Source organism: Streptomyces sp. bgisy159 (assembly GCF_965341775.1).
Classification (GTDB): domain Bacteria; phylum Actinomycetota; class Actinomycetes; order Streptomycetales; family Streptomycetaceae; genus Streptomyces.
The window spans coordinates 1-40,622 of sequence record NZ_CBDQZH010000055.1 but is presented as its reverse complement, the minus strand read 5'-3'; the positions used below and the strand labels follow the sequence as shown (position 1 = coordinate 40,622).

41 protein-coding genes and 3 pseudogenes are annotated in these 40,622 nt (G+C 70.3%); 21 read left to right on the top strand and 23 right to left on the bottom strand.

The window, feature by feature from the left end; genetic code table 11:
• Positions 1–108 precede the first annotated feature (108 nt).
• On the top strand, positions 109–687 hold the full coding sequence (locus ACSLTV_RS32605; protein ID WP_432139654.1) for an AMIN-like domain-containing (lipo)protein: 579 nt from the start codon (positions 109–111) through the stop codon (positions 685–687).
• A 344-nt stretch (positions 688–1,031) separates the two neighbouring features.
• On the opposite strand, the pseudogene ACSLTV_RS32600 reads toward ACSLTV_RS32605, so the two are convergent.
• The 3 genes and pseudogenes from ACSLTV_RS32600 to ACSLTV_RS32590 all read right to left on the bottom strand — a co-directional run.
• Positions 1,032–1,361 (bottom strand): annotated as a pseudogene (locus tag ACSLTV_RS32600) (beta-ketoacyl synthase N-terminal-like domain-containing protein); the annotation flags it as partial.
• Positions 1,362–1,512: 151 nt separating this feature from the next.
• On the bottom strand, positions 1,513–2,022 hold the full coding sequence (locus tag ACSLTV_RS32595; RefSeq protein ID WP_435613422.1) for a hypothetical protein: 510 nt from the start codon (positions 2,020–2,022) through the stop codon (positions 1,513–1,515).
• Between the two features lie 23 nt (positions 2,023–2,045).
• Entirely contained in the window at positions 2,046–3,116 is a 1,071-nt protein-coding gene (locus ACSLTV_RS32590) for a MerR family transcriptional regulator (RefSeq protein WP_432139655.1), read from the bottom strand.
• Positions 3,117–3,203: 87 nt separating this feature from the next.
• On the opposite strand from ACSLTV_RS32590, the pseudogene ACSLTV_RS32585 reads away from it, so the two are divergent.
• A pseudogene (locus ACSLTV_RS32585) lies at positions 3,204–3,401 on the top strand (IS5/IS1182 family transposase); the annotation flags it as partial.
• 211 nt (positions 3,402–3,612) lie between these two features.
• Here the strand turns inward: ACSLTV_RS32585 and ACSLTV_RS32580 are convergent.
• The 6 genes from ACSLTV_RS32580 to ACSLTV_RS32555 form a co-directional block, all read right to left on the bottom strand.
• Positions 3,613–4,452, bottom strand: a complete 840-nt coding sequence (locus ACSLTV_RS32580; RefSeq protein WP_432139652.1) for a glutamate ABC transporter substrate-binding protein — start codon at positions 4,450–4,452, stop codon at positions 3,613–3,615.
• Between the two features lie 562 nt (positions 4,453–5,014).
• The gene (locus ACSLTV_RS32575; RefSeq protein WP_432139651.1) at positions 5,015–5,866 is read right to left on the bottom strand and encodes a PRD domain-containing protein; all 852 of its coding nucleotides are present in this window, start codon (positions 5,864–5,866) and stop codon (positions 5,015–5,017) included.
• A 100-nt stretch (positions 5,867–5,966) separates the two neighbouring features.
• Positions 5,967–8,165, bottom strand: coding sequence for a glucose PTS transporter subunit IIA (locus tag ACSLTV_RS32570; protein ID WP_432139650.1), 2,199 nt, complete (start codon positions 8,163–8,165; stop codon positions 5,967–5,969).
• Between the two features lie 468 nt (positions 8,166–8,633).
• Entirely contained in the window at positions 8,634–9,281 is a 648-nt protein-coding gene (locus ACSLTV_RS32565; protein ID WP_435613421.1) for a hypothetical protein, read from the bottom strand.
• Between the two features lie 104 nt (positions 9,282–9,385).
• Positions 9,386–9,865 carry a hypothetical protein gene (locus tag ACSLTV_RS32560; RefSeq protein ID WP_435613420.1) on the bottom strand — a complete coding sequence of 160 codons (480 nt, stop codon included), beginning with the start codon at positions 9,863–9,865 and terminating at the stop codon, positions 9,386–9,388.
• Between the two features lie 435 nt (positions 9,866–10,300).
• Complete coding sequence (locus ACSLTV_RS32555) at positions 10,301–11,125, bottom strand: dienelactone hydrolase family protein (protein ID WP_435613419.1); 825 nt, start codon at positions 11,123–11,125, stop codon at positions 10,301–10,303.
• 97 nt (positions 11,126–11,222) lie between these two features.
• Between ACSLTV_RS32555 and ACSLTV_RS32550 the strand changes: the two genes are divergently transcribed.
• Positions 11,223–12,233, top strand: a complete 1,011-nt coding sequence (locus ACSLTV_RS32550) for a GlxA family transcriptional regulator (RefSeq protein ID WP_435613418.1) — start codon at positions 11,223–11,225, stop codon at positions 12,231–12,233.
• Positions 12,234–12,496: 263 nt separating this feature from the next.
• Here the strand turns inward: ACSLTV_RS32550 and snpA are convergent, their stop codons facing one another.
• Entirely contained in the window at positions 12,497–13,192 is a 696-nt protein-coding gene (snpA, locus tag ACSLTV_RS32545; RefSeq protein ID WP_435613417.1) for a snapalysin, read from the bottom strand.
• Positions 13,193–13,415: 223 nt separating this feature from the next.
• Here snpA and ACSLTV_RS32540 point away from each other — a divergent pair, with 223 nt between their 5' ends.
• On the top strand, positions 13,416–14,453 hold the full coding sequence (locus ACSLTV_RS32540; RefSeq protein ID WP_432139645.1) for a LysR family transcriptional regulator: 1,038 nt from the start codon (positions 13,416–13,418) through the stop codon (positions 14,451–14,453).
• A 253-nt stretch (positions 14,454–14,706) separates the two neighbouring features.
• Here ACSLTV_RS32540 and ACSLTV_RS32535 read toward each other — a convergent pair whose 3' ends face one another.
• The 6 genes from ACSLTV_RS32535 to ACSLTV_RS32510 form a co-directional block, all read right to left on the bottom strand.
• Positions 14,707–15,174, bottom strand: a complete 468-nt coding sequence (locus ACSLTV_RS32535; RefSeq protein WP_432139644.1) for an ATP-binding protein — start codon at positions 15,172–15,174, stop codon at positions 14,707–14,709.
• A 139-nt stretch (positions 15,175–15,313) separates the two neighbouring features.
• Positions 15,314–16,228, bottom strand: a complete 915-nt coding sequence (locus tag ACSLTV_RS32530; protein ID WP_432139643.1) for a hypothetical protein — start codon at positions 16,226–16,228, stop codon at positions 15,314–15,316.
• A 669-nt stretch (positions 16,229–16,897) separates the two neighbouring features.
• Positions 16,898–17,677 (bottom strand): glucosamine-6-phosphate deaminase, encoded by a 780-nt coding sequence (locus ACSLTV_RS32525; protein ID WP_432139642.1) that lies wholly within the window; start codon positions 17,675–17,677, stop codon positions 16,898–16,900.
• Between the two features lies 1 nt (position 17,678).
• The gene (locus tag ACSLTV_RS32520; protein WP_432139641.1) at positions 17,679–18,098 is read right to left on the bottom strand and encodes a hypothetical protein; all 420 of its coding nucleotides are present in this window, start codon (positions 18,096–18,098) and stop codon (positions 17,679–17,681) included.
• Positions 18,095–18,361 (bottom strand): HPr family phosphocarrier protein, encoded by a 267-nt coding sequence (locus ACSLTV_RS32515; RefSeq protein ID WP_435613416.1) that lies wholly within the window; start codon positions 18,359–18,361, stop codon positions 18,095–18,097. The genes ACSLTV_RS32520 and ACSLTV_RS32515 overlap by 4 nt, the downstream gene beginning before the upstream one ends.
• 41 nt (positions 18,362–18,402) lie before the next feature.
• Positions 18,403–19,647, bottom strand: coding sequence for a PTS transporter subunit EIIC (locus ACSLTV_RS32510; protein WP_435613415.1), 1,245 nt, complete (start codon positions 19,645–19,647; stop codon positions 18,403–18,405).
• A 315-nt stretch (positions 19,648–19,962) separates the two neighbouring features.
• Between ACSLTV_RS32510 and ACSLTV_RS32505 the strand changes: the two genes are divergently transcribed.
• The 7 genes from ACSLTV_RS32505 (at position 19,963) to ACSLTV_RS32475 (ending at position 25,382) form a co-directional block, all read left to right on the top strand.
• Complete coding sequence (locus ACSLTV_RS32505) at positions 19,963–20,691, top strand: GntR family transcriptional regulator (protein WP_432139638.1); 729 nt, start codon at positions 19,963–19,965, stop codon at positions 20,689–20,691.
• A 429-nt stretch (positions 20,692–21,120) separates the two neighbouring features.
• Positions 21,121–21,369 (top strand): glucose PTS transporter subunit EIIB, encoded by a 249-nt coding sequence (locus tag ACSLTV_RS32500; protein WP_432139637.1) that lies wholly within the window; start codon positions 21,121–21,123, stop codon positions 21,367–21,369.
• Complete coding sequence (locus ACSLTV_RS32495; protein WP_432139636.1) at positions 21,366–21,830, top strand: PTS sugar transporter subunit IIA; 465 nt, start codon at positions 21,366–21,368, stop codon at positions 21,828–21,830. Before ACSLTV_RS32500 ends, ACSLTV_RS32495 begins: the two co-directional genes overlap by 4 nt.
• Entirely contained in the window at positions 21,827–22,591 is a 765-nt protein-coding gene (locus tag ACSLTV_RS32490) for an HAD family hydrolase (protein WP_432139635.1), read from the top strand. The genes ACSLTV_RS32495 and ACSLTV_RS32490 overlap by 4 nt, the downstream gene beginning before the upstream one ends.
• Positions 22,588–23,604 (top strand): Gfo/Idh/MocA family protein, encoded by a 1,017-nt coding sequence (locus ACSLTV_RS32485; protein ID WP_435613414.1) that lies wholly within the window; start codon positions 22,588–22,590, stop codon positions 23,602–23,604. The genes ACSLTV_RS32490 and ACSLTV_RS32485 overlap by 4 nt, the downstream gene beginning before the upstream one ends.
• Positions 23,601–24,626, top strand: a complete 1,026-nt coding sequence (locus tag ACSLTV_RS32480; protein ID WP_432139633.1) for a Gfo/Idh/MocA family protein — start codon at positions 23,601–23,603, stop codon at positions 24,624–24,626. Before ACSLTV_RS32485 ends, ACSLTV_RS32480 begins: the two co-directional genes overlap by 4 nt.
• Positions 24,627–24,890: 264 nt before the next feature.
• Complete coding sequence (locus tag ACSLTV_RS32475; protein WP_432139632.1) at positions 24,891–25,382, top strand: Gmad2 immunoglobulin-like domain-containing protein; 492 nt, start codon at positions 24,891–24,893, stop codon at positions 25,380–25,382.
• A 244-nt stretch (positions 25,383–25,626) separates the two neighbouring features.
• Here the strand turns inward: ACSLTV_RS32475 and ACSLTV_RS32470 are convergent, their stop codons facing one another.
• Positions 25,627–26,448, bottom strand: a complete 822-nt coding sequence (locus ACSLTV_RS32470; protein ID WP_432139631.1) for an SDR family NAD(P)-dependent oxidoreductase — start codon at positions 26,446–26,448, stop codon at positions 25,627–25,629.
• A 53-nt stretch (positions 26,449–26,501) separates the two neighbouring features.
• On the opposite strand from ACSLTV_RS32470, the gene ACSLTV_RS32465 reads away from it, so the two are divergent.
• Positions 26,502–27,077, top strand: coding sequence for a TetR/AcrR family transcriptional regulator (locus ACSLTV_RS32465; protein ID WP_432139630.1), 576 nt, complete (start codon positions 26,502–26,504; stop codon positions 27,075–27,077).
• Positions 27,078–27,499: 422 nt separating this feature from the next.
• On the opposite strand, the gene ACSLTV_RS32460 is transcribed toward ACSLTV_RS32465, so the two are convergent.
• Positions 27,500–28,102: a GOLPH3/VPS74 family protein gene (locus ACSLTV_RS32460; RefSeq protein ID WP_432158678.1), complete on the bottom strand. Its 603-nt coding sequence runs from the start codon at positions 28,100–28,102 to the stop codon at positions 27,500–27,502.
• 149 nt (positions 28,103–28,251) lie between these two features.
• Positions 28,252–28,404, bottom strand: coding sequence for a hypothetical protein (locus tag ACSLTV_RS32455; RefSeq protein ID WP_435613413.1), 153 nt, complete (start codon positions 28,402–28,404; stop codon positions 28,252–28,254).
• Positions 28,405–28,497: 93 nt separating this feature from the next.
• Between ACSLTV_RS32455 and ACSLTV_RS32450 the strand changes: the two genes are divergently transcribed.
• The 3 genes from ACSLTV_RS32450 to ACSLTV_RS32440 all read left to right on the top strand — a co-directional run bounded on the left by ACSLTV_RS32450 (position 28,498) and on the right by ACSLTV_RS32440 (position 30,564).
• Positions 28,498–29,316 carry an SAM-dependent methyltransferase gene (locus ACSLTV_RS32450; RefSeq protein ID WP_435613412.1) on the top strand — a complete coding sequence of 273 codons (819 nt, stop codon included), beginning with the start codon at positions 28,498–28,500 and terminating at the stop codon, positions 29,314–29,316.
• A 264-nt stretch (positions 29,317–29,580) separates the two neighbouring features.
• Positions 29,581–29,727 (top strand): hypothetical protein, encoded by a 147-nt coding sequence (locus ACSLTV_RS32445; protein WP_432139626.1) that lies wholly within the window; start codon positions 29,581–29,583, stop codon positions 29,725–29,727.
• A 165-nt stretch (positions 29,728–29,892) separates the two neighbouring features.
• A complete protein-coding gene (locus ACSLTV_RS32440) occupies positions 29,893–30,564 on the top strand; it encodes a DUF2278 family protein (RefSeq protein WP_432139625.1) in 672 nt (223 codons plus the stop codon).
• Between the two features lie 149 nt (positions 30,565–30,713).
• Here ACSLTV_RS32440 and ACSLTV_RS32435 read toward each other — a convergent pair whose 3' ends face one another.
• Together ACSLTV_RS32435 and ACSLTV_RS32430 are read right to left on the bottom strand one after the other, a co-directional pair.
• Positions 30,714–31,643 (bottom strand): amidohydrolase family protein, encoded by a 930-nt coding sequence (locus tag ACSLTV_RS32435; protein ID WP_432139624.1) that lies wholly within the window; start codon positions 31,641–31,643, stop codon positions 30,714–30,716.
• Between the two features lie 124 nt (positions 31,644–31,767).
• Positions 31,768–32,208: an OsmC family protein gene (locus ACSLTV_RS32430; protein WP_432139623.1), complete on the bottom strand. Its 441-nt coding sequence runs from the start codon at positions 32,206–32,208 to the stop codon at positions 31,768–31,770.
• A 182-nt stretch (positions 32,209–32,390) separates the two neighbouring features.
• Here ACSLTV_RS32430 and ACSLTV_RS32425 point away from each other — a divergent pair, with 182 nt between their 5' ends.
• Positions 32,391–33,212 carry a restriction endonuclease gene (locus ACSLTV_RS32425; protein ID WP_435613411.1) on the top strand — a complete coding sequence of 274 codons (822 nt, stop codon included), beginning with the start codon at positions 32,391–32,393 and terminating at the stop codon, positions 33,210–33,212.
• An 82-nt stretch (positions 33,213–33,294) separates the two neighbouring features.
• Here the strand turns inward: ACSLTV_RS32425 and ACSLTV_RS32420 are convergent, their stop codons facing one another.
• Entirely contained in the window at positions 33,295–34,323 is a 1,029-nt protein-coding gene (locus ACSLTV_RS32420; RefSeq protein ID WP_432139621.1) for a LacI family DNA-binding transcriptional regulator, read from the bottom strand.
• 147 nt (positions 34,324–34,470) lie between these two features.
• On the opposite strand from ACSLTV_RS32420, the gene ACSLTV_RS32415 reads away from it, so the two are divergent.
• From ACSLTV_RS32415 to ACSLTV_RS32395, 5 genes and pseudogenes are all read left to right on the top strand, one after another.
• Positions 34,471–35,772: an ABC transporter substrate-binding protein gene (locus ACSLTV_RS32415; RefSeq protein WP_432139620.1), complete on the top strand. Its 1,302-nt coding sequence runs from the start codon at positions 34,471–34,473 to the stop codon at positions 35,770–35,772.
• A 5-nt stretch (positions 35,773–35,777) separates the two neighbouring features.
• Positions 35,778–36,734, top strand: a complete 957-nt coding sequence (locus ACSLTV_RS32410) for a carbohydrate ABC transporter permease (RefSeq protein WP_435613410.1) — start codon at positions 35,778–35,780, stop codon at positions 36,732–36,734.
• Positions 36,731–37,549 (top strand): carbohydrate ABC transporter permease, encoded by an 819-nt coding sequence (locus ACSLTV_RS32405; protein ID WP_432139618.1) that lies wholly within the window; start codon positions 36,731–36,733, stop codon positions 37,547–37,549. Before ACSLTV_RS32410 ends, ACSLTV_RS32405 begins: the two co-directional genes overlap by 4 nt.
• Entirely contained in the window at positions 37,546–39,939 is a 2,394-nt protein-coding gene (locus ACSLTV_RS32400; RefSeq protein ID WP_435613409.1) for a beta-glucosidase family protein, read from the top strand. The genes ACSLTV_RS32405 and ACSLTV_RS32400 overlap by 4 nt, the downstream gene beginning before the upstream one ends.
• A gap of 55 nt (positions 39,940–39,994) precedes the next feature.
• Positions 39,995–40,309: pseudogene (locus tag ACSLTV_RS32395) on the top strand (aldo/keto reductase); the annotation flags it as partial.
• Positions 40,310–40,379: 70 nt separating this feature from the next.
• On the opposite strand, the gene ACSLTV_RS32390 reads toward ACSLTV_RS32395, so the two are convergent.
• On the bottom strand, positions 40,380–40,622 hold a 243-nt coding region (locus tag ACSLTV_RS32390), incomplete at its 5' end, for a response regulator transcription factor (RefSeq protein WP_435613408.1).

Sequence of the window (40,622 nt, the reverse complement as noted above, 5' to 3'; positions counted from 1 at the left end):
GGCCAGACCGACCGTCACAGCAACTGCGGCTGCAGTATTAGTGCAACCATTCCGGCAAGGCCTCTGTCTCAGCCAATAACACAACCCTTCGCACTGTCGGGGGACGAAATGAAAATGAACCGAACACGTTGGGTGACGTTGGTGCTGATGAGCGCCGCGTTGACGGTCCCCGCCGTTCCCGCCCAGGCCACCCCCGCCCCCTCCGCCGTCGCGCAATCCGCTTGCCCGACCGGCTGGGGCAGCTTCGAAAAAATTCGCAGCGCGAGTACAACGGCATCGGTGAAGAACGTCAGGACCGGCCGCCACGCCTGCTTCGACCGGATGGTCATCGACGTTCCCGGCGCGGGCGCCGGCACCGGCTACCGCGTGAGGTACGTCAGTCAACTCCATCAGGACGGCTCGGGCCGTGTCATCCCTGTCGCCGGCGCAGCCGTCATCGAGGTGCGGGCCATGGCACCCTCATACCACCCCGACACCGGCGCCCCCACCTACCCGGCGCGGCCCGGTCTCCCCCTGCCCGGAGTGGACCTCACCGGCTACCGGACCTTCCGCGACGCCCGCTTCGGCGGAAGCTTCGAAGGAGATACTCAGATCGGGCTGGGCGTACGCGCCCGGCTGCCCTTCCGGGTGCTGGTACTCACCGACCGCGTGGTGGTGGACGTCGCACACTCATGGACCGGCCGTTGACACCGCCGCCGCCCCCGCATTCCGGTGGCCGGCCGACGGAGCCGGCCAATCCCGTCGACCTCCGCATCCGGAAACCCTGATGTTGTCCGGCCGGTGCGGCTCCTCCGGCCGTACCGGCCCCTCACCGGCAGCAGCCGCCCGGCTCGGCAGCACCGGCCAACCCGAAAGCAAGCCGGCTCGAGCGGGACCGGGAGAAGACCGGTGACCGTCGCTTACGCCGCCGCCATGACCGTTGGCCCGCAGGGGACCATCCCCGAAACAGGCCGCTGGAGGGTCCATCCCCCGCGGGCGCACGGAGCGGTCTGCACGGGTCCGAGAAGGGAAGTCACCGCAGGAACGCCAGGTCAGAGAGTCTGTACACGGAAGGACACGCGGATGGACTTGATGAGGTGGGCGGTGCCCTGGTGGAGGAACAGGGCGGTGAACCCGATCAGGTGCGTCGAGAGGACGGCCTTCATGCGCGGGACGTGAACCTCCACCCCGTCGGCCCCCACGATGTCGCACAGGCCGGCTGCGAGCAGGTCGTGGGCGAGGGCGATCTCGGTGACTCCAGAAGCGCAGGCGGTGGCCGGTGTGAGGCAGACGCCGCGGGCCTTGAGGTCGATGGAGACCTCACCGGCGGCCAGGTTCGGGCTGACCATGGGGAAGGCGAGAGGTGATACCGCGTCCGGTCCGCGCTGCTGGAGACGCTGGTTTCTTTACTCCGAGCCTCTCCTCGAGCATCAGGGCGAACTCGGCGAGGGCGACGGGGTCCATCTCCGGTCGGCCCGGCGTCGCGTCCGGGGTGATGTCGTCCCTCCATGGTGAGGGGTGCGTTCCTGTGCGTCACGCAGTGGAACCAGGTGCAGAGGCTCGCCGTGACCGGTCCCGCAGGGCGATGGCTTCGGCGACCTCTTGAATGGCGCCGCGGAGAAGGTCACCGTAGGGATCCTGGGGAAGGCTGGGGGCATGCGTCCTGGCTGCGTTGATGTGTTCGGTGGCGGCTTCGAAGGAGCCGAGTCGGCGGTAGTTGTCAGCGAGGTTGAGGTGCAGGGAGGGGTAGAAGCCGGCGATGTGGAGGCCGGCGTGGTGCTCCTGTACGCGCTGGTCGGTCACGGCGTCGGCCGCGTCCAGAGCCCGGACGTCCCAGGCGAGAGCCTGAGCTGGATCATCGTAGAGATCTGCCAGCCAGTGGGCGAGCGAGCAGCGGTGCAGCGGGTCGCCGGTGGCACCGATCACGGACCATAGGCTCAGCAGCTTCTGGCGGGCGGAGGTGGTGTCACCGGCTCGTCCCTCGGCGATGGCCTGGCCGATGGCTTGCATGGTCGGGTCGGGGCCGGCGGGTGCGGTGGTCATGAGCTGTTCCCTCATCGTCTTTCTCAGGCGGGGTGGTCGGGCTTGATGGGCATGGCGAGGGTGGTGAGATCCCCGCGGTCGGCGGAGCGAATCGTGACCGGCTGGTCGTGTCCTCGCAGGTCGAGCAGTACGTCGGGGCCGATCGCGGTGCTCACGGCGGGATAGAGCGTGGTCAGCTCGAACCAGATCTGGAGGGCCTGGCCCGTAGCGGTGGCCGGTACCGAGATGCCGGGGTGTTCGTCGTCCGCTGACACGACGTTCACTCCGTGGTCGGCGATGTGCAGCGCGATGCGCTCGCCGGGGTGTTCTTCCAGGGCTCGCAGGAGCAGTTCCTTCGGGACCGTTGCGCGGGTGGTGACCTCGCCCAGTGACGCGAGCATCAGCCGATAGTCGGGGAACTCCTCGGGCAGCAACCGGCAGTGCCGGTCCTCCCGGTCGGCCACGCGGAACCAGATCCCGTGCGAGACCGCTTCCAGTCGCACCAGCGGACTGCGGCGCATCCTGGCGACCGCAGCGCGCAGTTCGTCGCCGTTGACCGTGCCGGCCCACGTCTGCCCCGGTGGTTCAGCCGGCACCAGGGTCCGAGTGGAGAGCCGGTATCGGTCCGTCGCGGTCAGGGTGACCGCCTCACTGTTCGCCTCGATGCGCAGACCGGCGAGTGCAGGCATCCCGGGCTCATGTGCGGTCGCGGTCAGGACCTGCTCGGCTGCATCCGCCAGCACGGGCCCCTTCACCGCCGCAATGGGAAGACCTGGCGCATCGCCGAGCGTGGACTTGATGACAGCAGCCTTCCGCAGCACGACTGCCGCATCCTCGACAACCTTCGCGACATGCTCGTCGAGCAGCCGGGATACCTCGTCGGCCCCGGAACCAAGTGCAGCCTCGACGGCAACCAGTGGCATGGCGAGCTCGCGGAGCCGACGCAGCGTGTTCGCCCGCGCCACCTGGTCGGCGCTGTAGTAGCGGTAGCCCGAGACCGGGTCGACTTCGGCAGGTGGCAGCAGCCCGGAGTCGGCATAGAACCGCAATGCGCTGGAGGTCAGCCCGCTGAGTCGGGCGAAGGCCCCGATCGGCATCAGCTCATCATTCGGCACCGCGTCATCATCGACCTTCAACCGACTCGAAGGTCAACACCGACAAGCACATCGGCGCGGCCCGGCGGCGCCCGCCGGGCCGGGCCGGGCCCCCGTATCGCCCGCGAGGGCATCGAGCCCAGCGAACGATTGGGCCGCCGCGGGTGGGTGCCCGAGCGGACGATCTCGTGGCTGTCCGGCTACCCCCGACTCAACCCCCGCCACGAACGCCATGCCCGCAACTGGCTGGCCCTTCTCGGCCTCGACGCAGCTCTGTGCTGCTACAGGCGGCTGGTCCGCCTCACCGTGCAGGACACAGTCCTGGGCTGCGCATCCCCCACCACCAGTGGTGACTGTCGGGGCCGGGGATCAGGCTGTCCAACGACAGTCCGCCGAGGCGGCTATCAGCAACAGCACATGCCCCATGCCACCCCGGCCTGCGCAGCCCAACGACTGAACTCACGCTCGCCGCGTGATCAACGAACCGTGTCCCCCGACCATCGCAGGGAGGCCCAGGTCAGTTCTTCACGACACCTATTCTCGGTGCGGGCTCGTACTGGTAGGTCAGGCCGAGGTTCCTCTTCACGGCCGTGCCCCAGGAACCGTCGCTGACCATCTTCTCGAGGGCCTCGTTTATCTTCTCCACAGTGGCGGTGTCGCCCTTCTTCACACCGATGCCGTAGTTCTCGTTGCTCAGCTTCAGACCAAGCAGCACGAACTGGTCCTCGTACTGCTTCTGCGCGGCGAACCCGGCCAGGATCGAGTCGTCCGTGGTCACCGCGTCGACCGCGCCGCTCTGCAGACCTGCGAGGCACTCCGAGTAGGAGCTGTACTCACTCAGCTCGGCCTCCGGTGCGATCTCCTTCTTGACGTTCTTCGCTGAGGTGGAGCCGGCCACCGAGCACAGCTTCCCGCCGTTGAGATCACTGCCGTCCTCGATGCCGGAGCTGGACTTGACCAGCAGGTCCTGGTGAGCCAGCAGGTACGGTCCGGCGAAGTCGACCTTCCGCCTGCGCTCCTCGGTGATCGAATACGTGGCGGCGACGAACTTCACGTCGCCGCTGGAGAGCGCGTTCTCGCGGTCCGCGCTCTTGGTCTCGACGAACTCGATCCGGCTGGGGTCGTAGCCGAGCTCCTTGGCCACATAGGTCGCCACGTCGACGTCGAAGCCCGAGAACTTGCCGTCAGGCTCCTGCAGGCCCAGACCCGGCTGGTCGAACTTGATGCCGATTCTGATCGTCTCACCGGCGTGGGACCCCGACCCGGTGCCCTGAGCGCTTTCACTGCCACAGGCCGTCGCGGTCACGGAGAGGGACAGCACGACCGCCGCCGCGGCAGGAACTCTGTGGGGTCTCATGGTGAACATCCTTCGTGTGATCCGTGTGATGCCGCGGTGCGGGTCGCGTACGGCGCCCCGAGCAGGACGAGGCTCAGTGATGCGAGAATCTCGACACGAGGCAGCCGGTGCGGTCGCCGCGCGAGCCACCTGGTTCGTCGCGGGTCGTGTGACCTCGGACGTCGCCCGCGGTCACGTGGCTCGGGACTGCACGGCACTCATTCCCGACCATGCCTGGCATGGCGATCCCCGACTGCCTGGCCAGCCGTACTCCGGTCATCGCCGCGACTCCGTCCTCCTCGGCTGCGGAGGACAGTAGGGAGGTGAGACGACAGGCGTCATCACATCTGAGCCGAACTTGAGGATCACAATTACGCAGATGCGACGTACTCCGCAGTAGGTACGCAGGCACCCGGTATCGGTCCTACGCAAGCAAGCAGGCTCAGCACTTACCTCAAGCGAATGGTCCCTGGGCGGTCGTGCCGTCGACCGGGCGCCGTCAGGCAGGCTGCGGGGGAAGACGGCCGCGGGAGCGGGAGAGGCACCGGCCCGTCGATGTCGCCTCTCACGGTGCTGTCCAGTGCTAGGTGGCGGTGCCGTTGACATCCATGGTCATGCGGGCCACATGGAGTGCGAGGTAGGAGATCTCGTCCTCGCTCAGCTGCTGTCCCAGACGCAGTTCGACGATCGTCGCCAGCTGCTGCGCGGTGCGGGTCGCGTCCGGGTAGTGCTGGCGGATGCCCTTGCCGATCGTGGACTCCTGGCCCTTGAGCTGGCGCTGCTGCTGGATCCGTACGAAGAGGTAGCGCACGTGGGTGATGAACCGGGCCGCGCTCATGGAGGCCTCGGAGACACCCAGGCCGTAGCGTTCCCGCACCACGGCGAGCATCTGCTGGATGACCCCGGTCATCGTGTACGTGAAGGACAGATCACCGGAGACGAAGCCCGCGTTGACCAGGTGCAGCGCGAGCGCCGTCGCCTCGGACGCGTCCAGTTTCGGGGTCAGGCGCTTGTTGAGGGCGCTCAGCAGGCGCTGCGCCTGGACGTACTCGGTGGCGTACAGGGTCTGGACCTCGGCGCGCAGCGGATACTCGATGGCGATGCCCCGCGCGGCCCGCTCCAGCGCGCCGGCGACGTGGTCGGCGACGGCGATGGCGAGGGTGGGGCGGGTGGACTCGCGCTCTTCGATGCCGACCTCGCCGAGAGCGGTCACGACGGCGTGGAGCACCTCCTCGCTGATGAGGGCGAGAGCCTCGGCCAAGTGGTCGGGGTCACGGCCGTCGGCCGGGACGAAGACCCGTTTGACCAGGGCGGCATCGACACGCTTGCCCTGGCTGGAGCTGAAGCCGATGCCGCGTCCGGTGAGGATAACCTCCTGGCCCTTCTCATCGCGGGCGAGGACCACATTGTTGTTGAGGACCCGCAGCACCTTCACCGCCGTCCCACCCTCCTGTTCGTTCCCCGTCCTGCCGACTCCCGGTCCGGCGCGCCCATCATGGTAAGGGGCATGGGCGCGCCGGACCGGCGGCGGGACGTCACCGCCGTACGGTCACCACCAGGTCACCGGTGGTGACGTCCTGCCCGGTGCGGGGCTCCACCGCGGCGAGGTCCGCGGTGTTCAGGACGGTCATGAGCGTGACGGTCGGGTGGTTGGCGGCGCGTACGGCGTCGAGGTCGACCTCGGCCAGGAGGTCACCGGCGCTGACCTGCCGGCCGGCCGTGACGTGCACGTCGAAGCCCTCGCCCTGCATCTGTACCGTGTCGATCCCGATGTGGATGAGGATCTCGACGCCGTCCGCGGTGCGGATGCCGAAGGCGTGGCCGGTCTCCGTGACAGTGATCAGCTCGCCGTCGACGGGGGCGACGACACGGCCGTCGGCCGGCTCGATACCCACGCCCTCGCCGAGCGCACGGGAGGAGAAGACCGGGTCCTCGACCTCGTCGAGGCCGACCACGCGGCCGGCGACCGGCGCACCGAGCGCGGTGCTGTTCGCGGCAGTGGTGGGAGTGCCGGCAGCGGCAGCGGTGGGTGCGCCGCCGGAAGCGGCGGGGGTGGCGGGGCCCGTGGCGTCGGCGCGGGCTTCCGTGGAGGCGGCGCCGACGGTGACCAGTTCGCGGTCGCCGACCGCTGCGGTCTCACCGTGAGTGGCGGTCTCACCGTGAGTGTCTGCGCCGGTGGCCTCACCGCGGGCGGTGGTGTCGGTGGCCTCACCATGGGCGGCGGCCTCGGCGGCGTCGCGCTCGGCGTTGGCCTGGGCGCGCTCCTCGGGAGTGCGGTAGTCGGAGAGGTAGACGAGCACCATCGCGGTGACGAAGGCCGCCGTGATCGCGATGAGGTAGACGCCCACCGGGGAGAAGACCGGGATGGTCAGCACGGAGGTGAAGGCGAACGCCTCGGTGTCCACGCCGCCCAGGACGCCCACGATCACACCGCCCACGAGGCAGCCGACGAGCATGCGCGGGTAAATCCGCTTGAAGCGCAGGTGGATGCCGTACAGCGAGGGCTCGGAGATGCCGCCGAGCAGGCCCGCGGCCAGGGCGCCGGTGGCGGTCTGGCGCATGATCGGCTCGCGGTGGCGGATCGAGAGCAGCAGCACGCCCGCGGTCGCGCCGAAGCACGCGAAGTTCCAGGCGCCCATCGGGCCCTGGATGAAGTCGTAGCCGATGGTGTTGATGTTCTGCAGCATGAGCGCGTTCAGCGGCCAGTGCAGGCCCAGCGGCACCAGGAACGGGTACAGCAGCGGGATGAAGATCGCGAAGACGATCGGGGCGTTGTCGTTCAGCCAGGCCAGGCCCTCACCGATGCCGTTGCCGGCCCAGACTCCCAGGGGGCCGATGAGGAAGGCGGTCACCGGGATCATGATCAGCATGCTGAAGAACGGCACGAAGACCAGCTGCAGGTTCTCCGGGAACACGCGCTGCAGACCCTTGTAGACCAGGGCGAGCAGGGCGACCATCAGCAGCGGTACGAACACCTGGCCGCCGTAGTCGTTGAGCTGGAGCGGCAGGCCGAAGACGTCCGCCACGCACTGCTGGGTGCCCAGGGTGGAGTTGGTGGAGCAGGTGACGCCCGGGATGCCGGAATCGGGGTTGAGCATCCCCGTGAAGTTCGGGGTCATCACCGCGGCCATCACCGTGGCGCCCACCCATGGGTCGATCTGCAGCTTCTTGGCCGCGTTGTAGGCGACCATGACCGGCAGGAAGTACAGCACCGAACGCCACATCGCGTCGACGAACACCCAGGTGGCCGACTTGTCCTCGGCGCGGAAGTCGACCACGCCCAGGGCGTCCAGGACCGAGGCGATCGCGATGATCAGCGAGGCGCCCAGCAGCACGCCGAGCAGCGGGCGGAACGAGTCGGAGAGGTACTCGAAGAAGTTGTCGAGCCAGGCGAAGCGGCCTCTGCCCTTGGCGCGGACCGCGGCCTTGACCTCCGCGTCGGACTTCGGGCGCGCCGCGCCGGAGCGGCTCATCGACGGCAAGTTGATGATCTTGGAGTGGACGTTCGCGACGGCGCCGCCGATCACGATCTGGAAGCGGTCTCCGGACTGCGGCACCGTGCCCATGACGCCGTCGAGGGCGTCGAGCGCGGCTTGGTCGACCTTGCTGCCGTCATGGAGCTGGAAGCGCAGCCGCGTCGCGCAGTGCGTGAGGCTCTCGATGTTCTCTGCTCCACCGACGCCACGGAGGATCTCCTCCGCCAGCCCGTCGGTCCCCGGTGCGGGTGTGTTCATGATGCGTCCCTGCATCCCTTGTTCCTGCCGTCCCTGCGTAGGTCCGCGATCTCTCCCGCTCGGATTCGGGCAACAAAAAAGGCCCGGGTCGCGCACACGGCGCCACCCAGGCCTTGCCTCTCCTCAAGCGGTACTCCGCCGTGTGCGTCGCGATGCGACGACGGTGGCGTCCTCGGAGAGTAACAATCCTGCGATCGAGATCGATCGGGCCACACTGTAGCACCAGACAGGGCAGGGGTGGGCCGGGGCAGGACGCGCTGCTCTGTCGCACTCCCCGCTCACCCCTCACCACCCCACGCACGACCGTCAGCTCGGCGACGCGGGACACGGTCGGGCATGCCGTCCCGCCCTGCCCGACGAAGCCGCACAGGACAGGAGCCGCGTCCGTCACTCGCTCGGTGACCGGCTCACCAGCACGCGGCACCTCCCGACCTGGCCGGACAGGAGGTGCCCCCGCTACGTGCGGTGTCAGGCCCGCGTGCGGCGGCGCAGGAACACGATGCCCACTGCCCCGGCTCCGGCCAGGAGGAAGGCGCCGGCCGCCGCGGCGATCGCGGGCGTTCCGCCGCTTCCGGTCTTCGCCAGTTGCGAGCTCGCCCCGGACGTGCCCGAGGTCGCGGACGGGACCTCGGTCGAGGCGGACGGCGAGGCGGAGGGGATCAGGGTGGCGGAGGCGGTCGGGGTCGGGGAGACGGTCACGGTCGGAGTCGGGGTGCCGTCGGGGGAACCGGCGGAACCGGCCGCGAGCACCGCCAAGGTCGCTTGCTGTCCGCAGAAGGTCGTGCCGGTGAACGGTATCGGCCCCTGGTTGACGAACGCACACGGCTGCAACGTGGTCTTCCCGATGGGCGTGTCCTTGCGGTAGGTCACCCGGACCTCGACGACCGTGTGGCTGTGCGCGTCGAGGGAGGCGTCCTTGCCGATCAGGTTGAACCCGTACACGTCGCCCTCGGCGTTCGAGGTGACCGGCGTGAGGGTCTTCCAGGTCCCGGAGCGCAGCACCTGAACGGAGGCGTACCTGTTGGTGATCAGCGTTTCCGTGACGTTCTCATACCTGGAAGGGGTGGGGTTGGTCACCGTGGCCCGGAAGCTGACGGCGGGGCCGCCGGCGGTCACGGTGGCGGGAACACCGGACAGCCTGGTGCTGAGGCCGTCGACCTCGATGGTGTCGTCGTCGGTGCCGGTGGCGGCTCCGGCGGCGCCGTAGGAGACGAGCGTGGTCAGCTTGAGCTGCTGGGTACCGCCGTTGCTGTCGCCGTCGTGGGGGTGCCCATGGGTACCCCGATGCGCAGCTGCACGGTGCGGGACTGGCCCGCGGCGAGCGGAAAGGTCTCGGGCAGCTCGCCGGAGAACTGCTGGTCGGCGTACGTCAGCGGCACCGTCTTCCACGTGTCGCCACTGAGCCGGTACTGCAGGCTCACGGCGTTCGGCGGCAGGCCGGCTCCGCCGTCGATCCGGTAGATCAGCCGCGCGGAAGAGGTGTCGTGTGCGCCGGTGTTGGAGACCTTGGTGGTGAAGTCGACCGGCAGGCCGGCCAGTCCGACCTCCGCGGGTGCGGCGGTGGCGACCGTGAGGACCGGCCCCTGCGATTCCTCCGCGGAAGCGGTCGGCGCGAGGCTGAGGCCCGCGGCGGCCAGCAGCAGGGCCGTCCCCGCGACCGCGGCCGACGAACGAACCTTGCGTGCAAGCGTGTTCAACATTTCCCCCAGTGCGTGAGTTCGCGCGGTGTCGCCGCGCTCGGTGACGGCAGGCCGTGTGCCGTCGTCACGCCCTGTTGGACCGAACGTCTCGGCGGTCAGTTGTGCTCCTCTGTGTCACAGCTCTGTCACTGAAGCGATCAAGACGGCAAGAATCCGGCCGCGGAGACGCAGGAGGCCGGCCCAGCGAGGCGCCGGCGACTCACGACACCGGCGAGCACGCCTGCCCGGGTGGTCCAGGATGCGGTGGTCCCGGGCGATCAGAGCCTTCTGCACGAGGTGGATGTCCCCGTTACTCCCGCCGGAGCGAAGAGGGGACACGGGACGAAGCGACCATGACGGCTCGCTTCCTTTCGTCTCGTCGAGCACGGGTGGCGACGGGGGGCCGGGGGCGTGTCTCCCTCCTCTCGTCACCGAGGGAGCCGAGAATGGCGGGGCTCAGTCCGGTCGCGCCCCGAGCCGCTCGGTCAGGAAGGCGATGATCTCGTTCCGGGCCTGCACGGTGGGGTGACCGTCCTGGTCGACGAGATGGGCCGTGACGACGCTGTGGGCGCAGCCGACGACGTCTCGGAAGAAGGGCGGAGGGTTCGTCTGCGCGCACTCGCCTTCGAGCACCCGGCCGTCGAACGCGCTTCCGAGCAGTGCTCTGTACGCGGCGAACCGCTGACCAGTGCACCACCTGTCGTTGTCGAAGCGGTAGGCGAGAACCTTCAGTCCGTCCCGCGCCACGCGCTCGGCCACGGCGGCAGCGTCCTCGTCGCTGATCTCCAGGCCGCAGGGGTCGTCGAGCGGGAGCGACGGGTGATTGACCACCGGCGCTACGACAGCGGGTTCGAGCGCCATGGTCAGGGCGAAGTTGCCGCTGAAACACAGGCCGACCGCGCCGACGCCGGGCCCGCCGCGTTCGGCGTGTGCCAGGCGGGCGAGGCCGCGCAGCCATGTGACGACGGGGCTGGTGCCTCCCCCGGCGAAGGCGCGGAACTCGGCGCTGACACACGCGCGTCGAACGACGGTCTCGTAGGCCTCGGCGAGCGGATAGGCACCGTCGACACCGAAGAGTGAGGGCATGTACACGGTGAGTCCGGCGTCGCGCACCCAACGCGCGAACCGCGCGACGTCGGGGCTGATACCCGGCATCTCGGGCATGAGAATGACGGCCGGCCCCGACCCGGCGACGTAGACCGTCTTGTCGGCGCCCTCGACGCCGACGACTCTCCGCACGAAGTCGTCCAAGGGATCGTTCTGTCCTCGTGTCCTTGTCATGACCGAGATGTTGGTGAGTGACTGCCCTCCTGAGAAGTGGCGGCATCGCCATGGTTCCGGGCGATGCCGCCACCCGTCCACGACAGGGAAGGGTCCCATGAATCCGCTGCGCATCGGCGTGCTGGCCTACCCGGGCTGTTTCGCCTCGGAGGTATTCGGCGTCCCCGACCTCGTGGCGATAGCCACTCACGTCGCCGCGGCGCAGGGAGCGGTGCAGCCGAGCTACGAGACGTCGGTCATCTCGCCCCGGCGTCGTGTGGTCGCGTCCGGCGGCTCGGCCATCGGCGTTTCGGCGATTCGCCCGGTGGACGTCCTGATCGTGCCAGGCTTCGAGCTTTCGCCCGCACTCGATCTCGACGCGACGCTCGCGAACCTGAGACCGGAAGTGGAGTCCATCCGAGCCCAGGCAGCCTCGGGGACCGCTGTCGTGTCGATCTGCGTGGGGGCGTTCCTGGTCGCTGAAGCAGGACTGCTCGGCGGACGCGAGGCGACCACGTCCTGGTTGTTCGCGGATCGGTTCGCCCGCCGATATGCCGACGTACGGCTGCGCCCGGAGAGTCTGGTGGTGACCGACGCGGGGGTGACGACCACGGCCGCCTTCAGCGCCATGTACGACTTCGCGCTGCAGCTCATCCGCGAGCACGACGGCCCCGGCGTCGCCCGCCGTACCGCGCGCGTCGCGCTGGTCGACGACGCACGTTCCACTCAGACTCCCTACGTCGACTCGGGGCTGATGCCCACGGTGGGCAAGGACTTCTCGCTGAGCGTGAAGAGATGGCTCGACCAGAACCTCAGTACGCGCTATGACCTGTCCGTCCTGGCCCAGGAGTTCCATGTGAGCACGAGGACCATGCTCCGCCGCTTCGGCGACGAAGCCGGCCAGACGCCACTCGCGTATCTGCAGACGGCCCGGGTGCGTCGTGCCCGGCACCTGCTGGAGACCACCGCCAGAACCGTCGCAGCCATCGCTGCCGACGTCGGGTACCGCGACCCCGGGGCGTTCAGTGTCGTCTTCGTCAGGCACACCGGCCGACGGCCAGGGGAATACCGCGCACTGTTTCGTCGTCGGCGTGACCACCACGGGGCAGGCCGGCCATCGGAGGCGTGAGAACTGCCCGTGACCGCACCACGAGGCCGGCCTCCGGACGGAGTTCACCCGCTGGACGAACCGGGCTGGTCCGCGAGGTGGGCCCTCCGCGTGGAGCCGGCGCGGCGCGGCGATCGTGGTTGTCGTCAGGCGCCGGGCAGAGCTGCCCACGGCGTGGTCGGTCAGGGATACACAGCAGCGGTACGGACCGCGGTCGACGCCGCGGTCCGTACCGGAGGGCGGTGGACCGGATGCCGGGGGCCGGTCCGCCTCGTTCGCCGGCGTCAGCCGGTCTTGTTCAGTTGCGCGATGGCCTTGGCGAGGCCGTTCACCCAGAGCTGGTTGACCCGTGCGCGCTCGGTGGAGTTCGGGTACGGGTTGGTGCAGGACGGGCCGGGGCCGCCGCCCGACATCAGTTCGCTGCACGGGCCGCTGTAGTGGTCGGGGAGGCCCAGCACGTGACCGGTCTCGTGAGCGGTGACACGGGTCGAGTCGTACCGCCGGTTCTGTGCGTAGTCCAGGAAGATGTAGCCGCGGCCGTGGCCGTTGGTCGACGCGTACGATCCGCGTGGGTCGTTGCCCTCGTAGTAGGCGAAGTCCGCACTGCCGGAAGTCGCCTGGAGCTTGACGTTCGACACGGAGCTGTTCCAGATGGAGGCGGCGCTCGATATCTGGGAGCGGAAGCTCGGTGCCCGTGAGGCGTTGTAGTAGACGGTCACCACTTTCAGGGAGGGCCGGTAGGCCTGCCGCTTCGCCACCGATTTCAGAACGGCGTCCAGGAACGCCTTGTCGCCGGTGTCGGCGGCCGAGCCGACGTAGCCGGCGACGGAGCTGTGGTCCGGGGCCTCGGCGGTGGTCCGGGCACTCGCCGGGGAGGTGGTGCCGAGCGCGCCGGAGGCCAGGCCCAGACCGAGGGCGATGGCGAGCGTCAGAAGTCTCCTCGACCTCTTCGGCCTGTCGGGCATGAGGAACGAAGCCATGTGGGGGGCTCCTTGTCGTCCTGTGGGGTTGAACGATCGGTCGCCTCTGAGTTTCCGTCAGCCCAACGGGTCTGTGGATAATGCCAGTTGGAGATAGCGCCGTGCTATCGGTGAGCCGCTCGGACGGTGAGTTCGGCCCAGTGGTTCGACTCGACCGACTCCTCCGCATTCGCTGAAACTTGCACATCTGGTGTGCCGTTCCGTCTCGCCCTACGCTCCTTTCATGGAGCTGGAGGTGAGGCACCTGCGCATTCTCTGTGTCATCGCCGACACCGGCAGCCTGCACAAGGCGGCACGGCAACTCGGTGTTGCGCAGCCCTCGTTGAGCACGCAGTTGCAACGCATCGAGCATGCGCTGGGTGCTCAGCTCTTCATGCGCGCCCGGACCGGCTGTCTGCCCACCCCACTGGGACTCGCCGTACTGAGCCGCGCCAGGCCTCTGGTGGGGGAGTTCACGGCGATCGTCACCGAGGCCAGGGCGGCAGCGGCTCGCGCCGCCGCGGGGTGCCAGTTGCGCATCGGCGCCACCGCCAGCCGTGCCATTCCCGGCTGGCTGCGTCTGCTGCGGGCGCGGGCGCCGCGGATCGAAACCACCCTGCAGATGAACGTCTCTGCCAACATCCTGCTCGGCATGGTTGCCGCGGGGCTGCTCGACGTGGCCTTCGTGCACGAGGTCGAGGGCAGTCCGCTGCGCGTTCCTCCGGGGATCAGCCTGCGCGTTCTCGTCGAGCGCGAACCGCAGTTCGTCCTGCTCGCGGCGGACCACCCGGCGGCGGCCCGGCGGCAGGTTCTGCTCACCGACCTGGCCGACGACCGCTGGATGGTCGATTCGACGGTCGACGGGGAGTGGGATGCCCTGGGCCGGGCGCTGCGAGCGGCCGGCCTGGAGTCGGAGATGCTGCACGGCGACTACCTCACCGCGTACTCGCTGGCTGCCAGCGGCGAGGTGGTCACGGTGGTCCAGCCCACCGCGCATCCCCGTCCCGACCTCGCGATCCGTCCTCTGGAGGGTGACCCGATCGGCGTACGCCTTGTCCTCGCGGCCCGTTCGGAGGCCGAACTGGACGACGTGTACCCCGAACTGGAGGAGTCCTACTGGTCGGTGGCCCACGCTGCCCCGGCCTACCGGGAGTGGCTGGAGCGAGCCCGTCGGCCCCTCCCACCGCTCGATGGCGCAGCCGAGCCCCCACTCTGCCGGCGCACACCGGGCTGTCCCGCCCAGACGTCCGCGCGTCCGGCGGCTCCCAGCGCCTGCTGTTGAGCCGGCGGACCGGGATCTGACGTCATTTCCCGGCCATGGCGGAGAACTTGCAGATCAGCTCACCGCAGTGCGTCCCGCCATCCGCCCGACATCCCGCCCAAGTCCAGGGCCCCGGCCGACACACTGAGCAGGGCCGCGGAGCCCGGGTCCGCCACGGGTTCGCCCACCTGACCTGCTCCCAGCGATCTTCACCGGTGACGCATACGTCTGCCGGAACTGGTGCCCGGCCGCGCGGCGACGCTTGAACCACTCCTCAGGGACCTGACGAGGCGGCGTGAGGACTCAGTTCCGCCCATCGAGTGGCGCCGTTCTCGTGCGCCGAGGTGCCATGGCGGCTCGCGAGGGCGGCAACGATGTACATACCGCGGCCGTGTTCCTCCATCGGATCGGTCCGCGGCGACTGCCGGAGCCGCGGACCGCCGTCCGTCACTTCGATCCGGAGCATGCAGGGAGCACAGCGGATCCGGAGAACCGCCGGCGGGCGGGCATGCGTGACAGCATTGGTGACCAGCTCGGAGATGACGAGCAGGGCGTCCTCGCACATCGAGGACGGCACGTGCAAGCGCGCGAGGAAGGCTTGCGCGAGGTGGCGTACCCGGCTCACGTCTTCGGACCCCATGCCCCTGAGATCGAGATGACCGTCCACCGCTTCGCGGCTGCCAAGCCCCGTTTCGAGCACCTGAAACGGCCCTGGCGGTTCGGTGAGTGCCTCAGTAGTCATGGCAGCCTCGCGTCTTTCGCGGATGCGGCGAGCAATACGCCGGGCTTACTGGTAATAACCAGATATGACCAGCTTGCGGAGCGGGCTGTGGCTTGTCAAGAGGGTCCGGCCTGCATCTTTTGAGCCGTGTGCTCGGGAATCAGCGGTCGGTGCGTCGGTTCGCCGCCCGGAAGGCTCGACGATGCTCCTTCTGGAATTGCTCCAGGGCGTCGCCGTCGAGCTCCCAGGGCCACCCGGTGGCGACCGCGGAGATCGCCTCGAAGACCGGCCATGCCTCGCGCGGACGCGTGGCCCGCATCAGGACGTAGGCGAGAAGGTTGAGGTCGGCGAGTGCGGCCGCGTGGGTGAGAAAGCCAGGCTGTGGCCAGGTCTCGACGGCCTGGTCGACGAGCGCGAGCTCCTCCCGTCGGATCCAGTGCCGGTGCGCGGTCAGCGCCGGAATTCCGCCTGCCGCCAGGACCCGGCGGTACCGGTCGAGGGAGGAGGTGAGGGCGAAGGCCGACACGGGGCTCCCCGAAGGCGCGACGGAAGCGAAGGAGTCGAGGAACTGCAAGGTCAGGGCATTGGAGCCGCATTCCTCCGGAGAGACGTAGCGCAGCATCTGCCGGTGCGCTTCCCGATTCCACCGGTCACGGGCCCGGATGGCCTCCCACACCGGCTGCACAGCCCTCACGGGGGCTCGCTGCAGCCGCTGGCAGCTGAGCAGGGCGATCCAGGGGGCGGGGTCCTCGGGCGCGAGTTCCGCAGCGCGCCGACACAGGCTCACGGTGCCTTCGATGTCGAGGGCCGCCCCCATGGCGCGGGAGCGGTGGATGTCGGCGAACACCTGAAGGAGCAGGGCGTCGGCGTTGGTGCGGTCCCGTTCTCGCCACTGGCGGGCGAGCACGGTGGCCTCGGGAACGGCGCTGAGCACGAGCAGGCGGTGCATGCGCCGGTCCCAGTCGCGGCCGGGGTCGCGCAGAGCCTGTTCGATGGGGTAGGTCAGGGCGCCGCGTTCGTTCGCCTCGGCCAGATTGTTGCCCTGGGCGGCGATCTGGGCCTCGAGGTGTGTCAAGGTGCGGGCGAGCAGGCTGTCGTCCAATGCCGGGCGCAGTCGGCGAGGTGGTCGTTGATGTCGTCGGGGCCACATGGCCACCTGGTCCTTCCGTCCGTCTGGTCGGTGATGCGGCAGCGAGGCGGAGCCGGCCGCTGCCACGCCGCGGAGACCCGGCTGGCTGTGCACGGGCCTGGGGCGCCCCACAAGGCTCAGTCCATCCGGGCTGCCGAGGCGGGGTGCCCATGGCTGTCTCGGGGTGATCGGCCGCGCCGGAAAACCCGGCGTCGGCGCCCAGCCGGGAGATCCCGCGGCTGGTGCGAGCCGGCGCGCCGGTCGTTGTGACGGGCTTCGGCGGACATACGGCCGGGCGCGGTCCGGTCGCTGTCATGTCGCCCCGCCCGGGCGATGCGTCGGTGATCGCGCGGGCAGGCCGAACGGACCGGAGTCCGGCCGAGGTCCGGTCCGGGTACGCAGGGACCGACGGCCCGCACGCGCAGGACTCGGTGAGTGCCGTCGCCGCACGACTGTGGCGACGACCGCATCCTGTGCGTTCGGGGAGGGCGTTCCGAGCGCAGGGTTTCCTCGGCGATGCCGTGGCCGTCGCGGCGCGCTGCACCGGTCGCGGCGCGCTGCATTGGCCGTGGTACCGCCGAGGCCGACGGCGATTCCCGTGGGCGGGAGGCGTCCTCAGTACCTTTGGCCGACGGGTTTGTGACGTGCGACGCAGCGGTGGTACGCCGCGTGTTCCAGTCGTGATGCGGCGAGTTCGTCCACCACGACGGTGACGTGGGGGTGCAGTTGGAGGACCGAGGCGGGGCAGGCCGCCGTCACCGGGCCTTCCACGGCGGCCGCCACCGCGCGGGCCTTGTGCGGGCCGGTGGCGATCAGCACCAGGTGGGCCGCCTCACCGATCGTGGCGAGCCCTTGGGTGATGACGTGGCGGGGGACGTCGTCGATACCTCCGAAGAAACGTACGTTCTCCCGGCGGGTGGCGTCGGTGAGAGTCTTGAGCCGGGTGCGGGAGGCCAGCGAGGAGCCCGGCTCGTTGAAGCCGATGCGGCCGTTCACTCCGATGTCCAGCAACTGCAGGCCCACCGGCCCGGTCTCGTTCAGGTGCCGCTCGAAGCGACGCGCTTCCGCGGTGGGGTCGGTCGCCGTGCCGGCGGGGAAGTGGAGCCGGGCCGGGTCGAGGTCGACATGATCGGCCAGCTCGCGCCGTACCACCTGTGCCGGTGTGTGCGGATGCGCGGCCGGGAGCCCGACGTACTCGTCGAGCAGGAAGGCGTCGACGCCGCTGAAGGTGAGGTTCTCGCGGCGGTGGCGGCGGGCCAGGTCGCGGTAGACCTGAAGGAGCGAGGAGCCGGTGGCCAGTCCGAGAGTGGTCACACCGTCGGCCAGCGACTGCTGGAGGATGCCGGCGGCCGTGCGGCCGACCGCATCGGTGTCGGGGCGGATCACCACCTCCATCTCACACTACCTCCCGGTCGTAGGCGGCCTTGCCGGGTGCGTCGCTCCTCTCCCCGACGGGGGGCGGGGTGGTGTGGAGGGCGGCATAAGTCGCTTCGGTCGAGAGCTCTGCGCTCTGCACGCCGATGCCGCGGACGAGGTCGGGTGGCTGGGCGGCTTCCTCGGCGAGGGAGGCCGTCGGCGCCGTGATCCGCATCCGTGTGCCGGTGAGGCGGGGGGCCCTGACGCGTGCCCGCCGACGGTGGGCCGAGGGGTACGGCTCGACGGTGCCGGACTCCCCCATCGCCAGGGAGCGGCCGGCGGCGGCTCGCGGCTCTTCCTCGGGGGGCAGGACGGCCGGCGGCGTCACACGGACCACGGGTACGGATGCCGATGCGGGGCCGACGCCGCAGCCGGTCATCGTGGCGAAGCCAGGGCTCACGCGTCGGACTCCTTGCCCAGCAGGTCGGCCAGTTCGTCGAGAACGGCCTCGGCGTGTTCGCCCTGCGCGGTCAGGATGACCTGGTCGCCGTGGCCGACGGCGAGCGACAGGACGCCCAGCATGCTGCCGGCGGCCACCGGGCGTTTGCCTTCGACGGCGATCGTGACCGGCAGAGGTGCCTGCGCGGCGGCCTGGACGAAGGTCGCGGCGGGCCGCGCGTGCAGGCCGCTGCGGAAGCCGATGGAGACGACGCGCTGCGCCATGGACGGGTTCCTTTCGAAGGGGACGGGGTGTGCGTTTCCGGTCAGGCCGCGGGCTGGGGCCGGCGGTCTCGGTCGGTTTCCGGGGTGTCCTGGTTGTCGTCCTCGCGCCCGGGGGTGCGCAGGTTCCAGCGGCGGATGACGAAGCGGAACAGCACGTAGTAGACGACGGCGTAGGCCAGGCCGATGGGGATCAGCAACAGTGGGTGGGTGGCCTTGCCCCAGTTGAGGACGTAGTCGATGAGTCCCGAGGAGAAGGTGAACCCGTGGTGGATGCCGAGGGCGTTGACGAGGGCGAGGGACGTTCCCGTCAGCACGGCGTGGACCAGGTACAGGGGCCATGCGACGAAGAGGAAGGCGAACTCGATCGGCTCGGTGATGCCGGTGAGGAAGCTGGTAAGTCCCGCTGAGAGCATGATTCCGCCGACGGCCTTGCGGTGTTCGGGGCGGGCCTCGCGCCAGATGGCCAGGGCGGCGGCGGGAAGGGCGAACATCATGATCGGGAAGAATCCGGTCATGAAGATGCCTGCCTCGGGGTCGCCGGCGAAGAACCGGTTGAGGTCGCCGTGGGCGCCCTGGTAGTCGCCGATGATGAACCACACGACGGAGTTGAGGATGTGGTGCAGGCCGAGCGGGATGAGCAGTTTGTTCGCCGTTCCGTAGATGCCGCCGCCGACGACGCTGTTCGCGTCGACGGCCTCGCCGACCCAGGTGAGGCCACTGTTGAACAGGGGGTAGATCAGGCTCATCAGGACCCCGACCACCAGGGCGGTGACGGCGGTCAGGATGGGAACGAGTCGACGGCCGCTGAAGAAGCCGAGATAGGGCGGGAGCGCGGTGCGGTAGAAGCGTTGCCAGAGCATCGCCGCGAGCAGACCGATGACGATGCCACCGAGGACGCCGAAGTTGACGACGGCCTGCTCGCCCGCGAGGTCCTGCTTCCCCTTCAGGACGACCGGGGACATCGCCGCGAAGACGCCGTCGAGGACGAGGTAGCCGACCACCGCGGCCAGTGCTGTGGAGCCGTCCGCCTTCTTGGCGAAGCCGATCGCGATGCCCACGGCGAAGATCAGCGGCAGGTGCGTGAAGAGGGCTCCGCCGGCGGCGGAGATCACGTGGGCGGTGTCCTGCAGGGCGGAGAACCTGCCCAGGACATCGTCCTGCCCCAGCCGGAGCAGCAGGCCCGCGGCGGGGAGCGTGGCGATCGGCAGCATCAGGCTGCGGCCGAGTTTCTGCAGGCCGGCCAGGCCCGGGCGGCGGCCTGCGGATGTGGACGTGTCGGTGCTCATGACGAACCTCGAGGAGTGAGCGGATGGCGGGGCGCGGGAGAGCCGGCGGGAACGCAGCGCGAAGTGGCCGAGCAAGCCGAACCCACTGGTATTGTCTGGTAGTAACCAGTTGCGTTGCCCCACAGGATGACCCTGGAGTCAGGACCTGTCAATGGTCCGGAGCGGCGGAACTCCCCCCGGACGCCGGCACCCGATCCATCGCTCGCGAACCCCGGGCGGCGCCGCTACGGAACAGCGAGTCCCCGCATGCTGCATACTGGTAGTAACCAGCTAGGGGCGCGACGGCGCCTCCCGGGAATCGAGAGTGGGGTCGCAGTGACTGCACAGCAGATCGCCGGCAAGGGCATGCTGACCAAACACGCACAACTGCGGGCGATCCTCGTCGACATGTGCACCAACCAGCTCTCGCCCGGCGATGCACTGCCCAGCGAGCGGCAGTTGTGCGTCGACCACGGGGTCAGCCGGGTGACGGTGCGGGAGGCCCTGAGCCAGCTCGTGGCGGAAGGCCTGGCCGTACGGGTGCACGGGCGCGGCACCTTCGTAGCCGAACGCACCCACCGCTCGGAGCTGGGCCTGGCCTCCTTCCACGAGGACATGCGCCGACTCGGCCTGGAACCGGGCACCGTGGTCCTCTCCGTCAGCCAGGAGCCCCCCACATCGGCCGCCGCCGAAGCCCTGGGGATGACCGAGGAGCGGCAAGCCTGGCACGTTCGCCGCCTGCGGCTGGCCGACGGAACGCCCATCTCGGTCGAGGACGCCTGGTACGACGCACAGCTCCTGCCCGATCTGGACTCGGTCGACTTCACGGCGTCGGTCTACGACACTCTCGCCTCCCGCTTCGCAATGCCCGTCGACCGAGCTGAGCAGACCGTCGGGGCAGGGCCCGCCTCGACGGAGACGGCGGCACTGCTGGGCATCCCCAGGGGCACTGCCGTCATGACGTTCGACCGCATCGCCTTCAGCGGCAAGCAGCCCGTCGAGCACGCGCGCTCATGGTTCCGCGCCGACCGCTACCAGTTGCACATGACCCTGTCCGACAACTGATCCTCCGCATCCCACCCCAGGCCGGACACCCCTTTCGCCCTCCGCGGCACGAACGCCCCGCTCGGCAAGGACCTCCTCAGGCACGGCGACGCGCCTCGAGGGCCGGCCGGACCGGGCGCAGGCTCGCCGTCCGCCGAGCGCCACCCCCGCGGTCGACGCCGGTCAAGATCTCATTCGCCGGACACGCCGGCGCCCGCCGCGCGGCAGGCTCCGTCGGCGCGACAAGAACACAGGAAGCGTGCGGGACGGCGCCGGCCCGTGCCGCACTCGACCGTCGGCGTCCATCTCCCGGCCCCGCCCGGACCCGCATGTTTGACATGCACATGCCCTAGTTGCCCACCAAGCCCTCACCCGCTATCTTCTGGTCCCTACTGGTACTTACCAGTTCTGCTTGCGGCGGTCGATGGACGCCGTTCGGCACGCTCATCCATGAGGGGCACAGACATGTCCAAGAAAGCGCGGTTGATCGTCGAGGGGCTCGGCGGCACCGGGAACATAGCCGAGATCGAGGCCTGCATCACCAGGCTGCGAACCGAGGTGCGCGACACGGAGGCCGTCGACGTCGACGCTCTCAGGAAGGCGGGGGCTCTCGGCGTGCTCGTCTCGGCCGGTGTCGTACAGGTCGTCGTGGGCCCGGAGGCGGACTCGCTGGCCGAGGACATCAAGGAGCTGCTGTGAGTCTTGAGGTCCACGCCCCGTTGTCCGGGACCCTCGCGGCGCTGGGCAACGTCCCGGACCCGGTCTTCGCCGCTCAGATGGTGGGTTCGGGAATGGCGGTGGAGCCTGCCGACGCCCGGCGGCCCGTCGATGTCGCGGCTCCTGTCAGCGGCCAGGTCACCGTGGTGCGCCCGCACGCGTTCGTCATCGTGGCCGAAGGCGGGGCGGCTGTCCTGGTACACCTGGGCATCGACACCGTCCGGCTGAACGGAGAAGGATTCCGCACGCACGTCAGCGAAGGAGAACGGGTCGAGGTCGGCCGGCACGTGATCACGTTCGACCCTCACGCGGTTCGCGCGCGGGGTCTGTCCGCCATCTGTCCCGTCGTCGTCCTGGACAGCGCACCGGGATCGGCGCAGGCGCCGTCGGCCGGCGGACCGATACGTGCCGGGGCCCTGATGTTCAGCTGGGCGGCGTCGTGACGGCCGCTCGCCGCGGCACCCCCGGCCGGCCGGGTGCGCACGGTTCCGGCACCGCAGATCGGTGCGAGGCAGTCCTGCTGGACCTGGACGGAACCCTCGTCCTCAGTGAAGGGGTCCACCGCCTTGCCTGGCAGGCGTTCTTCGACAGCTGGGGCGTCACGGTGAACGACTCCGACTACGAGCGGCACTACATGGGGCGGCGGCCCGGAGACGTCATCGCCGCCGTTCCCGGGCCCTGGACCGGCACCGACGTCGCAGCCGTGCTCTCCGCCATGACGGCCTTCACCCTGGAACACGCCGACGGCATCGAGGCCGTACCGGGCGCTGCCGCACTCATCCAGCAGCTACGCGTGAAGTACCCGGTGGCCGTCATCACCAGCGCCGGCGCCCCGTGGGCGCAGCATCTCCTCGACAAGGTCCTCGGCGTACGGCACCTCGTCGACGTGGTCGTCACCTCCGAGGACACCACCGCGGGCAAACCCTCCCCGGAGGGCTATCTGAAGGCGTGCGCGGCCCTGCGCGCCCGGCCCGAGCACTGCCTGGCCTTCGAGGACTCGCCCTCCGGCGTCCATGCCCTGGTCGCTGCCGGAGTACGGGACATCGTCGGCGTCACCACCACCGCCGCCGCGACCGACCTCACCTCCGCCGGAGCGCGCTGGACCGTCCCCGACCTCACCTCCGCCCGCGTGCGCGGCGTCCGCGGCGCCCTTCGAGCACGCCATGCGGCAGGACGAAGCAACGACGAGGAGAACCGAGCATGAACAGACTCGACGTGGCCGTGATCGGCGCCGGATTCATCGCCCGTACGCACATACCGGCCTGGATCGCACTCGGCGCACGCATCCGAGTCTTCTCCACCGACGGGCAAGCCGCCCCGCTCGCCGAGGAGTTCGGCCTCACCGAAGCCGCCTCGCTCGAAGAAGCCCTGGGCTGGGCGGCGATCGTCGACATCTGCACGCCCACCACCACCCACCACGACATCGCCCTCGCCGCATTCTCGGCGGGAGCGCACGTCCTGTGCGAGAAGCCACTCGCCCTGACGCCGCAGAACGCCCAGCGCATGGCCGACGCCGCCCACCGGGCGGGCCGACTGCTCTACCCCGGTCATGTGGTGCGGTTCTTCCCCGCGTACGTCCGCCTCCGTGACGCCGTCACGTCCGGCGCCCTCGGGCGAGTGGCCGTCGCCCGCTTCACACGCGCCGGCCGCTATCCCACCTGGAGCGAATGGTTCGCCGACCCTGCCCTTTCCGGCGGTATCGTCACCGACCAGATGCTCCACGACATCGACATTGCCCGCTGGCTCTTCGGTGAAGTCACCCGCGTCCACGCCACCCAGCGCGGCAACCCCACCGCCCCCGACGGCCCCGTGGCAACCGGAAGCGCCACCCTCACCCACGATTCGGGCGTGATCTCCCAGGTCCTGGGCGTCTGGGGTCCGCCGGCCACCCCGTTCCGCTACACCTTCCACGTCGCGGGCACGCACGGCACCCTCACCCATGATTCCCTCGCCCACCCCTCGCTGCGTGTGAGCGGAAGCCCCGCCGCACAGGGCGACGGTGTTCCGACCGGTGGCTTCGGTGAGGACCCGTTCGCCATGCAGATCAGCGAGTTCGCGGCCGCGTTCCAGGGTGGCGCACCCCCTCGGGTCAGCGCGCACGACGGCGTCGCAGCCGTCCGCATCTCCGCAGCGGCGCGACGATCCGCCGCCACCGGTCGGGCCGTCGCGGTCGACGACACCCACTCGCATCCCCTCACGGAGGAGAACCACCGATGAAGGTCGCCGTCCTGTCCTTCGCCCATGTCCACGCAGCGACCTACGTGCGACTGCTGCACGAGCGCCCGGACATCGAGCTCGTCACCGCCGACCCCGACGCCGACCCCGCGGACCCCACCCGCGGCCAGGCCCTCGCCGACGAACTGGGCGTCTCCTACCGCTCCAGCTATGAAGCAGCCCTCGCCGAACAGCCCCGCGCCGTCATCATCACCAGCGAGAACACCCGCCACCGGCACCTCGTCGAACAGGCGGCCGCCGCGGGAGCCCACATTCTGTGCGAAAAACCGCTGGCCACCACCGAACCGGACGCCCTGGCCATGATCGAAGCCTGCGAGTCCGCCCGCGTCAGTCTCATGACCGCCTACCCCGTACGCTTCCACCCCGCCTTCACCTCCCTGCGGCGCAACCTCGCGGACGGCTCGCTCGGCCGGCTCCTGAGTGTCCACGGCGTCAACAACTCCTCGCCGCCGGCGCTGGAGCGCTCCTGGTTCACCGACCCCGCACTCTCCGGGGGCGGCGCCGTCATGGACCACACGGTTCACGTCGCGGACCTCCTCGACGTCCTCCTCGACGGCGAACAGCCGGACCATGTCCACGCCGTGGCCAACACCCACCTCTCCCCCGCATCCGATGAGCCGGCGGGAGGCGTCGAGACCGCCGGCCTGATCACACTGACCTATCCCCGAGGCCTGGTCGCCACCATCGACTGCAGTTGGAGCCATCCCGCCACCCACCCCACCTGGGGCGGCCTCACCCTCACCTGCGTCACCGAAGCCGCCCTGGCCGAGTTCGACGCCTTCCCGCCCCTTCTCACCGGCTACGACGCCCTTCACGCCACACCCCGCTGGGAACCCGCCGCCACCGACCTCAACGCCGCCATGCTCAACCACTTCCTCACCGCCGCCCGCACCGGCCGACGCCCCCACCCCGACGGACACGCAGGACTACGCACCCTTCGCGTGGTCCTCGCCGCCTACCGATCCCTCATCACCGGACAACCCGCCGCCGTCGCGGCGGCCTGACCGTCCCACGGACACGCCGACGTTCGCTGACTGCCCCGGCACACGCGGGTGCTGACCGCCACGCCCCAGGCAGGCGCGCCACGTTCCGGTCGTCCTCGCCGAACATCTACCGAGGCCGTCACCCGCGTGCGGCGGCGTCCTCCCTCCGGCGGCGCCACCGATCCGACATGGCGTCACAAGCACGGCGGGCGATGCCACTTGACCGGCATGCGAGGCCGTTGCGACGGTGGGAGAAGGAGGAATCGACAGACAAAGGGATCAACCATGGCCAACACCATCGAACAGCCCGATGAGTTCGACCTTGTGGGCAACCCGATACTGATCGGCGGGATCGGCACGGGTTTCGAGGCGACGCTCCACTACCGGGTGACCGACGGACACCACGAGGTCACCGGCCACTTCTCGGTCGGGGGCGGAACGGGCGAGTACGCGGCGTTCCAGCTTCAAGTGGACGTCGGCGGGACGGACTTTCGCCGGGACCGCCTCCTGGTGCAGATCTTCGAGGTCAGCGCCAAGGACGGCAGCGAGGTCCACAGGGTGTCGGTTCCCGTGATCTACGCGCCGCGGATCGTGGATGACTATGTCGGCTACCGGGAGTACACGGTGCGGTCGGGGGACACCCTGTCAGCGATCGCCGAGACCCATTACGGCGAGGCGTCCCTGTACACCCGCATCGTGCGCGCCAATCCGACCCGGATCGACGACCCCGATGTGATCGTCCCCGGCCAGGTGCTGCGGATACCGATCGGTTCCTGAAGGTCACGCGCACCTCCACGTCTCCGCTCGTGAAGGCCCGCAGCACCGGACGGCCGGTCCCTGGAGTCACCGGGTCCATCGTGGCCGGATGACCCACCGTCCCTCGGGGACCGAGCCGTACGGCGCTCGTGCGGGTCGGGACTCCCAGGCCGCCGGGCGTCAGCGTGGGCGCCCGGCTCCTGCGGGAACCTGGGCGCACCGAGCGGAAGGCGGCGTCCGGCAAGGTCGACGCCTTCGGCTGCGATCAGGCCCGCGCCCCTGCCTCCCGCGTCTGCAGGGCCTGAGCGGCCCGACCCAGCATCCGGCCGTTCACCCGGACCGACAGCGCACGCGGCAGGAGGCGGCTCAGGTTGCGCATCAAGCGTCCGGGTACGTGCCGGGGTCTGCCCTTGGCCAGTGCGCGCATCGCCTCGCGGACCGCGGTGTCGGCCGGCAGGGTGCGCAGGGGCATCCACTTACGGTCTATCCCCAGCTTGTCGATGATCGGTGTCTCCACGTTCCCGGGAAGGAGCACGGTCACGTCCACCCCGGCCCCCTTCAACTCGTGGTGCAGGGCCTCGCCCAGGTTCAGCACGTAGCCCTTGGCGGCGCTGTCATGGGCCATGTGAGGTATCCCGTGCCCCCCGAGTGCGGCCACGAGCAGTATCCCGCCGCCGCCACGGGCGACGAGCCGTCGGCCGATGTGGTGAGCGAGTTCGAGATGTGAGACCGCGTTCAACTGGAAGCGTTTGTGGAGTGCCGCCAGATCCTGCTCCAGCAGCAGGCCGGGCCGTCCCGCCCCGGCGTTCGAGACGAGCAGACCGACGTCCAGGTCGGCGGTCGCCTCGACGAGGCGCGTGGCGGCGTCGGGCTCCTCCAGATCGAGTGCCAGCACGCGGTGACGGACGCCGTGCGCTGCGGTGAGCGCGTTCCCCAGTTCCCGCAGCCGGTCGGTGGTCCGGGAGACCAGGACGAGGTGGATGCCCTGGCGGGCGAGATGTTCCGCGAACGCCTGCCCGATCCCCGAGGAGGCGCCCGTGACGATCGCCCACGGGCCGTATCGCTGTACATATTGTGTTTGAACCATGATCTAGACTGTAGTCCAAACCGCGGTACGGCTCAACGGGTACCCTCAAGACCATGAAGACACCACCGCCCGACCTGACCGACCGACTGCTCAGGGCAAGCGAGGAGGTACTCAGGCTCGATGCGGAGCCGCGCCTCGAGGACGTCGCGCGGATGGTCGGGGCATCCCGGGCGACGCTGTACTACTACTTCTCCGGGCGGGAGGATCTGCTGGCGTTTCTGCTCGCCGCCCACGTCGACCAGGGGGCGGAGCAGATGGCCGCGGCGGTCGCCCCGGCGGCGCCAGCCCATGTACGGCTGCGTTCGGTCGTCAAGGCGATAGTCGGCTACCTGGGGGCCCACCCGGGAATGTGCGCGGGGCTGCTGAGCGCCCTGGGAGCCGCCGGACGCATGAACACGGCGCTCGAGGCCAACGACGCCCGCATCGCCCGTCCACTCCGCGACCTGCTGATCGAAGGCCGGGACCGGGGTGCCTTCACGTTCGAGAGCCCTGCCGATGCCGCGAACGCCATCCTCGGGTCCGCGTTGATGGCGGTGCTCGGCCGGGCGGCCGCGCGGCAGGACCCCACCGACCCGACGTTCGTGGAAGCGCTCACCGACCAGATCGTCCGCGGCGTCTCTGTTCCCTGACCACCGCCACTTCCGCGGCCCGGGGCAGAGGGCGCCGCATCGGGGCAGCGGGCGGGCTGGAGCGTGGGGGCAGGGGCGGAGTGGGGACGGGCGCGGCACACGACCGTGCCGTCGCTGCCTACGAGAGGGGTGACCGGGCGTGGTCGGCCACCCGCGCAGACCAGGGCAGGACGGCGGAGCAGGCCGGGGTCGCCGGTCAGGTGCCGGTGAGGGGAGTCGGCTCGATGTGTTCCACCGGCCTCCGGGGAGATCCTGGGCGGGTCACGGTGGGCCGGACCTGGGTGAGCCGAGGGCCTCTTTTCCCATCTGGTTTCGACCAGCACCCGGAGGATCTCCGGCGTCGAAGATCTTCAGCGTCGAAAAATCGGGGGAGCATCCCTTTGGCTTCCGCCGGTGAGGGCGTGCAGGCTCGTGCTCGGTGCTCAGTTGCCGCGCCAGATGTTGTCGAAGGCCGCCGCTTCGATGGATCGGCGTTGCCGCTCGGCCGCCAGTTCCGTGATCGCCTGGTGCACGCTGCCCAGCACGGTCGCCTGTGCGTCCGTCAGGCCGACGGACGTGTCGTCCGCCGGGTCCGTGATGCGGGCGGCTGCCGCCAGCCCGGCAAGGACGGGTTCGCCGGATGTCCAGCGCCGGGCCGCCCGGTCCAGGGCGGCGGAATCGGCCGGGGCCGCCCGGGGCCTGCGGAACGGTGTGCGGTGCGCGCGTGCGGGTGTCGTGAGCCCTTGGGCCGCGAGGGCGTCGCGGTAGCGGACGGCCAGGCCGTTGCCCCGGCGCCACAGCCAGTCCTCCACGGTCTCGTAGGGGGTGCGGCGGACCAGAAGCGACGCTGCCTCGCGCAGCAGCGGGTCCTCGTCCTCGGCGGCCGGACCGGGAACGATCCGGTCCTCGTCGAGCGATACGGCCTCGCGGTCCACGAGGTCGAGGAGTTCGGCCCCCGCCAGCGCGATCGACAGGTCGCCCTGCTCCACGGTGGGGTCGGCCGGCGGGCCGGCGGCGACGATCGCGAGGTCCTGTGCAGTGGTCATGCCGGTCATGGGCGACTCCGGGTCTGTGGACGGGGCGGCCGTCCCCGAGGCTACCGCTCGTAGCGCCGCCGTCGCCCGCTTCCCGGGGAAGCCCGCCCGCGGTCCGCACCCCTCGTGTCCTGGCCCGGTCGCGCCCCGCTCACCGGCTGTCAGGTGTCGCCGCCGGCGGCGCCCAGGACGGCGCCCGGCACCTCGTTGCCCGCGGTGCCGGCTCCGGGGAACGTGATCACGTCGCCCTTCAGCTGCTGGGACCGGCGCTCAGGGGTGGCGTCGGAGACCACGACCAGGTCGCCGAGACGCATGGTGATGACCCCCGCCCCACGCCGACGGCCCTGTCCCGTACCGCCGTTGGCCGGACTGGCCGACCGGCGGCGTTCCGGGGGAAGATGTCGGCCATGACGGATGACGGATCCCGTATCGACGCGACCAAACCCAGCATCGCCCGGGTGTACGACTATCTCCTGGGCGGCAAGGACAACTACGCCGTGGACAGGGAGATCGGCGATGTGTTCAAACGGGATCTGCCCGGATCGGTCGCCATCGCCTTCGCCAACCGTTCGGCTCTCACCCGCGCGATAGCGGAGATCGTGAGGACCTCGGAGGTACGGCAGTTCATCGACCTCGGCAGCGGTCTGCCCACTGCCGACAACGTGCACCAGGTCGCCCAGCGGCACGCACCCGAGTCCCGGGTCGTCTACGTGGACACCGACCCCCAGGTTCTGGTGCACGGGCGTGCGCTGCTGGAGGAGAACGACCGGACGCGGTTCATCAGGGCCGACGTCCGCAACCCCGAGGAGGTTCGTAAGCACCTCGACACCACGCAGCTGATCGACTTCGACCGTCCCGTCGGCGTCGTCTTCAGCGCGATCCTGCACCATGTGAACGACGACGAGGACCCCTTGGGCATCGTCCGGTACTGGCGCGAACAGGTGCCCTCCGGCAGCTACTTCTTCGTCAGCCACTTCCGGTCCGGCCACAACGCGGAGACGGAGGAGGCCGAGCGGGTACTCCAGCAGACGTTCGGCCGCGGCCGGTGGCGCACCGACGCCGAGATCGCCTCCCTGCTGGAGGGGCTGGAGATCCTGGAACCCGGTATCGTCCCCGCCGCACTGTGGCGTCCCGATCCGGCGAACACCCCGTGGGGGAACAGCGGCGAGCGCGAACTGACCGTGTGGGAGTACCTGATCGCCGCCGCCCTGGCCCGCAAGCCCTGACCCGCAGGCCCGGACCGCGCGCCGCCCGCCCATCGGTGAGGCGGATGCCGGGGGCTGGGCCGGACACCCGGATCAGGTGGCACCTCCTGCGCCACTTCCCAGGACGCAGCCGCGCCGACGGAGCGTTCGCCTCGCTGTGGCGGTGCCGGCCGATCGCGGGGTGGACGCACGACCGCGGTTCCGCAGGGCTGGACCGGCCGTTCCGGGGTAACCGTGAACCCACGCAGCCCGGCCGGAAGCCGGGCATCCGAGGGGAGGAGTGACGTGTCCGCAGTACTCGAGAAGATCAAGCGGTTCGCGCGGAGCCCGCAGGGCCGGCGCACCATGGACCGGGCCCGCCGCGCCGCAGCCGATCCGCGCCGACGCGCCCAGGCCCAGCGGCTCCTGGGCAAGCTGCGCACCCGCCGGTGACGAGCCGGGGCTGCCGCCGCCGCTCCCGCCGGCCGGCGGCACCCCGCGCGGCGCCACTCCCGTCGCGTGGTGCCTGACGGACCGGCACCTTTGGCCTCGACTCCGGGGCCGCACCGGAAGTCACCGGTGAACCACGTAGCGCGTTCACGGTGGTTCACTGGTGGCATGCCTTTCGACCATTACGGCGTGCTTTCGGGAACCCTGCACGGGCACCACCGCGACCAGCCGGACGACCAGGGCCGCTGGTTCCACGTCAACATGGAGGTGGACGCGCCCGACGGTCGCTACCACTGTGCCGTCGACGTCGACAGCCACAAGTCCAGTGTGGGTGTGCGGTGGAAGACCTTCACACTGGACGCCGCCGCCCTGGAACCGGCCGTGACACTGCCTCCCGGCTACCACGAGCTGGACCGGCGACCGGAGTCCGGCGCCCTGGACTACCTGCGCCATCCCGCGCTGGTGGACCGCTCCGGCGTCCTGTTCGAGCGGCGCCCGCCGTCCTGGCTCCAGCAACTCCTCGACCTGTTCGGCTCACGGCCCTGGCACGCCGGCAGCAACATCGAGGCCGCCACCGCGCTGGAGGGCATCCTGGTGCCCGGGCAGCGCGTCCTCGTCTTCGGAGAACCCTTCGACAACCGGCCCCACGCGGACCTCGGCATGCACAACGTCCACCAGAACCAGGGCGACCCGGCGGACTCCCAGTGGTGGCCGGAGAACGGCATCTGGCAGGACGGAGCGACGATCGCACACCGCCCCGACGGCCGCTACGACGTCTTCCTCAACAAGTTCTCCAGCCAAGCGGACCGCACCGACGGCGCCGGACACCCGCCCACCTGAGCCACGGCCCGCAACGGCGGCAACGACCGCGACACATGTCACCGCTCTGCACGCGTCGCCCGGACGCCTGCCGGGAGCACGACGGCGCCGGTGTGCCCCGGGCGGGCCCGGGGCAGGTCACGCCGGGGCCTGCCCCACCGTGGCTCCCCTCACAGACCGAACAGCCGTGCCCCGTTGTCGTGACACACCGCGCCCAGCCAGTCGTCTCCCAGGCCGAGGCGCTCCAGTGCGCGGAGTTGGTGCAGGTACGGGTAGGGGATGTTGGGGAAGTCCGAGCCGAGCAGGATGCGGTCGCCGAGGTCCGTGAGCCGGGGCAGGGCCCGGCGGGGGAACGGCGCGAGCCGCTCGGCGAAGTCGGTGAACGCCATGGTCGTGTCCAGCCGCACCTGCCCGTACTGTTCGGCGAGGCCCAGGAAGTCCTCGTACTCGGGCATCCCCATGTGGGCCACGATCAGCCGGAGCCGTGGGTGGCGGGCCAGGACGCGGGCGATCGGCTCGGGGCCGGTGTGCTTGCCGGGGGCGGGTCCGGAGCCGCAGTGGATCACCACGGGGACCTGGGCCTCGGCCAGCAGTCCCCAGGCGCCGTCGAGGAGTTCGTCGGCCGGGTCGTACGCCCCCACCTGGACGTGCGCCTTGAACACCCGGGCACCCGCCTCGACGGCCTCGCCGACGTACGCCCGCACGTCCGGCTCGGGAAAGAGGGTGGCGGTGTGCAGGCAGCCCGGGGTGCGGCGGGCGAAGCCGACGGCCCAGTCGTTCAGCCACCGTGCCATGCCGGGCTTGTGCGGGTAGAGCATCGCCGTGAAGGCGCGGACGCCGAATTCCCGCAGCAGGGATGCCCGTTGCCGCTCCTCGGCCCGGTAGGTGATCGGCCACTCGATGCCGCCGGTGAGCGGGCCGAGCCTGTCGAAGTAGTCCCAGACCTTGCGCAGGACGCGCTCGGGCATGAAGTGCGTGTGCACGTCGACCAGGCCGGGCAGGCCGAGCCGGGCCGAGAAGCGGCGTACCTCGAAGGCCTCCTCCGGGCCGGCCTCGACGAGGCCGGCCCGGTCGACGGGTGCCCTTGCGTGATCGTCCATGGCGTCCACGATCGGCTGGGCGCAGGGGCCGGGTCCAGCCCCTGACCGCTGTCGGCGGGTGAGGGATCCGTCACCCCGCCGAGCCCGGCCGACGGAGCCGGGAACTTTGGGCCGGCCGCGGGCCTCAGGCCTCCTCGATCTCCGTGGCGACCGGCGTGCCGGTCTCCACCGTGCGGCTGACCGTGCAGAGCCGGTCGTGCGACGCCTTCACCGCCCTCGGCAGGATCGCCCGCGCACGGTCGGCCCCTTCGCCGTCCGGGAACGAGACGGAGAAGGAGACCCGCAGGCCGGTGAGCCGGTTGCCGAGCTCGTCACCGGTCTTGTGGCCGGTCGCCGTGACGCGGAACTCGTCCGGCTCGGCGTGGCGGCTGGTGGCGACGTCCACGTCGACCGCCGTGCAGCCCCCGAGCGCGGCGAGCAGCAGTTCGACCGGGGTGAACCCGGCGTCCGCGGCGGGACCGGAGGCGGTGCCGAAGGCGATCGTGCCGCCGCGGTCGTTGGTGGCGACGTAGCGGCCGGTGCTGGTGCGCTCGACCGTGACGGAGCGCAGGTCGTTGTCGGTCATGCCGAGACAGTAGCCCTCGTCCCGGCGTGGGGCGCCGGCGACGGGAGGCAGGACATGGCCGAAGGCCCCCGGGTGCCGACCGACCACCCGCAGACGGCCCCGTCCCCGCGCCGCGTTGAAGTTCGCGATCTCGGGCAGACGGGAGGTCGCACACGTCGGCAATCCGGGGAGGTACCACCACGATGAGCCAGCCCGTTCGTCCCACAGGACCAAAGCGTGAGCCGCGCTTCAGTCTGCGCGTCACGGCCGCCTTCTTCGCGCTGCTCGCCCTCCTCATCGCGCTGGCCGGAGCAGTCGTGCGAGCGATGGCGAGGGCGTTCGAGCACCGGCCCGAGTGGGTCCTCGCGCTCGCCGGCGTGGGCGCCGCCCTCCTCCTGCGCTGGATACACCGCCGCCGCAGGCTCTCCCCCTCCCGCCTCGCACGGCACGCCACCGAGACACTGGAACAGGCGGCACACACGGCCGTGGACGCCTTCGACGCGCCGCCCGCCCCGGCCGGAACGCGGACGGGTGTCCCTGAGGAACCCTGCCCGGACGTCGTTCTCCCCGCCCCGCGGGAGGAAGAGGAGCCGTGCCCGGCCACCGATCCGGTGACGGGGGAGGAAGAAGAGCCGGGTCCGGCCGAGGACCCCGCGCTATTCGAGGCGGAGATAGCCGCCCTGTGCGGACGCGACGGCTGCACGGGCGTCGAAGTCGTGGGTGGCGCCGGGGACTTGGGGGCCGACGTGGTGGCCAACACCCCGGACGGGCGTCGGCTGGTGATCCAGTGCAAGCGATACGGCGACGGGAACAACGTCGGTTCCCAGGACCTCCAGCGTTTCGGCGGTACCTGCTTCGCCGTCCACGGCGCCGACCTCGCCCTCCTCGTCACGACCAGCGGTTTCACGCAGCCCGCGCTCGAGTACGCGGAGCAGTGCGGCATCGTCTGCGTCGACGAGGAAGCGCTGTGCGCATGGGCCGCGGGCACGGCGCCGTCGCCCTGGCAGGAGATCCCGGCCGGCTGAACGCCCGTGGCACAGCGCCACAGGAAGGACGCCTCCCCGCACCGGCGGCCCGCCTCGCAGCGGTCGGGGTGCGCCGGCGATGTCACCGCCGTACCGGGGCGGCGGTCGTCTGGCGCACCACCAGTCTCGTGGCCAGTTCGATCCGCTGGGCCGCGCGGCCGGGGGTCACCGGCTGAAGGAGCATGCGGGTCGCTTCCTCGGCCATGTGGCGCAGGGGCTGGTGGATCGTGGTGAGGGGCGGGCTGGCCCACTGGGCGAGGGAGACGTCGTCGTAGCCGACCACGGAGAGGTCCCGCGGGACGCTCAGGCCCCGTAGGCGCGCCGCCTGCAGGACACCGAGGGCCTGCAGGTCGCTGCCGGCGAAGATCGCTGTGGGCGGGTCGGGGAGTGCGAGCAGGTCCATGGCGTGGCCGAAGCCGCTGTGGACGTGGAAGTCGCCGTACCGGACGAGGGCGGGGTCGGCGTCCAGACCGGCCATGGCCATGGCGGAGCGGTAGCCGTCGAGGCGGGCCAGGGAGCACATCAGGTCCTCGGGTCCGGTGATCACGGCGACGCGCCGGTGTCCGCGTTCGGTGAGGTGGCGGGTGGCGGCGAGTCCGCCCGACCAGTTGGCCGAGCCGACCGAGGGAACATCGGGGTCGGGGTCTCCGGCGGGGTCGATGATGACGAAGGGGATGTCGTGGGAGCGCAGCCGGCGCTTGACCGGCTCGGGGAGCGTGGAGAAGACCAGGACGACGCCGAGCGGCCGCCGCCTGAGCACCCCCTCGATCCAGTCCTCGGCGGGCGCCTGGCGGGTGCCGCTCTCGGTGAGGACGACCGTCGCGCCGTTCGCCTTGGCGATGTTCTCCGCGCCGAGGATGAGCTCGACGGCCCACACGCTCTCCAGTTCGTGGAAGACCAGCTCGACGAGGGGGGCGTGAGAAGGGCCGGACGGGCGGCGGCGGTAGCCCTGGGACCGCAGGAGGTGTTCCACCTTGGCGCGTGTCGTCCGGGAGACGTCCGCCCGCCCGTTCAGCACCTTCGAAACAGTCGGAAGTGATACTCCTGCCTTTCGGGCCACCGTCGCGAGGGTCACACGCCCCTCGCCCACCCCATCGTCGTCACCGTACATGCAGGGCAGGATAGGCCACTGCGTCACGAGCGGGGATAACGCTTTGGATGCGTGCCAGCAAGGTCATTGACCAGACATCGCGTCGCACCCTACTGTCCGTCCGCATGGACTTTCGGCAATGCTGCCGAAATTTTCGAAAGGCGGACGATGAAGACACGCACGCGGTTGCACGGACTGCTCGCCTGCGGCGCCACCCTCGCCATGGCTGTGAGCCTGACGGCCTGCGGGGGCAGCGGCAGCGGTTCGTCGAACGACGGGAAGATCCACATCCTGGTCTACGGCGACGCCAGCAACAAGGTCGAGAAGCAGATCGTGGACACCTTCAACAAGACGTCGGACGTCAAGGCCGTGCTCGACACCATCCCCGGTGCCGACTACCAGCAGAAGCTGCAGACGATCATCGGCACGCCACAGGCGCCGGACGTCTTCTTCAACTGGGGCGGCGGCAGCATCCAGCCGTTCGTCAAGGCCGACCTGCTGATGCCGCTCGACGACTTCATCGCCAAGGACCCGAACCTCAAGGACAAGTTCCTGCCCTCGGTGTTCAACAGCGCCGTGATCGACGACAAGGCCTACGGCATACCGATGCGCGGCACCCAGCCGGTGCTGCTCTTCCACAACAAGAACGTCCTCGACAAGGCCGGCGTGCAGCCGCCCAAGACCTGGGACGACCTGCTCACCGCGGTCACGAAGCTCAAGAAGGAGGGCGTCACCCCGATCGCCCTCGGCGGCGGTGACCAGTGGCCGACGCTGATGTGGTTCGAGTACCTCTACGACCGTGTCGCCGGTCCCGAGCTGTTCCAGAAGGCTCTGGAGGGCGACAAGGACGCCTGGGCGAGCGAGGACAGCAAGAAGGCCCTCGGCAAGATCAAGGAGCTGGTGGACGCCGGGGCCTTCGGCACCAACTACGACTCGGTGAAGTACACCAACGGCGCCTCCCCGGCGCTGGTCGCCTCCGGCAAGGCGGCGTTCGAGCTGATGGGCTCCTGGTACTACTCCCAGCAGCAGACGGACGCCAAGGAGTTCGCGGCCAAGGGCCTCGGCTACTCCACCTTCCCGACACTCGCCGACGGCAAGGGCGACCCGGACGACGTCGTCGGCAACACCAACAACTTCTACTCGGTGCTGAAGAAGACCAAGCACCCCGAGGCCGTGCAGCAGTTCCTGAAGCTGATGTACTCCGACGAGTTCGTCAAGGCGCAGATGGCCATCGGCAACCTGCCCACCACGACGAACGTGCCGAAGTTCCTGGACACCTCGGCCAGCCCCGAGTACTCGCGCTTCCAGTACGACCTGGTCGCCGCGGCCCCGTCGTTCCAGCTCTCGTGGGACCAGGCCTACCCGCCGGCCGCGAGCACGCCCATGCACCAGGCCGTGCAGCAGTTCTTCAACGGCCAGCTGGACGCCGACGGATTCATCAAGGCCATGCAGGCCCTGCCCACCGAATGACACCCATGACCACTCAGACCAAGAGTGCTCCCACCGCCGCCGGGACCCGCAAGGAGGTCCGGCGGCGGCCGGAGGGCTCCTCCGCCGCCCTGGTCGGGCGCCCGGGCTTCGTCTGGACGCTGCCCGCCACCCTGTTCTTCGCCCTCTTCGCCGTCGCGCCGCTGATCATGGTGGCGGTGCTGTCGTTCATGAGCTGGAACGGCCTCGGCTCACCCCGGTGGGTCGGTACGGACAACTGGAACCGGATCCTCGACGACCCGGTGATGATCAAGAGCATCTGGCTCACCCTGCTGCTGACCGCGCTCGGTGTCGCCATCCAGACCCCGCTCAGCATCCTGCTCGGCGTGTGGGCCGCCGGCCAGCAGCGCAACCGTGCGGTTCTCTCCGCGATCTACTTCATCCCGCTGCTGCTGTCCGCCACCGCGGTCTCCGTGCTGTGGCGGGCGCTGCTCGACCCCAACTTCGGCATCCCCGCGCGAGCCACCTGGCTGTTCGGTGACGGCAACCTGTTCGGAGAGCAGACCACCGCGATCGGCGTGCTGGCGTTCGTGAGCACCTGGCAGTTCACGCCGTTCCACACGCTGATCTACCAGGGCGCCGCGCGCGCCATTCCCCAGGTCCTGTACCAGGCCGCCGAGATCGACGGTGCCGGGCGCTACCGGCAGTTCTTCCACATCACCCTGCCGCAGCTGCGCAACTCGATGATCACCTCGATGATCCTCATGATCGTCGGCGGGCTCACCACCTTCGAGACCGTTCTGATCCTCACCCAGGGCGGTCCGGGCACCGACACCACGATCAGCGCCTACTACATGTACCAAAAGGCGTTCAAGAGCTTCGACTTCGGCGCCGGCTCGGCGATCGCGCTCTGCCTGGTCGTGGCGGCCACCGTCATCTCCCTGATCGTCGTGCGTGTCTCCGGCTACGACAAGATGCGCAGTTCCATGGAGGGTGTGTCATGAGGCGCCGCCCCAACTACCTGGCCGGCGCCGGATCGCTGGTGTGGCTGCTCTTCGTCGGCATGCCGCTGTACGTGCTGCTCGCGGCGACCCTGCGCACCCGCGAGGACTACGCCAAGAAGGGCCCGGTGTCCTGGCCGGACACCTTCACCCTGCACAACTACACCGGCGCCTTCGACTCGGGCTTCGGGCGGTACTTCTTCAACACCCTGCTGGTCACCGTGTGCGTGGTGGCCATCGTGCTGGCCCTGGTGCCGCCGCTCGCGTACGCCATCGTGCGCAGCCGCAGCCGGGTCACCTCGCAGATCTTCCGCCTGTTCCTGCTGGGCCTCGCGATCCCCGCGCAGGCGGTCATCGTCCCGATGTTCTACCTGATCAGCGAGGCCGGGCTGTACGACAACCTGCTCGGCGTCATCCTGCCGACGGCGGCGTTCTGCCTGCCGATGTCGGCGCTGATCCTCAGCGGCGCCATGCGCGACATCGCTCCCGAGCTGTTCGAGGCGATGGCGGTGGACGGCGCCACCCCGTGGCGGATGTTCTTCCAGCTGGTGCTGCCCCTGTCCCGGGGCGGACTGTCCACCATCGTGGTGTTCTCCGCCCTGCAGGCGTGGAACGGCTTCCTGTTCCCCCTGGTCCTGACCCAGTCCGACTCCACCAAGGTCGTCACGCTCGGCCTGTACAACTTCCAGACCGAGCACGGCGTCGACATCCCCGGCCTGCTGGGCGCGGTGACGCTGTCCATGGTGCCCGTCCTTCTCGTCTACCTGTTCGCCCGTCGCGCCCTGGTCCAGGGTCTGATGGGCGTCGGAGGAAAGTGACCCACAACGTGGCCGTTGAGACCACCCCCGAAACCCCGCAGACCCCCCTGTGGAACGATTCCGCCCACGACACCGACACCCGGGTATCGGCGCTGATCGAGGCCATGACCCTCGACGAGAAGATCGCCCAGCTGTACGGCGTGTGGGTCGGCGCCTCCGCCGAGGGCGGCGAAGTCGCCCCGCACCAGCACGACATGGACGACGCCGTCGACCTCGACGCCCTGCTGCCGGCCGGGCTGGGCCAGCTGACCCGTCCCTTCGGCACCGCGCCCGTCGACCCGGCGCTCGGCGCGCTGTCGCTGATGCGCACCCAGGCGCGGATCGCCGCCGCCAACCGCTTCGGCATCCCGGCCGTGGCCCACGAGGAATGCCTGGCGGGCTTCGCCACCTGGCAGGCCACCGCCTACCCCGTGCCGCTGTCCTGGGGAGCCTCCTTCGACCCCGGCCTCATCCGCCGGATGGCCGCCGCGATCGGCCGTGACATGCGCGCCGTCGGTGTTCACCAGGGGCTCGCGCCGGTCCTCGACGTGGTGCGCGACGCCCGCTGGGGCCGCGTGGAGGAGACCATCGGCGAGGACCCGTACCTGGTGGGCAGTATCGGTACCGCCTACGTGCAGGGCCTTGAGTCCGCCGGGATCGTCGCCACCCTCAAGCACTTCGTCGGCTATTCCGCCTCCCGCGCCGGGCGCAACCTCGCCCCGGTGAGCGCCGGGCCGCGCGAACTCGCCGACGTGCTGCTGCCGCCGTTCGAGATGGCCGTGCGCGAGGGCGGCGCACGCTCCGTCATGCACGCCTACACCGACACCGACGGGCTGCCGTCGGCGGCGGACGAAGCCCTGCTGACCGGACTGCTGCGCGACACGTGGGGCTTCGAGGGCACGGTCGTCGCCGACTACTTCGGCATCGCGTTCCTCCGGATCCTGCACGGACTGGCCGGCGACTGGGCCGACGCGGCGGGCACCGCCCTGCAGGCCGGGGTCGACGTGGAGCTGCCCACCGTCAAGACGTTCGGAGCGCCCCTGGCCGAGGCCGTGCGCGCCGGACGCGTCCCCGAGGCCCTGATCGACCGCGCGCTGCGCCGCGTGCTCGCCCAGAAGACGCGGCTCGGTCTGCTCGACCGGGACTGGAGCCCGGTGCCTCCGGCGCTGGCCGGGGCCGGCACGGACGACCCCGACACGCTGCGCGGCACGGTCGACCTGGACAGCCCCGCCAACCGGGAACTGGCCCGCACGATCGCCGAGGAGGCGGTGGTGCTGCTGCGCAACGACGGCATCCTGCCGCTCGCCGCACCATCCCGCATCGCCCTGGTCGGCCCCAACGCCGAAGCCGCCACCGCCGTACTGGGCTGCTACTCCTTCCCGCAGCACGTCGGCGTGCACCACCCCGGGACGCCCGCGGGCATCGCACTGCCCACGCTGCGCGAGAGCCTCGGACTCGAGTTCCCCGACGCGGAGCTGACCGTGGCACGCGGCACCGGCATCGACGACGGCGACACCGCCCACCTCGCGGAAGCGGTGGCGGCCGCGCGCGACGCCGACGTGGTGGTGGCCGTCCTCGGCGACCGGGCCGGGCTGTTCGGGCGCGGCACCAGCGGCGAGGGATGCGACGTGGAATCACTGGCCCTGCCCGGGGCCCAGCAGCAGCTCCTCGACGCGCTGCTGGACTCGGGCACCCCCGTGGTGACCGTGCTGCTCTCCGGGCGGCCCTACGCGCTCGGCCGGGCGGTGGAGGAGTCGGCCGCGATCGTGCAGTCGTTCTTCCCCGGCGCCGAGGGCACCCCGGCCCTCGCCGGGGTGCTGAGCGGCAGGGTCAACCCCTCCGGGCGGCTGCCGGTCAGCGTGCCCCACGGCACGGGCACCCAGCCGTCGACGTACCTCGGTGCGCGGCTCGCGCAGGCCAGCGAGGTCTCCAACGTCGACCCGACGGCGGCGTTCCCCTTCGGACACGGGCTCTCCTACACCCGGTTCGTGTGGAGCGACCTGACGGTCGATGCCGACACGGCCCCGACGGACGGCGAGGTGACCCTCGCGTTCACCGTCCGCAACGCCGGTGAGCGTCCGGGCGCCGAGGTGGTCCAGCTCTACCTGCACGACCCGGTGGCGTCCGTGGTCCAGCCGGTGCAGCGGCTCGTGGGTTTCACCCGTGTGGTGCTGCGGGCCGGCGAGTCCCGCCGGATCCGGGTGAACGTCCCGGCCGACCTCGCCTCGTTCACCGGCCGCGACGGCCGGCGCGTGGTGGAGCCCGGCGAGCTGGAGCTGCGGCTGTCCGCCTCCAGCGCCGACGCCCGCCTGACGGCACGTGTCACGCTGCACGGTCCGCTGCGTCACGTGGACCACACCCGGCGCTTCCACGCGCTGTTCGAGGAGGGTGCCGTCGCGGCGACGGCGTAGGACCTGGGACCGCGCCTCCAGGGGAGACGGCGGGCCGGCGGCGGAAGGGACTTCCGCCGCCGGCCCGCGGTTCTCGCGCGGGAACGTGGAACACAACCTCGCCCTCGTGGAGGCACTGCGCCGGGTCGCCGACGCCAAGGGGTGCACGGTCGCCCAACTCGCCATCGCCTGGGTGGCCGCACAGGGTGACGACCTCGTCCCACTGGTCGGGGCTCGAACCCGTGAGCGGCTGGACGAGGCGCTGCCCGCGATGGACCTGGTCCTCACGGCGGACGATCTCGTGGAGACCGAGAAGGCGGTGCCGCCGGGCGCTGCGCGCGGCGACCGCTACCCGCCCGCGTTCATGTCGAGCCTCGGCGGGGACACCTGAGCCGCCTCTCCCCCGGCCCTGGCCGTGATCCCGGGCGGCGTCGGCAGGGCCTCCGCCCGTCTCGCGCGGATCAGTTTCCGGGGAGGATTCTGCGGGTCTCGTAGGCCCACATCGCGATCTCCACTCGGTTACGGGCACCGAGCTTGGCCATCAGACTCGCCAGATGTGTCTTCACCGTGCTCAGGCTGATGTGCAGGCAGTCGGCGATCTCGGTGTTGGTCAGTCCCCGGGCGACGGCGAGCAGTACCTCTTCCTCACGGGGTGTCACCGGTGAGATCGGTTGCGCGGGGGGGCGGGACGCCAATGCATCTAC

Excerpts from the sequence above, each read along its gene's own strand:
- ACSLTV_RS32605 (WP_432139654.1), top strand. The coding sequence starts at position 109 with ATGAAAATGAACCGAACACGTTGGGTGACGTTGGTGCTGATGAGCGCC.
- ACSLTV_RS32595 (WP_435613422.1), bottom strand. The coding sequence starts at position 2,022 with ATGACCACCGCACCCGCCGGCCCCGACCCGACCATGCAAGCCATCGGC.
- ACSLTV_RS32580 (WP_432139652.1), bottom strand. The coding sequence starts at position 4,452 with ATGAGACCCCACAGAGTTCCTGCCGCGGCGGCGGTCGTGCTGTCCCTC.
- ACSLTV_RS32570 (WP_432139650.1), bottom strand. The coding sequence starts at position 8,165 with ATGAACACACCCGCACCGGGGACCGACGGGCTGGCGGAGGAGATCCTC.
- ACSLTV_RS32560 (WP_435613420.1), bottom strand. The coding sequence starts at position 9,865 with ATGTTGAACACGCTTGCACGCAAGGTTCGTTCGTCGGCCGCGGTCGCG.
- ACSLTV_RS32555 (WP_435613419.1), bottom strand. The coding sequence starts at position 11,125 with ATGACAAGGACACGAGGACAGAACGATCCCTTGGACGACTTCGTGCGG.
- ACSLTV_RS32550 (WP_435613418.1), top strand. The coding sequence starts at position 11,223 with ATGAATCCGCTGCGCATCGGCGTGCTGGCCTACCCGGGCTGTTTCGCC.
- snpA (WP_435613417.1), bottom strand. The coding sequence starts at position 13,192 with ATGGCTTCGTTCCTCATGCCCGACAGGCCGAAGAGGTCGAGGAGACTT.
- ACSLTV_RS32540 (WP_432139645.1), top strand. The coding sequence starts at position 13,416 with ATGGAGCTGGAGGTGAGGCACCTGCGCATTCTCTGTGTCATCGCCGAC.
- ACSLTV_RS32535 (WP_432139644.1), bottom strand. The coding sequence starts at position 15,174 with ATGACTACTGAGGCACTCACCGAACCGCCAGGGCCGTTTCAGGTGCTC.
- ACSLTV_RS32525 (WP_432139642.1), bottom strand. The coding sequence starts at position 17,677 with ATGGAGGTGGTGATCCGCCCCGACACCGATGCGGTCGGCCGCACGGCC.
- ACSLTV_RS32515 (WP_435613416.1), bottom strand. The coding sequence starts at position 18,361 with ATGGCGCAGCGCGTCGTCTCCATCGGCTTCCGCAGCGGCCTGCACGCG.
- ACSLTV_RS32510 (WP_435613415.1), bottom strand. The coding sequence starts at position 19,647 with ATGAGCACCGACACGTCCACATCCGCAGGCCGCCGCCCGGGCCTGGCC.
- ACSLTV_RS32500 (WP_432139637.1), top strand. The coding sequence starts at position 21,121 with ATGAGGGGCACAGACATGTCCAAGAAAGCGCGGTTGATCGTCGAGGGG.
- ACSLTV_RS32485 (WP_435613414.1), top strand. The coding sequence starts at position 22,588 with ATGAACAGACTCGACGTGGCCGTGATCGGCGCCGGATTCATCGCCCGT.
- ACSLTV_RS32480 (WP_432139633.1), top strand. The coding sequence starts at position 23,601 with ATGAAGGTCGCCGTCCTGTCCTTCGCCCATGTCCACGCAGCGACCTAC.
- ACSLTV_RS32475 (WP_432139632.1), top strand. The coding sequence starts at position 24,891 with ATGGCCAACACCATCGAACAGCCCGATGAGTTCGACCTTGTGGGCAAC.
- ACSLTV_RS32470 (WP_432139631.1), bottom strand. The coding sequence starts at position 26,448 with ATGGTTCAAACACAATATGTACAGCGATACGGCCCGTGGGCGATCGTC.
- ACSLTV_RS32465 (WP_432139630.1), top strand. The coding sequence starts at position 26,502 with ATGAAGACACCACCGCCCGACCTGACCGACCGACTGCTCAGGGCAAGC.
- ACSLTV_RS32460 (WP_432158678.1), bottom strand. The coding sequence starts at position 28,102 with ATGACCACTGCACAGGACCTCGCGATCGTCGCCGCCGGCCCGCCGGCC.
- ACSLTV_RS32455 (WP_435613413.1), bottom strand. The coding sequence starts at position 28,404 with ATGCGTCTCGGCGACCTGGTCGTGGTCTCCGACGCCACCCCTGAGCGC.
- ACSLTV_RS32450 (WP_435613412.1), top strand. The coding sequence starts at position 28,498 with ATGACGGATGACGGATCCCGTATCGACGCGACCAAACCCAGCATCGCC.
- ACSLTV_RS32440 (WP_432139625.1), top strand. The coding sequence starts at position 29,893 with ATGCCTTTCGACCATTACGGCGTGCTTTCGGGAACCCTGCACGGGCAC.
- ACSLTV_RS32435 (WP_432139624.1), bottom strand. The coding sequence starts at position 31,643 with ATGGACGATCACGCAAGGGCACCCGTCGACCGGGCCGGCCTCGTCGAG.
- ACSLTV_RS32430 (WP_432139623.1), bottom strand. The coding sequence starts at position 32,208 with ATGACCGACAACGACCTGCGCTCCGTCACGGTCGAGCGCACCAGCACC.
- ACSLTV_RS32425 (WP_435613411.1), top strand. The coding sequence starts at position 32,391 with ATGAGCCAGCCCGTTCGTCCCACAGGACCAAAGCGTGAGCCGCGCTTC.
- ACSLTV_RS32420 (WP_432139621.1), bottom strand. The coding sequence starts at position 34,323 with ATGTACGGTGACGACGATGGGGTGGGCGAGGGGCGTGTGACCCTCGCG.
- ACSLTV_RS32415 (WP_432139620.1), top strand. The coding sequence starts at position 34,471 with ATGAAGACACGCACGCGGTTGCACGGACTGCTCGCCTGCGGCGCCACC.
- ACSLTV_RS32410 (WP_435613410.1), top strand. The coding sequence starts at position 35,778 with ATGACCACTCAGACCAAGAGTGCTCCCACCGCCGCCGGGACCCGCAAG.
- ACSLTV_RS32405 (WP_432139618.1), top strand. The coding sequence starts at position 36,731 with ATGAGGCGCCGCCCCAACTACCTGGCCGGCGCCGGATCGCTGGTGTGG.